Source organism: Prauserella rugosa, assembly GCF_000719975.1.
GTDB lineage: Bacteria > Actinomycetota > Actinomycetes > Mycobacteriales > Pseudonocardiaceae > Prauserella > Prauserella rugosa.
The window spans coordinates 57,672-115,033 of record NZ_JOIJ01000014.1 but is presented as its reverse complement, the minus strand read 5'-3'; the positions used below and the strand labels follow the sequence as shown (position 1 = coordinate 115,033).

General features: G+C 70.5%; 52 protein-coding genes (2 of these 52 cut by a window edge). 34 read left to right on the top strand and 18 right to left on the bottom strand.

The genetic code is table 11. The annotated features are described in order from the left end of the window. From tesB to IF64_RS0118825, 3 genes are all read left to right on the top strand, one after another. A protein-coding gene (gene tesB / locus IF64_RS0118835) for an acyl-CoA thioesterase II (RefSeq protein ID WP_030533466.1) crosses the window boundary here: on the top strand, positions 1-141 show its end. It extends 759 nt beyond the left edge of the window; only the last 141 of its 900 coding nucleotides appear in the window; its start codon lies beyond the left edge, outside the window; the stop codon is at positions 139-141. A gap of 306 nt (positions 142-447) precedes the next feature. After that, complete coding sequence (locus IF64_RS0118830) at positions 448-1,308, top strand: helix-turn-helix domain-containing protein (RefSeq protein WP_030533465.1); 861 nt, start codon at positions 448-450, stop codon at positions 1,306-1,308. A gap of 210 nt (positions 1,309-1,518) precedes the next feature. After that, a complete protein-coding gene (locus tag IF64_RS0118825; RefSeq protein WP_048807072.1) occupies positions 1,519-1,764 on the top strand; it encodes a DUF397 domain-containing protein in 246 nt (81 codons plus the stop codon). 104 nt (positions 1,765-1,868) lie between these two features. Here the strand turns inward: IF64_RS0118825 and IF64_RS0118820 are convergent, their stop codons facing one another. After that, entirely contained in the window at positions 1,869-3,491 is a 1,623-nt protein-coding gene (locus IF64_RS0118820) for a succinic semialdehyde dehydrogenase (RefSeq protein ID WP_030533463.1), read from the bottom strand. 117 nt (positions 3,492-3,608) lie between these two features. Further along, positions 3,609-4,214, bottom strand: a complete 606-nt coding sequence (locus tag IF64_RS0118815; RefSeq protein ID WP_030533462.1) for a TetR/AcrR family transcriptional regulator — start codon at positions 4,212-4,214, stop codon at positions 3,609-3,611. Positions 4,215-4,323: 109 nt separating this feature from the next. On the opposite strand from IF64_RS0118815, the gene IF64_RS0118810 reads away from it, so the two are divergent. From IF64_RS0118810 to IF64_RS0118780, 7 genes are all read left to right on the top strand, one after another. After that, positions 4,324-5,475, top strand: a complete 1,152-nt coding sequence (locus IF64_RS0118810) for an acyl-CoA dehydrogenase family protein (protein ID WP_030533461.1) — start codon at positions 4,324-4,326, stop codon at positions 5,473-5,475. A gap of 26 nt (positions 5,476-5,501) precedes the next feature. Beyond that, positions 5,502-6,644 (top strand): CaiB/BaiF CoA transferase family protein, encoded by a 1,143-nt coding sequence (locus IF64_RS0118805; protein WP_030533460.1) that lies wholly within the window; start codon positions 5,502-5,504, stop codon positions 6,642-6,644. A gap of 361 nt (positions 6,645-7,005) precedes the next feature. Beyond that, positions 7,006-7,173 (top strand): hypothetical protein, encoded by a 168-nt coding sequence (locus IF64_RS27540; protein ID WP_048807073.1) that lies wholly within the window; start codon positions 7,006-7,008, stop codon positions 7,171-7,173. Between the two features lie 338 nt (positions 7,174-7,511). Next, positions 7,512-7,997: a hypothetical protein gene (locus IF64_RS0118795; RefSeq protein WP_030533459.1), complete on the top strand. Its 486-nt coding sequence runs from the start codon at positions 7,512-7,514 to the stop codon at positions 7,995-7,997. A 178-nt stretch (positions 7,998-8,175) separates the two neighbouring features. Further along, positions 8,176-9,087, top strand: a complete 912-nt coding sequence (locus tag IF64_RS0118790; protein ID WP_030533458.1) for a lytic transglycosylase domain-containing protein — start codon at positions 8,176-8,178, stop codon at positions 9,085-9,087. Between the two features lie 53 nt (positions 9,088-9,140). Then, entirely contained in the window at positions 9,141-9,644 is a 504-nt protein-coding gene (locus tag IF64_RS0118785; RefSeq protein ID WP_030533457.1) for a hypothetical protein, read from the top strand. A gap of 4 nt (positions 9,645-9,648) precedes the next feature. Next, on the top strand, positions 9,649-10,020 hold the full coding sequence (locus IF64_RS0118780; RefSeq protein WP_030533456.1) for a DUF3817 domain-containing protein: 372 nt from the start codon (positions 9,649-9,651) through the stop codon (positions 10,018-10,020). Here the strand turns inward: IF64_RS0118780 and IF64_RS0118775 are convergent. From IF64_RS0118775 to IF64_RS0118765, 3 genes are read right to left on the bottom strand one after another with little or no spacing between them, the layout of a single operon-like run. After that, positions 9,998-10,855, bottom strand: coding sequence for a spermidine synthase (locus IF64_RS0118775; protein WP_051757985.1), 858 nt, complete (start codon positions 10,853-10,855; stop codon positions 9,998-10,000). The genes IF64_RS0118780 and IF64_RS0118775 overlap by 23 nt on opposite strands. Before the next feature lie 48 nt (positions 10,856-10,903). Next, entirely contained in the window at positions 10,904-11,302 is a 399-nt protein-coding gene (gene speD / locus IF64_RS0118770) for an adenosylmethionine decarboxylase (RefSeq protein WP_030533454.1), read from the bottom strand. Next, the gene (locus IF64_RS0118765; RefSeq protein ID WP_051757984.1) at positions 11,292-12,491 is read right to left on the bottom strand and encodes a type III PLP-dependent enzyme; all 1,200 of its coding nucleotides are present in this window, start codon (positions 12,489-12,491) and stop codon (positions 11,292-11,294) included. The genes speD and IF64_RS0118765 overlap by 11 nt, the downstream gene beginning before the upstream one ends. Positions 12,492-13,887: 1,396 nt before the next feature. Between IF64_RS0118765 and IF64_RS0118755 the strand changes: the two genes are divergently transcribed. From IF64_RS0118755 to IF64_RS0118730, 6 genes are all read left to right on the top strand, one after another. After that, on the top strand, positions 13,888-17,943 hold the full coding sequence (locus IF64_RS0118755) for a nitrate- and nitrite sensing domain-containing protein (protein WP_030533452.1): 4,056 nt from the start codon (positions 13,888-13,890) through the stop codon (positions 17,941-17,943). Continuing rightward, entirely contained in the window at positions 17,940-18,392 is a 453-nt protein-coding gene (locus tag IF64_RS0118750) for a roadblock/LC7 domain-containing protein (RefSeq protein WP_030533451.1), read from the top strand. The genes IF64_RS0118755 and IF64_RS0118750 overlap by 4 nt, the downstream gene beginning before the upstream one ends. A gap of 245 nt (positions 18,393-18,637) precedes the next feature. After that, positions 18,638-19,033, top strand: coding sequence for a DUF742 domain-containing protein (locus IF64_RS28245; RefSeq protein ID WP_030533450.1), 396 nt, complete (start codon positions 18,638-18,640; stop codon positions 19,031-19,033). Next, on the top strand, positions 19,014-19,637 hold the full coding sequence (locus tag IF64_RS0118740; RefSeq protein ID WP_030533449.1) for a GTP-binding protein: 624 nt from the start codon (positions 19,014-19,016) through the stop codon (positions 19,635-19,637). Before IF64_RS28245 ends, IF64_RS0118740 begins: the two co-directional genes overlap by 20 nt. Positions 19,638-19,764: 127 nt before the next feature. Beyond that, the gene (icmF, locus tag IF64_RS0118735; protein ID WP_030533448.1) at positions 19,765-23,001 is read left to right on the top strand and encodes a fused isobutyryl-CoA mutase/GTPase IcmF; all 3,237 of its coding nucleotides are present in this window, start codon (positions 19,765-19,767) and stop codon (positions 22,999-23,001) included. A 100-nt stretch (positions 23,002-23,101) separates the two neighbouring features. After that, positions 23,102-23,935 carry an LLM class F420-dependent oxidoreductase gene (locus tag IF64_RS0118730; RefSeq protein ID WP_030533447.1) on the top strand — a complete coding sequence of 278 codons (834 nt, stop codon included), beginning with the start codon at positions 23,102-23,104 and terminating at the stop codon, positions 23,933-23,935. 127 nt (positions 23,936-24,062) lie between these two features. On the opposite strand, the gene kstR is transcribed toward IF64_RS0118730, so the two are convergent. Beyond that, entirely contained in the window at positions 24,063-24,707 is a 645-nt protein-coding gene (kstR, locus tag IF64_RS0118725) for a cholesterol catabolism transcriptional regulator KstR (protein ID WP_030533446.1), read from the bottom strand. Positions 24,708-24,924: 217 nt separating this feature from the next. Between kstR and IF64_RS0118720 the strand changes: the two genes are divergently transcribed. Continuing rightward, on the top strand, positions 24,925-27,108 hold the full coding sequence (locus IF64_RS0118720; protein ID WP_030533445.1) for an acyl-CoA dehydrogenase family protein: 2,184 nt from the start codon (positions 24,925-24,927) through the stop codon (positions 27,106-27,108). A gap of 174 nt (positions 27,109-27,282) precedes the next feature. Here the strand turns inward: IF64_RS0118720 and IF64_RS0118715 are convergent, their stop codons facing one another. Further along, on the bottom strand, positions 27,283-28,485 hold the full coding sequence (locus IF64_RS0118715) for an alpha/beta hydrolase (protein ID WP_030533444.1): 1,203 nt from the start codon (positions 28,483-28,485) through the stop codon (positions 27,283-27,285). A 170-nt stretch (positions 28,486-28,655) separates the two neighbouring features. Here IF64_RS0118715 and IF64_RS0118710 point away from each other — a divergent pair, with 170 nt between their 5' ends. Genes IF64_RS0118710 through IF64_RS0118690 form a run of 5 tightly spaced genes read left to right on the top strand, consistent with a single transcriptional unit; the run spans position 28,656 to position 33,604 of the window. Next, complete coding sequence (locus tag IF64_RS0118710; RefSeq protein WP_030533443.1) at positions 28,656-29,858, top strand: acyl-CoA dehydrogenase family protein; 1,203 nt, start codon at positions 28,656-28,658, stop codon at positions 29,856-29,858. Further along, entirely contained in the window at positions 29,858-31,021 is a 1,164-nt protein-coding gene (locus tag IF64_RS0118705; protein ID WP_030533442.1) for an acyl-CoA dehydrogenase family protein, read from the top strand. The genes IF64_RS0118710 and IF64_RS0118705 overlap by 1 nt, the downstream gene beginning before the upstream one ends. Continuing rightward, the gene (locus IF64_RS0118700; RefSeq protein ID WP_084705956.1) at positions 31,018-32,049 is read left to right on the top strand and encodes a bifunctional MaoC family dehydratase N-terminal/OB-fold nucleic acid binding domain-containing protein; all 1,032 of its coding nucleotides are present in this window, start codon (positions 31,018-31,020) and stop codon (positions 32,047-32,049) included. Before IF64_RS0118705 ends, IF64_RS0118700 begins: the two co-directional genes overlap by 4 nt. Then, positions 32,046-32,435, top strand: coding sequence for a MaoC family dehydratase (locus IF64_RS0118695; protein WP_030533440.1), 390 nt, complete (start codon positions 32,046-32,048; stop codon positions 32,433-32,435). Before IF64_RS0118700 ends, IF64_RS0118695 begins: the two co-directional genes overlap by 4 nt. Further along, complete coding sequence (locus IF64_RS0118690) at positions 32,432-33,604, top strand: lipid-transfer protein (RefSeq protein WP_030533439.1); 1,173 nt, start codon at positions 32,432-32,434, stop codon at positions 33,602-33,604. The genes IF64_RS0118695 and IF64_RS0118690 overlap by 4 nt, the downstream gene beginning before the upstream one ends. 39 nt (positions 33,605-33,643) lie before the next feature. On the opposite strand, the gene IF64_RS0118685 is transcribed toward IF64_RS0118690, so the two are convergent. Genes IF64_RS0118685 through IF64_RS0118670 form a run of 4 tightly spaced genes read right to left on the bottom strand, consistent with a single transcriptional unit; the run spans position 33,644 to position 37,160 of the window. Next, positions 33,644-34,504, bottom strand: coding sequence for a MaoC/PaaZ C-terminal domain-containing protein (locus IF64_RS0118685; protein WP_030533438.1), 861 nt, complete (start codon positions 34,502-34,504; stop codon positions 33,644-33,646). An 11-nt stretch (positions 34,505-34,515) separates the two neighbouring features. Beyond that, positions 34,516-35,640 (bottom strand): ferredoxin--NADP reductase, encoded by a 1,125-nt coding sequence (locus IF64_RS0118680; protein WP_036877140.1) that lies wholly within the window; start codon positions 35,638-35,640, stop codon positions 34,516-34,518. Next, positions 35,633-35,983 (bottom strand): hypothetical protein, encoded by a 351-nt coding sequence (locus tag IF64_RS0118675; RefSeq protein ID WP_425468425.1) that lies wholly within the window; start codon positions 35,981-35,983, stop codon positions 35,633-35,635. The genes IF64_RS0118680 and IF64_RS0118675 overlap by 8 nt, the downstream gene beginning before the upstream one ends. A gap of 1 nt (position 35,984) precedes the next feature. Then, on the bottom strand, positions 35,985-37,160 hold the full coding sequence (locus IF64_RS0118670; protein ID WP_030533435.1) for a 3-ketosteroid-9-alpha-monooxygenase, oxygenase component: 1,176 nt from the start codon (positions 37,158-37,160) through the stop codon (positions 35,985-35,987). Positions 37,161-37,514: 354 nt separating this feature from the next. Between IF64_RS0118670 and hsaA the strand changes: the two genes are divergently transcribed. The 5 genes from hsaA (at position 37,515) to IF64_RS0118645 (ending at position 41,882) form a co-directional block, all read left to right on the top strand. Beyond that, positions 37,515-38,708: a 3-hydroxy-9,10-secoandrosta-1,3,5(10)-triene-9,17-dione monooxygenase oxygenase subunit gene (hsaA, locus tag IF64_RS0118665; protein ID WP_030533434.1), complete on the top strand. Its 1,194-nt coding sequence runs from the start codon at positions 37,515-37,517 to the stop codon at positions 38,706-38,708. A gap of 9 nt (positions 38,709-38,717) precedes the next feature. Next, positions 38,718-39,563: a 4,5:9,10-diseco-3-hydroxy-5,9,17-trioxoandrosta-1(10),2-diene-4-oate hydrolase gene (gene hsaD / locus IF64_RS0118660; RefSeq protein WP_030533433.1), complete on the top strand. Its 846-nt coding sequence runs from the start codon at positions 38,718-38,720 to the stop codon at positions 39,561-39,563. Then, on the top strand, positions 39,563-40,462 hold the full coding sequence (gene hsaC, locus IF64_RS0118655; RefSeq protein WP_030533432.1) for an iron-dependent extradiol dioxygenase HsaC: 900 nt from the start codon (positions 39,563-39,565) through the stop codon (positions 40,460-40,462). Before hsaD ends, hsaC begins: the two co-directional genes overlap by 1 nt. Further along, positions 40,459-41,010, top strand: coding sequence for a 3-hydroxy-9,10-secoandrosta-1,3,5(10)-triene-9,17-dione monooxygenase reductase subunit (gene hsaB, locus IF64_RS0118650; protein WP_030533431.1), 552 nt, complete (start codon positions 40,459-40,461; stop codon positions 41,008-41,010). Before hsaC ends, hsaB begins: the two co-directional genes overlap by 4 nt. Before the next feature lie 131 nt (positions 41,011-41,141). Next, on the top strand, positions 41,142-41,882 hold the full coding sequence (locus tag IF64_RS0118645; protein WP_030533430.1) for an SDR family oxidoreductase: 741 nt from the start codon (positions 41,142-41,144) through the stop codon (positions 41,880-41,882). An 18-nt stretch (positions 41,883-41,900) separates the two neighbouring features. Here the strand turns inward: IF64_RS0118645 and IF64_RS0118640 are convergent, their stop codons facing one another. Beyond that, a complete protein-coding gene (locus IF64_RS0118640) occupies positions 41,901-43,061 on the bottom strand; it encodes a steroid 3-ketoacyl-CoA thiolase (protein WP_030533429.1) in 1,161 nt (386 codons plus the stop codon). Positions 43,062-43,309: 248 nt separating this feature from the next. On the opposite strand from IF64_RS0118640, the gene IF64_RS0118635 reads away from it, so the two are divergent. Further along, positions 43,310-44,536, top strand: coding sequence for a cytochrome P450 (locus tag IF64_RS0118635; RefSeq protein ID WP_030533428.1), 1,227 nt, complete (start codon positions 43,310-43,312; stop codon positions 44,534-44,536). Between the two features lie 237 nt (positions 44,537-44,773). Here the strand turns inward: IF64_RS0118635 and IF64_RS0118630 are convergent, their stop codons facing one another. Genes IF64_RS0118630 through IF64_RS0118620 form a run of 3 tightly spaced genes read right to left on the bottom strand, consistent with a single transcriptional unit; the run spans position 44,774 to position 48,004 of the window. Further along, positions 44,774-45,934 (bottom strand): thiolase domain-containing protein, encoded by a 1,161-nt coding sequence (locus IF64_RS0118630; protein ID WP_030533427.1) that lies wholly within the window; start codon positions 45,932-45,934, stop codon positions 44,774-44,776. Between the two features lie 4 nt (positions 45,935-45,938). Then, positions 45,939-46,991 carry a thiolase domain-containing protein gene (locus IF64_RS0118625; RefSeq protein ID WP_030533426.1) on the bottom strand — a complete coding sequence of 351 codons (1,053 nt, stop codon included), beginning with the start codon at positions 46,989-46,991 and terminating at the stop codon, positions 45,939-45,941. An 11-nt stretch (positions 46,992-47,002) separates the two neighbouring features. Then, positions 47,003-48,004 carry a Zn-ribbon domain-containing OB-fold protein gene (locus IF64_RS0118620; protein WP_036877136.1) on the bottom strand — a complete coding sequence of 334 codons (1,002 nt, stop codon included), beginning with the start codon at positions 48,002-48,004 and terminating at the stop codon, positions 47,003-47,005. Positions 48,005-48,104: 100 nt separating this feature from the next. Between IF64_RS0118620 and IF64_RS0118615 the strand changes: the two genes are divergently transcribed. Both IF64_RS0118615 and IF64_RS27230 read left to right on the top strand, forming a co-directional pair. Next, positions 48,105-49,697 (top strand): acyl-CoA synthetase, encoded by a 1,593-nt coding sequence (locus IF64_RS0118615; protein ID WP_051757978.1) that lies wholly within the window; start codon positions 48,105-48,107, stop codon positions 49,695-49,697. 9 nt (positions 49,698-49,706) lie between these two features. Further along, positions 49,707-49,862 (top strand): hypothetical protein, encoded by a 156-nt coding sequence (locus IF64_RS27230; protein ID WP_157575526.1) that lies wholly within the window; start codon positions 49,707-49,709, stop codon positions 49,860-49,862. Positions 49,863-49,987: 125 nt separating this feature from the next. On the opposite strand, the gene IF64_RS0118605 is transcribed toward IF64_RS27230, so the two are convergent. Further along, positions 49,988-50,776, bottom strand: a complete 789-nt coding sequence (locus IF64_RS0118605) for a crotonase/enoyl-CoA hydratase family protein (RefSeq protein WP_030533423.1) — start codon at positions 50,774-50,776, stop codon at positions 49,988-49,990. Positions 50,777-50,870: 94 nt separating this feature from the next. Here IF64_RS0118605 and IF64_RS0118600 point away from each other — a divergent pair, with 94 nt between their 5' ends. Both IF64_RS0118600 and IF64_RS0118595 read left to right on the top strand, forming a co-directional pair. Beyond that, positions 50,871-52,487, top strand: coding sequence for an acyl-CoA synthetase (locus IF64_RS0118600; RefSeq protein ID WP_030533422.1), 1,617 nt, complete (start codon positions 50,871-50,873; stop codon positions 52,485-52,487). Between the two features lie 46 nt (positions 52,488-52,533). Further along, a complete protein-coding gene (locus IF64_RS0118595) occupies positions 52,534-53,643 on the top strand; it encodes an NAD(P)H-dependent flavin oxidoreductase (RefSeq protein ID WP_030533421.1) in 1,110 nt (369 codons plus the stop codon). On the opposite strand, the gene IF64_RS0118590 is transcribed toward IF64_RS0118595, so the two are convergent. After that, a complete protein-coding gene (locus tag IF64_RS0118590) occupies positions 53,630-54,856 on the bottom strand; it encodes an APC family permease (protein ID WP_030533420.1) in 1,227 nt (408 codons plus the stop codon). The genes IF64_RS0118595 and IF64_RS0118590 overlap by 14 nt on opposite strands. 41 nt (positions 54,857-54,897) lie before the next feature. Here IF64_RS0118590 and IF64_RS0118585 point away from each other — a divergent pair, with 41 nt between their 5' ends. Both IF64_RS0118585 and IF64_RS0118580 read left to right on the top strand, forming a co-directional pair. Continuing rightward, the gene (locus IF64_RS0118585; protein WP_030533419.1) at positions 54,898-55,356 is read left to right on the top strand and encodes a hypothetical protein; all 459 of its coding nucleotides are present in this window, start codon (positions 54,898-54,900) and stop codon (positions 55,354-55,356) included. Between the two features lie 20 nt (positions 55,357-55,376). Beyond that, positions 55,377-55,814: an SRPBCC family protein gene (locus IF64_RS0118580; RefSeq protein WP_030533418.1), complete on the top strand. Its 438-nt coding sequence runs from the start codon at positions 55,377-55,379 to the stop codon at positions 55,812-55,814. A gap of 91 nt (positions 55,815-55,905) precedes the next feature. Here IF64_RS0118580 and IF64_RS0118575 read toward each other — a convergent pair whose 3' ends face one another. Next, positions 55,906-57,362, bottom strand: the 3' portion of a protein-coding gene (locus IF64_RS0118575; RefSeq protein ID WP_030533417.1) for a fumarate hydratase. The gene runs 223 nt beyond the window's last position; only the last 1,457 of its 1,680 coding nucleotides appear in the window; its start codon lies beyond the right edge, outside the window; the stop codon is at positions 55,906-55,908.

The window sequence follows — 57,362 nt, the reverse complement described above, 5'->3', positions numbered from 1 at the left end:
CGGGCCGACAACTGGTTCCTCTACGACAGCACCTCGCCCACCGCCTCCGGTGCGCGCGGCCTGGCGACGGGTCAGTTCTTCGCCCACGACGGCTCGCACATCGCGACGGTGGTGCAGGAGGGGCTCGTCCGGGTGCTCTGACGTCGGCCGGGTGCTCTCACGTCGTCGGCGGGCTCTCACGTCGTCGGCGGGCGCTGACCCTGTCATGCGCCGGGCCGGCTCCATGCCCCGGCCGCGCGGAGCCCCGGAACCTCGGGTGCGGTCCGGACCACGTCGCTTCCGGATGCGCATGTGTGCGTGTTTTCCGAGCCTTCACAGCGATTCGTGAGAAGTGCAATTTGCACTTTCTGCGAAAGGTGGCGGGAACCGCGGCGAGGTGTTTCACCGCCAGTTCTTTTCGGCGCCCTCGGTGGTTAGATGGGGCGCGCGACGAGGTGGAGGTGAGCGATGACGCGTGGGCACGGCCCGACTGTCCGCCGCCGTAGGCTGGCGGGGGAACTGCGCAGGCTGCGCGAGGCGGCGGACCTGACGATCGACGACGTGGCGGAGCGGCTGGAGTGTTCGGCGTCGAAGGTCAGCAGAGTCGAGACGGGCAACGTGGGGGTCACGCCGAGAGACGCCCGGGACATGCTCGAGCTGTACGGAGTGGCGGGCGAGGAGCTCGAAGCGCTCGTCCAGCTGGCGAGAGAGGCCCGTAAACGCGGCTGGTGGCACGCCTACAACGAGGTGTTCACCGGCACGTTCGTCGGGCTGGAGGCCGACGCCAGCTCGCTGCGCGCCTATCAGGCACTGCTGGTGCCCGGCCTGCTGCAGACCCGCAGATACGCCCACGCGGTGATCAGGGCGATGCGGCCCGACGCGACCGAGAACGAGATCGAGCGCAGGGTGGCCGCCCGCATGGAACGGCAGGCCCTGCTGCGCGACAGCCAGCCACCCGAGTACTGGGCGGTGATCGACGAGGCCGTGCTGCACCGCTCCGTCGGCGGTCCCGAGGTGATGGCCGAACAGCTGTGGCGGATGGTCGACATCGCCACGCTGCCGCACGCCACGATCCAGGTGGTGCCGTTCACCGGAGGCGCGCACCCGGGAATGGAGGGCCCGTTTCTCATTCTCGGTTTTCCGGAGCAGGCCGATCAGGACGTCGTTTACGTTGACAGCACGAATGGCGGGCTGTATCTCGAGGACTCTGCGGAGGTTCACCGCTACGCGCTGATGTTCGATCATTTGCGTGCCGCCGCGGCGAAGCCGGATGATTCGCTCGATCTGATCGAGGCCGCCGCCCGGAGGTTCGAGAAGCACGACGTCTGAGGGCCCGGGCCGGCGAGCCTCGGGGATCGACGCCGGCCTGTGCCGGTGGCGTCGGCCGGGTCGACTCCCGAGCGGCGGCCCTGCTCGGCGACCGGCAGGACCGGCCCGCGCACCGCACATCGAATACCGACCGCACGAGCTCTGCACACGAGCCCTGAAGAGCACGAGCACCGAAAGCACGAGCACCGACATCGTCGACAAGGAGAGCAGATGGCCAGCGCCCCGTTAACCCGTTCGTCGTCCCTCGGCTCCGCATCCGTGGAGCCCGGCGCGCTCGCGTGGCGGAAGAGCACCTACAGCGGTGGCGGCAACGACTGTGTCGAGGTCGCCTTCGTACCCGGGGGAGCGGCGGTCCGCGACTCGAAGAACCCGTCCGGCGGCATGCTCCGGCTGTCGGCGTCCGAGTGGGACGCGCTGCTCACGGCCGTTCGGCGCGGCACGCTCGACCTTCCCTGATCCCGGACCGCGCCGGCGGACCCTTTGGCCGGTAAGGGACGGGCAGGGGCCGGTGCGTGGCGCCGTGGGCGCGGCGTACGAACGCGGCCTGTTGCGTGGACGGGTCAGCGGCGGGGGAGGCGCTTCAGCGCGGCGATCCCCGACGTCATGACGCGCGTCCACACCCGTGCGGGCACGGCGCGCGGCGGACGCAGTCGCAGACCCCGCTGCACCGCCACGGCTTGGGCCTCGGTGTACTTCAGCAGGCCCTCGGCACTGTTGCGCCTGCCCACGCCGGAGTCCTTCATGCCACCCATCGGCAACCCCACGGTGCCGAACGTGGCGGCGTAGCCCTCGTTGACGTTGACCGTGCCCGCCTTGATCCGTGCGGCCACCTCCGCGCCCCGGCGGGGATCCCGGGTCCACACGCTGGCGTTGAGCCCGAAGTCGGTGTCGTTGGCGCGCGCGACCGCCTCGTCCACGTCGGAGTAGGGATAGACCGACACCACGGGGCCGAAGGTCTCCTCGCGGAACAGCGTGGCCTTCTCGGTGACGCCGGTGAGCACGGTCGGCTCGTAGAAGTACGGCCCCAGGTCCGGCCGGGGCCGTCCGCCCGTGACCACCGTCGCCCCCGCGGCGCGCGCGTCGTCCACATGGGACGAGACCGTCCTGAGCTGGTCCTCCGAGGTGAGCGATCCCATGCCGGCGCGGAAGTCGAGCGCCCCGCCCAGGGTGAGTGCCTCGGTCCGCTCGGCCAGGGCTCGCACGAACTCGTCGTGGATGCTCTCGTGCACGTAGATCCGTTCCACGGACACGCACAGTTGGCCCGCCGAGGAGAAGCACGCCGCCACGGCACCCGCCGCGGCCTTGCGCACGTCGGCGTCGGGCAGGACCACCATCGGGTTCTTGCCACCGAGTTCCAGCGAGTAACTGGTCAGCCGCTCGGCGATCTGACCGGCCAGCCGCTTGCCGGTCGGGGTCGAACCGGTGAAGCACACGTAGTCGGACTCCTCGACGAGCGTGTCGCCGATGACCGACCCGCGGCCCAGCACGATCTGCCAGGCGTCGGCGGGCAGACCCGCCTGCTCGGCCAGTTCGTGCAGCCACAGCGCCGACAGGGCCGTCTGGTTGTCGGGCTTCTGCACGACCGTGTTGCCCGCGGCCAGTGCGGGCAACACGTCCATCGCCGTCAGCGCGAGCGGGTAGTTCCACGGGGAGATCACGCCCACGACGCCCTTGGGGTGGCGCAGTTCTTTCGCCGTGGTCAACAGCGGCAGCACGCCCGCGGCCCGCTTCGGGGCGAGGATCCGCGCACTGTGCTTGCCGTAGTAGCCCGCGACGAGTGCCGTGGCGCTGACCTCGTCGAAGGCGTCCAGCCGAGCCTTGCCCGCCTCCACCTGGACCAGGTCGAGAGCTTCGGCCTGGTGCTGGAGCACGAGGTCGGCGATCCGCGCCAGGACCCGCTGGCGTTCGCGGACCGGCCGTGCGGCCCACCGTGTCTGCACCTCGCGGGCCCGGCCGAACACGTCGCGGACCTCGGCGGCGCCTGCCTGGGGCAGCGTCGCGACGGGCAGGCCCGTGTAGGGCGCGGGCATCTGCACCGGTGCTCCGTCGAGACCGGTGGCCACCCGGGCGACAAGTTGGGCGGCCCTGCTCGTCATCGGTGCACCGGGCACCCCGCCGATGGGATCGGCCGGTCCGCCGATCTGGCCGGACTGGCGCGGGGTGCTCGGCACGGTGCTGGTCACGGGATCCTCCGAAGGGCGAAAACTGTTACTCGCGAGTAATACATTACCGGCGGACGCAACCCCCGCGTCGCAGCCGCGGGCGACGGCGTGGCGGCGAACGGGATTGTGAGCGGCCCGTCACGTGCCGAAATGCACCGTCGCGATGCGTTTCCACTCCTCGAGCAGCTGCGCCCGTCGTCGCGGATCACCACCGAGTTCGGCGTCCAGGGCGAGTCCGCGCGTGAGGTTCACCGTCAGCCAGAACAGCGACTGCGCCTTCTCGTCCGGAAGGTCGCCGGACAGCGTCGTGAGCAGTTCCAGCGTGGAACGGCCCAGGGCGCGATCGACCGGGCGCATCGCCGTGCGCAGTTCGGGATCGGTACGCGCGGCGACCCACAGTTCCATCGCCGCCGTGGCGAGCGTGCCGGAATAGGAGTTCCACAGCAGGTCGATCGCGGTGGCGATGCGCTCGGGGCCGTCGGGGAGTGCACCGGCGTCGGGCGCGCTCTGCTGCTGGATACGGGTCGTCAGGTGTTCGACCGCGGTGGCCATCAGCTCGGACTTCGACGTGAAGTGGTGCTGGAAGGCGCCCTTGGACACCCCTGCCTTGGCACAGATCTCCTGCATCGACGTGCGCCCGTAGCCGAGTTCGACGAGGCAGTCGATGGTGGCGTCCAGCAGTGCGGCGCGCGTCTGGGCGCGCCGCTCGGCCTGAGTGCGGTGGCTGCGTGGCGTTGTCGTCACGGCGACCCCTTTACCGGCTCGGGCGGCGGTTGTAGATTCCGGTCGGAACTTACATTCCGGTCGGAATGTTTTCCACCCCAGACGTGCCAGGTGATCAAGGAGGCCCGCCGTGCCGCTGCAACTGCCCAGGAGCTCGTGGCTGACCGAGGAACTCGACGACTTCCGCGAGCTCGCGCGGTCGTTCTGCCAGAAGGAGCTCACTCCGCACCAGGACCGCTTCATCGAGAACAAGCAGATCGACCGCGAGGTGTGGACGAAGGCCGGTGAGGTGGGCCTGCTGTGCCTGTCCATCCCCGAGGAGTACGGCGGAGGCGGCGGCACCTTCGCCCACGAGACCGTGCTCTACGAGGAGCAGGCACGCAGCGGCGACAGCGCGTGGGGCGTGTCGGTGCACAACGGCATCGTCGCCCACTACGTCCTGGCCTACGCCGGCGAGGAGAAGAAGAAGGAGTGGCTGCCCAAGCTGGCCAGCGGCGAGTGGATCGGCGCCATCTGCATGACCGAACCCGGCACCGGATCGGACCTGCAGGGCATCAAGACGCGGGCCGTGCGCGACGGCGACGAGTACGTCATCAGCGGCTCCAAGACGTTCATCACCAACGGGGCGATGGCCGACTTCGTCGTCGTGGCCTGCAAGACCGATCCGGAGGCCGGCGCCAAGGGCATGTCGCTGATCGGTGTGCCCACCTCGGCGGCGGGCTTCCGCAGGGGCCGCACGCTCGACAAGATCGGCATGAAGGGCCAGGACACGGCCGAGCTGTTCTTCGACGACGTGCGCGTGCCCGCGGCCAACCTCCTCGGCGACCAGGAGGGGCTCGGCTTCATCCAGCTCATGCAGCAGCTGCCGCAGGAGCGCCTGCTGATCGCCATCACGTCGGTCGCCGGCATGGAGGCCGCCGTCGAGCAGACCATCGCCTACACCCACGAACGGGAGGCGTTCGGCCGCCCGCTGTCGAAGTTCCAGAACACGAAGTTCACCCTCGCCGAGGCCGCCACCGAGGTCGCCGTGTCGCGCGCGTTCCTCGACCAGTGCATCGAGCGCCACCTGAGGGGCGAACTCGACGTGCAGGGTGCCGCGATGGCGAAGCTGTGGACCACCGAGCGCGCCAACCGCGTGATCGACGACTGCGTGCAGCTGTTCGGCGGCTACGGCTACATGACCGAGTACCCCGTCGCCAGGGCCTGGGCCGACATGCGTATCTCGCGGATCTTCGGCGGCACCAGCGAGATCATGAAGGACATCATCTCGAGGACGCTGTGACGTCCGGCGACGAAAAGGGGACAACCATGAACGCCGGACCGCTCGCCGGGCTTCGGGTGATCGAACTGGCCGGCCTGGCACCCGCGCCGTTCGCCTGCACCGTGCTGGCCGACCTCGGTGCGGACGTCGTCCGGGTCGACAGGGCCGTTCCGGGGGCCGACGTGCTCGGCATCCCGAACGACCCGCTCACCCGCAGCAGGCGGACGATCGGCGTCGACACGAAGACCCCGGAGGGGGTCGAGGTCGTGCTGGCGCTCGCCGAGCAGGCCGACGTGTTGATCGAGGGCTTCCGGCCCGGCGTCGCCGAGCGGATGGGGCTCGGTCCCGAGCAGGTGCGCGCCCGCAATCCGCGGCTGGTGTACGGACGGATCACCGGCTGGGGACAGGACGGCCCGCTCGCACCGACCGCGGGACACGACATCAACTACATCGGCCTGTCGGGGGCGTTGGCCACGGTCGGCAGACCGGGTGAGCGGCCGGTGCCTCCGGTCAACTATCTCGGCGACTTCGGCGGCGGTGGTCTGTACCTCGCCATGGGCGTGCTCGCGGCGCTGTACGAACGGATGTCGTCGGGACAGGGCCAGGTGGTCGACGCGTCGATGGTCGAGGGGTCGGCGCTGCTGACCACCCAGCTGTACGGCATGCGGGCGGCCGGCGTCTGGGGCGGCGCGCGGGGCGAGAACCTGCTCGACGGAGGCGCTCCGTTCTACGACACCTATGCGTGCGCCGACGGCAGGTACGTCGCGGTCGGGGCGATCGAGATGCGGTTCTGGACGGCTCTGGTCGAGGTGCTCGAACTCGACGCCGAGACGCTGCCCGTGCATCTGGACCAGTCGCAGTGGCCGAAGCTGCGCGCGATCCTCGCCGAGGCGATCGGCCGCTACTCGCGGGACGAACTGGTCGCCAAGGCCGAGGGGACCGACGCGTGCCTGACGCCGGTGCTGTCGCCCGACGAGGCGGCGGAGCACCCGCACAACGTGGCCAGGGGCAGCTTCACCGACGTCGGTGGGGTGGTGCAGCCCGCTCCCGGGCCGAAGTTCGACCGCACACCCCCGCCGGAGCCGGAGGCCCCGCACGAGAAGGGCGCGGACACCGACGACGTGCTCAGGGAGTTCGGATACTCCGCCGACGCGGTGGAGGCGCTGCGGTCGTCCGGCGCGATCGCGTAGGACCGGGCCCGGGGTGGGCGAGCCGGAGTGATCTGGCGCGGGTGATCGAGGCGGGGCCGAGCGGCTGGCCGCGTCCGAGCCCTCCGGTCATGACCGGGCGGCGTGTCGGTCCGCCGGACGGCCGCCCGGTCCGCCTACGCTGGCACGGCTGGACGACGGGGTCCGGCCACGTTCAGTGACAGGCCTACGCCATTCGTGGGGGAAGACCGCGGTCCGCCCCCGGGGTGGTGTGGATGCTGTTGAATGGGCCGCGACGCGTCCCGTTCACGGGTGTTCATCGGGCTGTCACGACGCACCGGCCGCTCGGCGGGTCGGTGCCGAACGCGGGCGAGACGGCCGACGAAAAGAATTGGGTGAAGCCATGTCACCGGGACTCAAGAAAATCCTCATCTTCGGTGTCGTCGCTCTCGTCCTCTTCCTGTTGATCAGCAGGCCGACCGAGTCGGCCGACGCCGTGCAAACGGCTCTGAGCTGGCTCGGAGACGGTGCCGAGGCCCTCGTGACGTTCGTACAGAGCTTGTTTTCCTGACGGTTACGCCGTCGTGTCCACGATGTAGAACAGCCGCTTTCCCCGAGGTCGGAAACGCGACTTCGGGGAAACGTCGTGTCCGCACAATGCGGTGATCACTGAGCGTGTATTCGGACGCTTTCAACCCCATTGACTGGACCATCCGGGTGGATTCCCGGGGCTAAAGCGCAGGTCAACGGATCCGTCGCCGAGAGGGTCTGGCGCGGAGCCGAGGTGCTCTCCTACGGTGCTCACATTGCGTGATCGAGCCGATGCGACGGTGGTTCGCCGGCCGGTTCGAACAGCGCTCGACAGTCTTTCCGCAAGCGACTCCCAGTGCGTTGCAGAAGGAGGCAGGGATGCAGGATCCCGGCGTTGACGCGGTCATCCAGCAGTGGACCTCGGAACGTGAGCAGAGTGCCGAGGAGATCGAGGCGCGGCAGATCGCCTCCTCCTGGCTCGCCGAGGCACCACAGGCGGCCCCGGGAATCCCCGGGCAGCGCGGAGCCACCGGGCCGGGCGCCTGGGCCGCGCTCGACACCGCCGACACGACCTACCTGGACGCCATGCGTCAGCGGCTGCCGGACGCCCCCGACGAGCTGCTCGTCGCCGCCGCAGGCTGGTGGCAGATGATCGGCGACGTGCGGGAGGCCGAGGCCTGGTGGGACGCCGGGATCAGCCCGCTCGACCAGCGCGCCCTCGACTACCGTGCGGCCGGCCTCACGCCCGGTGATCTGGCCAAGTGGCTGGGTCCGTTGACCGTGCTGGAGCACCTCCGACGCGGCTCGGCGCCCGCGTGGTGCGTGGCGCGACTCGCGCGCCAGCGCCGCGACGCCGCGAGCTGAACCATCAGGAGCGGAACCGTCACGAGCTGAGGCCCCGTGCGCGGGTCGCCAGCCCGGCACCGGTTCTCCTGCGCCCACCGCTTCTCGGCGCGCCGAGAACGACCGCCGCGGCCCATAACGTTACGGTGCCTCCGGTCGTTGTTCTCATGGGCGAGTTCGGTACACGGAGGGGCAAGCGGTGCGCACAGGGGAGCCCGAAGGCGATGGTCCGCACCGCGGTGGTGCCGCGACGGCAGCTCGGGCAGGTCTGTCGGCGGTTCGTGGTCTCGGGCCCGCGGCCGTGCGGCTGGCGGTCGTCGTCCTGGTCGTGGCCGTGGGCGCAGGGGGCGTGTGGCTCGTGGCGAGGGCCGCGACGCCGGAGGCGAGTCCCACCACGACCGACGTGCCCGCGATGGACGTCCGGCCCGCGAGCGTGACCCCCGGGTCGGCGGCTCCGGCGAAGGAGGCCGCCGCGCCCGACGAAGGGGCGAGCACCGGGGGAGGGGCACAGCAACCGCCGTCCGAGGACGGTCAACCGGACTCACTCGACGCGTGGGCCGAGCGCACCGCCGCGGCGACGTCGGTTCCCGCCCGTGCGCTGCGCGCCTACGGCCATGCGGAACTGGCCATGCGGGAACACTCACCCGGCTGCCGGGTGTCGTGGGCGACCCTGGCCGGCATCGGCCGCGTCGAATCCGACCACGGCCGCTACGGCGGGGCGATGCTCGGTGAGGACGGCAGGCCCTCGATCCCGATCATCGGCGTCCCCCTCAACGGCGCACCGGGCGTGCGCACCATCACCGACACCGACGGCGGCCGCCTCGACGGCGATCCGCACCACGACCGTGCCGTCGGCCCGATGCAGTTCATTCCCAGCACGTGGATGCGCTATGCCAGCGACGGCAACGGCGACGGCAACGCCGACCCCCAGCAGATCGACGACGCGGCCCTCACCGCCGCCCGCTACCTGTGCGCGGGTGGGCGGGACATGTCGAGTGCCGAGGGCTGGTGGGCCGGGATCATGTCGTACAACAACTCGGTCGAGTACGGCCAGAAGGTCTTCGGACTCGCCGACACCTACGCGGCGCAGGCGGCCGGTACGCAGGGCTGAACTCGGCGGGCTGTGACCGTGCCCACCTCGTCACGCCTGCTAGCGTCGGAAGGGTGAACTCCCGTTCCGTCACCGTGCGCGCCGTCGGCATCGGAGTGCTGTGCGTCGCCGCGTTGGCCGTGTGCCTCGGCCTCGCGTGGTGGCAGTGGGACCGGTTCTCGTCCGCGGGCGGCACCTATCAGAACCTCGGGTACGTCCTGCAGTGGCCGTTGTTCGGGTTGTTCCCCGCATTCATGGTGTGGCGCTGGCGGGTGCTGAGCCGCCGTCGTTCGGCCGACTCCCCGAGCCCGTCCGACCTCGCGGAGTCGTCGGTCGCCGCGCCACCGTCGGAGTCCGCCGCGCAGCCGACCGAGACCGGTTCGGAGGCGACCCGCAGTGAGCCCGCGCCGACCCGCCGCGCGGCCCGGCCGTTCGGTCCCAACCGCGCCGCACGCGGGACCTCGGGCGGAGGTGGCGTGGGCAGCGGCAACACCGACGGCAACACCGAGGACCCCGAGTTGGCCGACTACAACCGTTATCTGGCCGAACTGAACGCACGTGATCAAGAGGTGAAGTGACGACATGGTGACGACCGACCGCGACGCCGAAGGCGGGGCCGCCACGACCACGGCCGGACGGGTTCCCGAAGCGCTGAGGGGACCGCTGACCCGGTTCCGCGTCGCCGCCTTCGTGACCGGCATCGGCCTGCTGGGCCTCGTCGTCGTGATGATCATCCGCTACGGCTTCGACAACGCGGGCCCCTCGGCCGTGTACTCGCCGATCCACGGCGTGATCTACATGGCCTACCTGGTGCTGGCGGTGGACCTTGCGCTCAAGGCCCGCTGGTCGGTCAAGGGCACGATCGGCGTGCTGCTGGCCGGGTGTGTGCCCTTCCTGTCCTTCTGGGTCGAGCGCAAGGTCCACCAGCGCGTCACTGCGGGGAAGAAGCTCTGACCGCGGCGCGCACCGCGTGCGGCGGCACGGTGCAGCCGCGCAGTGCGTCCGCGTCGATCGAGTCCGGCAGGTAACCCCGCCCGGACTCGATCGACGCGCGCAGCCGGTCGGTCATCGTGCCCACCGGATCGTCGATCCGGTCGCTGCGGCCGGACAGGAACGCCCACTCGTGCTCGTCCGAGCCGTAGTACACGGCCGTGCCGAACAGCTCGGTGAACCGCCGCCACGCGGTGATCAGGGTCTGGTTGCGCCACATGGTGGGGCAGCCGCCCTGGCAGGTCACGACCCCGCCGGGGGTCAGCACCTCCGCGCACCGGCTCAGGAAGTCGGCCTCGTACAGCCGGTTGTGCTGGGCCTCGGGATCCGTGCTCTCGTCGGGCAGGTCGATGAGCACGACGTCGTAACGCAGTCCGCGTTCCTGCGCCTCGGCGAGAAAGTCCCATCCGTCCCGGTAATGCAGGCGGATCGGGCCCTCGTGCGCCTCGGCGGCGGCCAGGTCGTCGGGGGTGTAGCCGTAGGGCAGGTGCTGGGCGCACAGGCGCACCGTCTCGGCGTCGATGTCGACGTGGTCGACGCGGGAGGCCCCGTGTGCCACGGCCATCGCACTGGCCACGCCCTCGCTCGAACCGATGATCAACACCGTGTTCACCTCGTCGGCCAACAGGAGCGGCGGCACGGTCAGTGCCTCGTGGTAGACGAGCTGGGTGGTCTCGGTGCTCTGGCGTTCGTCGTCGCAGAAGAGCGTGGTGCCGTGGGCGGTACGGCCGATGAGGACGTGCTGGAACTCGGTCCTCGTGTCGACCACCACGTCGTCGACGCGCCACACGCGGCTCATGCCCTCGGACAGCGGTTCGTTGACGGTGCGGGTCTCTGCGGCCACTTCTCACTTCCCTGTCGTCGCGGTCTGCGGTGCGGGGTGGCCCCGCCGGACGGTGGACATGGCGGGAGGGGCGCTGCCCAGCGCCGCGCCGAGCAGCTGGACGGCCCTCGTCGGATCGGCCTGGTCGCCGCACGTGAACACGTCGACGAACGCCGCGCCGATCTCCGGGTAGGTATGGACGGACGCATGCGACTCGGCGAGCATCGCCAGCACGGTGACGCCCTGGGGCTCGAACCGGTGGGCGATGACGTCGCAGACGGTCGCGCCCGCTTCGGTGAGCGTGCTCGCCAACGTGGTGCGCAGAAAGACGTCGTCGTCGAGCAGACGCGGCTCGACACCGTCGAGTTCGGCGAGCACGTGCGTGCCCGAGAACACACCGACCTCGCGGCAGTCAGTCGGCACTGGTCGGCCTCCCTTCGTGGATGCAGTGGGTACGGAGTGGCGGAATGCCGTTGAACGCCACCGACGAATAGCTCGCGGTGTAGGCGCCGGCGGCAAGGATGTCGATCCGGTCCCCGGCACGCAAGGATTCCGGCAACCGGTACGGAGTGCGCTGGTACAGCACGTCATCGCCGTCACAGGTGGGCCCGGCGATGATCACCGGACCGCTCGCCCCGTCGTGGTCGCCGACGGGCTCGAGCGCGTAGGCGATGGCCTCGTCCTCGGTCTCGGCCAACCCGTTGTAGCGCCCGACGTCGAGGTAAACCCAGCGGTGTTCGTCGGCCGGGTCCTTGCGCGTCACGAGCACGACCTCGGTGCGGATCACGCCTGCCTCGGCGACGATCGCGCGCCCGGGTTCGAGGACCAGCTCCGGGGCCCGGTCGGGGAAGTGCCGCGCGAGGGCCTCGCCGATCGCACTGGCGTAGGCGGTCGGTTCCGGGGCGGTGTCCCGGTAGGAGGCGCCGATCCCCCCGCCCACGTTGAGCCTGCGCAGGTGCAGGCCGTGGGCTGCGGTCCCGGCGAACACCGAGGCCGCGGCCTCCACGGCCACGTCCCACGCGGCGGTGTCGAGCTGCTGCGAGCCGACGTGGAAGCTGACGCCGACCGGGTCGAGACCGAGTTCCGCGGCGCGCAGGAGCAGCGCGGTCGCCCGGTCCGGGACACAGCCGAACTTGCGGCCGAACGGGGTCACCGAATCAGGCGGCTCGACCAGGACCCGCGCCGACACCTGCGCCCCCGGCGCGTGGGCCGCGATGTTGTCCAGGTCGCCGTCCGCCTCGCAGGTGTATTCACGCACTCCCGCAGCGTGGGCGCGCGCGATGTCGGCGGGCTTCTTGATCGTGTTGCCGTAGGACAGCCGTCCGCCGTCGGCGCCGGCCTCGAGGCAGAGGTCGATCTCGGCGGGACTGGCGACGTCGAACCACGCGTCTTCGCGTGCGAGTGCGCGCAGTACGGCGGGTTCCGGATTGGCCTTCACGGCGTACTGCACGCGCGTGTCGGGAAAGGCCGCGGCCAGCGCACGGTATCGGTCGACGACCGTGTCGACGTCCACCACGAGGCACGGCGTGGGTGGGTCGTGCTCGTCGAGGAACCGACGGGCCGCAGGCGCGGGAGTGGCCGCGCGACCTGCCGTCGGTGCGGTGTCGGAGATGCTCACGGGCGTGAGGGTCTCAACCGGCCCATGGCTGCTCCGAGTGCGGTCCCGCCCGGTGTGACATGCAACTTGAGACACTCCTTCGGGTGATGTGAAGCCCTGAACTACTGCTCTGAGTGGAATTGCTGTGCCATTCCAGAAATAGTGGTTCTGCGGACTCCGCGGTTTCGTCGCGGATCTCACGGGAGATCCCTCTTGCGGATCCGGGTGTTCGCCGGAAGCGGAAGTCGGAAACGTCATTGTTCGACAATCTGGCGCTGCGGTGGGTTCGTATCCGTCCCGGCCGTGCCCGGGTGATCTTTCGTGGTCACTGACCGAGATCGAGTAACCGGTTCCACTAAGCGGAGGCCACCAGAACGAGTGATGCCCGCAGTGGTTGACCCCTCGTTGGTTGCGGACGGTAGCGACTCGGGCGTCGCGTGGCCCGCGGTGTCCGCGTGGGTGTCGAGCCGGTGAGCGGCTGGTTCTTCGCGCGATGAACCGGGGTTTCCTGGCCGGTGTGCGTGCGATCCGCGCCACCGGGTCGGGGGAGCGGGCGACGGAGGTCGCGGATCGGTAACGCTACTAGATCGTGGACTCTTTGACTTCGCACCGTAGTGGTCCGGTGTAGTCGATGCCGCTGTACGGGTGAATCCCTACAACGACTTGGGCTATGTGGGTGAGGCTTGACCGGGGAAACGATATGAATTCGGTGACCGGAAAACGATCGTGAACGGCCCAGCCGGCGGATCGAAGTGCCGCCGAGTCGGGTGAATCCTCATTTGTGCTGGTCATCCACTCGATATCGAGATCATTTGGCGACAACCCGTTTGGCTGTACGATTTCTGGCGCCCCGGCAAGCGATTCGAAAGCCACGCACGGGATCTGCTCGTTCAAGGTGCAGATCGCAGGTGGCGGATCGCGGCCGCTGCCAGGTACGGGCCACCGTGCCGGGACGGCGTCCTGGGGGAGGGCGCGCAGGCCGGGGCGGACGTGAACGACGGCGACCGCTGGCGTCTCCGGCGCACGAGGCTGCGCCGGAGAGGACAGTACCGCCACACAAACAGGGCCCACGCAGACAGGACCCACACAGACAGGGCCCACGCGAACAGGGCCGAGCGACACAGCGACCGACAGCGAACAGCGACCAGCCAGACCGACACCCGACCGACAGCGAAGACACGGCGCAGGGACCAGCACAACGGATCCGGCAGCCGTGGACAGGGAAGGATCGACCCGGCATGCATCTGCGGTGCACGATGCGCGGACGGCCTCCGCTTCGCTGCGTCGTGTCGGCGTGCCCGGCCGCGCCGGAGCGGTCGACTGTGCCGTCCCCGCAGGTGGGCCCCGCCGTCGTACCCGTGAGCGAGCCTGAGAGGGAGTCACGTACGTGACCGTTGCAGGAGAAGGCCGAGTGCCTGTGGGGCAACTCCTCGGTGAGGACGCCCCGAAGCCGTCCCCGTGGAAGGCTCTGGCGCGCTGGCGGGATTGGAAGCTGCCCGCCAAGCTCGGAGCCGTCACGCTGATTCCCATCGTGATCGCGCTGGTGCTGGGCGGCCTGACGCTCGGCACACAGCTCGACCGCGCCGACCGATACGACCAGGTGGCCGAGCTGGCGCAGCTGAACGCGGCCTCCAGAACCCTCCTGGACGCCCTCCAACGGGAGCGCACCGAGACGGCCGCGGCGCTGACCACCGGCGCCGGGACCGACACGGCCCGGCTCGACCAGGTGCGCGCCGACGTCGACGAGGCCGTCGGGCCGGTGCGTTCGGCGCTGAACACCACCTCGGCCGACCTCGACGCACTCGCCGAACCGCGCGAGCAGCTCAACGAGCAGCTCGACCGGCTCTCCTCACTGCGCGAGCGGGTCCGCACCGGGCAGCTGGGTGCGATCCAGGCGACCTCGTCCTACTCGGTCATCACCTCGTCGCTGCTCACCGTGGACGTCGCCGCGGTGTCCGGCATGGGCGACGACGCGATCGGCGGTACGCCCACCGCCCTGCACGACGTGATGGTGGCCAGCGAGGAAGTCTCGATCCAACAGGCGCTCGTGACCTACGGCATCGACCGCGGGGGACTCGCGCCCAGCGAGTTCGACCAGCTGCGCACCTCGTCCGTGCGGCTCGAGGACCGGCTCGCCGAGTTCTCCAGCGCAGCCACGGTCACCCAACGCGCCGCGTTCAACGAGACCGTCCGCGGCGACGCGTTCGACACCCGCGAGTCGATCATGCGCGGGCTGCTGGCCGGACAGGACGCCAACGCCGCGTTCGGGGACGTCTCCGCGCAGGAGTGGCAGCAGGCCTCGAACGAGGTCTTCGGCGCCATGGGCGAGTACGGCGGCCAGCTCGGCGGTGAGGTGACGGCCACCGCGGACGAACGGGCCAGCGGTGCCCACGCCGGTGTGGTGTGGCTGGCGGTGCTGTTCGTGCTGGCGCTCGCGCTCGCCGCGGTGGTGGTGTTCGTGATCACCCGGCACCTGCTGCGCTCGCTCAACGTGCTGCGCACCTCCGCGCTGGACGTCGCCGACCGGGCGCTTCCCGAGGCGGTGCAGTCCATCCAGGACGGTCAGGAACACAACCCCGTCGTCCGCCCGGTTCCGGTGTCGACCGACGACGAGATCGGACAGGTGGCGCGCGCCTTCGACGCCGTCCACAGCCAGGCCCTGCGCCTCGCCGTGGAGCAGGCCGGCATGCGCGCCGGCTACGCGGGCGTGTTCGTCAACCTCTCGCGCCGGAGCCAGAGCCTGGTACAGCGCCAGCTGCAGCTCATCGAGCGGCTCGAGCGCGACGAGGAGGACGCCGACCAGCTGGCCACGCTGTTCCAGCTCGACCACCTCGCCACCCGCATGCGCCGCAACAACGAGAACCTCATGGTGCTCTCCGGCGACGAACCGGGACGGCGGTCGGGCCGTCCGGTCAGCGTCACCGACGTGCTGCGCGCCGCGGTGTCGGAGATCGAGCAGTACCAGCGCGTGGCGGTCAACGCCCCGCCGCAGGCCCGGATCGTCGGGTACGCGGCGGGCGACCTGGTCCGCCTCGTCGCCGAGCTGCTCGACAACGCGACCGCGTTCTCGGCACCCGAGACGCGCGTGACCGTGTCGAGCACCCTCGACGACGGCGTGCTCCAGGTGGAGATCGTCGACCGCGGCATCGGCATGAACGAGGCCGAACTCGAGGAGGCCAACGGCCGACTCACCGACGCGGGCCCGGTCGACATCGCCACCTCGCGGCGGATGGGCCTGTTCGTCGTCGGCCGGCTGGCCGGCAGGCACGGCTTCGAGGTGCAGCTGCGCGGCGGTAAGGACGTCACCGGCGTGACCGCCGTCGTCCGCGTGCCCAAGGACGTCGTCATCGTCGACCACAGCGCACCCACCGAGCTGGTGCCCGCACAGGCCCCGTCGCCGGCATCCGGATCCGCCGGCGGGCCCACCGGGTCCACCCCGGTCGGAACCACGCGCAGCGGTCTTCCGCAGCGCGGTTCCCACCACGGCGCGTCCGTCCCGACCGCCTTCGCCCCGTTGACGCAGGGCGGGGACGCGCCGTCGGAGAACGAGGTGTCCGGCACAGCGCTGTTCAGCCCGATCACCGACGACCGCTCCGCGGGAACCGACGGGAGCGGCTCCGACGGTTCCTCCCGCAACGGCACGGGGCAGAACGGCACGGGGCAGAACGGCACCGGGCAGATCGGCACGGGTCGCAACGGCACTCGGCCGGGCGCCCCCACCACCGGCTCCGCGGAGGGGAACGGCACGACAGCGTCCTCGCCGTCCTCGCCGTCCTCGTCGAACTCGTCGGGAACGTCCAGCGCGGTCCCGGGCGGCGGCCCTTCGATCCCGCAGCAGGGCGGACCCGCCGACGAAGGCACGGACGAGGGCGCTGACGGCGCCGCCGGTGGGACGACCTCCGGACTGCCCCGTCGCAGGCCCGGTGCCAGCAGGAAACCGCGTCCCGGCACCTCGGCACCGGCTGCCGAGGGCGCCGACGGCACGGGCGCCTCGAATGCGGCGGCCGGTGACACGCCAGGCGACACGCAGCCCGAGACCGGCGAGGACCTGAGCGGGACCGCGCTGTTCGCACCGAAGAACACCGAGGTCACCGACTGGTGGAACGCCAAGACGGCAGGCACGGCGAACTCCTCGACCGAGGACGCGGGCGGCGCGGCGACGGCCGGGTCCTCCGGTCCGGCGTCGAGCGCCTCCGCGGCCTCGCCGGCCACGTCCGGGCAGCGCAAGAAGGACGGCTCGGAGACGACGCCGATCTTCAACGACACCCTGTCGGCGTGGTTCCGCAGCGAGAGTGACCCGGCGTCCGACCCCGGCTGGGGTGCGGCCGACCCGGGCAGGAAGAACGCCGAGGAGGCCGCCAAGGCCGAGCCGGAGGACTACACGTCCGCGGGTCTGCCGCGCAGGCAGCGGGGCCAGAAGCTCATGCCGGGAAGCGCCACCGACGCCGGACGGGCCGGCGGGACCGCGGTGAACGGCGTGAACGGCGTTGCGCACCCGCAGCCCGCTCCGCCGCGACGGGACGCCTCGGACGTCCGCAGCAGGCTCAGCAGCTTCCAGCAGGGCGTGAGCCGTGGCAGGCGGCGCAAGCCGGAACCGGACACGGCCCCGGACGCCGGCGGTGAGGCCGGATCGACCGGCGCCGTCAACGGCCACGCGTCCGCAGCACCGGCCACATCCGGGACCGCCCCGCAGGCGTCCGGCACGACGGAGACCGGCTCGACGGACAGTGGCACGGCGGACACTGGCACGGCGCACAGTGGCACGGCGGAGACCGGCTCGACCGTGTCGGCCCAGCAGGACACGCCGACCACGGCCGCGGGCCTGCCGCAGCGCCGCCGGAAGCCGAAGGCCGCGCAGCCCGAGGCCACCCAGCCCAAGTCCACCCAGCCCGAGGCCACCCGGTCGAAGGCCGCGCAGGCCGAGGAGTCGCAGGGCGGCACGTCGGCCGAGTCGGCCGGTGCGGTGTCGGCGAGCACGGAGACGGCCGAGTCCACGGCCACGGTCGACGACACCGCCACCACGACCACGGCGGACTCGACGACCACGGACTCGTCGGCGGTGGACTCGACGGCGGTGGACTCGACGAACGCGGACACCGCGGCCGATGCGGATACTGCGGCCGCCACGGGCAGTGACACCGTCGCAGGAAGTGACACCGCTGCAGGCAAGGACACCGCAGCGGACTGGACGTTCGCCGCCGACGAGCGGTGGCGCACGGTGCAGGCGGCGTCGGATGCGACGCCGTCCGGCTACACCCCGGCCGGGCTGCCACGCCGCCAGCGTGGCCAGCAGCTGATGCCGGGTAGTGCGACGTCGACGGGACCGGCCGGCAGCCGGCCGCGGCGCGAGCGTGACCCCGCCGACGTGCAGGGCAGGCTCAGCAGTTTCCAGCAGGGAATTCGCCGAGGTCGGCATCGGACCGCTCAGGCGAGCGACAGCAGTGAACAGAAAGTGGAGGGTGAATGACCGCGCCGGACCGGGCTCAGCCCCAACAGAACCAGTTCGGATGGCTGGTGAACGACTTCGCCGAGCGAGTGCCGGGCGTCGCGCACGCGGTCGTCGTGTCGGCGGACGGGCTGTTGCTCACCGCGTCGAACCGACTGCCGCTCGACCGCGCCGATCAGCTCGCCGCGGTCGCATCCGGCCTCATCAGCCTGACGCAGGGCGCCGCTCGATGCTTCGAGGCGGGCGCCGTGAACGAGACGGTCGTCGAGATGGAGCTCGGCATCATGGTGCTGATGTCCATCAGCGACGGTTCGTGCCTGGCCGTGCTGGCCGCGCCGAACTGCGACATCGGTCAGGTGGCGTACGAGATGACGCTCCTCGTCGACCGGGTCGGGCAGATCCTCACCCCTGAGCTGCGTGCGCAGCTGCAGGGTGCGGGTGGCCCGTTGGTCGGCGGATCGGTGGGATGACCCAGCCGATGAGCACCGAATCCGGATCCGGGAGCGAGGACCACGAGAGCGCGATCGCTGACGTGCTCAACGGCTTCGCGCTCACGTCCGGGTTGCGCCGTCGGAAACGAGGGGGACGCAGGGACGAACCCGGTGAGAAGGACGACAACCGGGGAGGACCGTCGTCAACCGAACCCGAGCCCGCCGATGTGGTGTGGCCGGGGCAGGACGACCACGACCGGTCAACGACCGGAGAGGAGCAGTTCGTGTCGGCCGAAGCTATCCCCGTCGAACCGGTGGCGGAGCCACCGATCCCGGCTGAGGAAACCGGTTTCGTCCGTCCTTACGCCATCACCGGCGGCCGGACGAAAGCCAACTATCCGCTGGAACTCGAAACGTTGATCTCCACCCGTGATGCAGCGGTGCTGCCGGTCCCCGACCAGGTCGAGCATCAGGTCATCATGGAAGAATGCCGTGCTCCACGTTCGGTGGCCGAGATCGCTGCGGTGCTCGGAGTGCCGCTCGGAGTGGCGCGAGTGCTGATCAGCGATGCGGCGGACACGGGCTTGGTGACCGTGCACAGGACCGCATCGGGCAGCGAGAACGCCGAAGCGCATTTTATGTTGATGGAAAGGGTGTTGAGTGGACTCCGTCGGCTTTAAGGCACCGCGCCAGGCCGCGCCGAAGACGATGACCTCGGCCAAGATCGTCGTGGCCGGCGGTTTCGGTGCGGGCAAGACCACGTTCGTCGGTTCGGTCTCCGAGATCGTGCCGTTGACGACCGAGGCGATGATGACGGACGCGAGCACCGGCATCGACGACCTCGCGGCCACGCCGAACAAGTCCACCACCACGGTGGCGATGGACTTCGGCCGTGTCTCCCTGGACGAGGACCTGATCCTGTACCTGTTCGGCACCCCCGGACAGGAGCGCTTCTGGTTCATGTGGGACGACCTGGTGCGCGGTGCGATCGGTGCGGTCGTGCTCGCGGACACCCGCAGGCTCGCGGACTCGTTCGCCCCGATCGACTTCTTCGAGGACCGCGGACTGCCGTACATCGTGGGGGTGAACACGTTCGACGGGGTGCTGCAGCACGACCTGAACGACGTGCGTGAGGCGCTGTCCATCGACGAGAGCATCCCGCTCGTGCGCTGCGACGCCAGGGAACGCGAGTCGACGAAGCAGACGCTGATCACCATGGTCGAGTACGCGATGCAGCAGTGGCTCGCGGTCCGGGGCATGAACGACCCGAGGCCGGTCGGCTGACGGCCTCCCGTGGCGGCCGGTAGCGCGCCGGCCGCGACCACGGGAGAGACGGTCGTCACGGGCGAACCCGGTCGTTGCCCGGCTCGGACGTCTTTGAATTAGTAGGAAGTCCAAGTATTTTGGAGGCATGACCACCGAGCTGCACCGGCCTGTGCACCCCGTCCGGTTCGTGACCGCCGCGAGCCTGTTCGACGGGCACGACGCCTCCATCAACATCATGCGGCGCATCCTGCAGTCGCAGGGCGCCGAAGTGATCCACCTCGGGCACAACCGCTCCGTCGACGAGGTCGTCACGGCCGCGATCGCCGAGGATGCCCAGGGTGTGGCGATCAGCGCGTACCAGGGCGGGCACGTCGAGTACTTCACGTATCTCGTGGAGCTGCTCGCCGAGCGGGGCGCGGGCCACGTGAAGGTGTTCGGTGGCGGTGGCGGCGTCATCGTCCAGGACGAGATCGACCTGCTGCACTCGCGTGGCGTGGCGCGCATCTTCTCCCCGGAGGACGGGCTCGAGCTCGGTCTGCCCGGGATGATCAACCACATGATCCGCGAGTGCGACGTCGACCTCGCCGAGAACGACGCCGGCGCGTTCGACGATCTCCTCGCCGGGGACGTGCGAACGCTGTCGCGGACGATCACGCGGCTGCAGCAGAACGTGCTGCCCGCGGAGTGGCACACCGGTATCGCGCAGGCCGCCGAGGCCAGGAGCGTGCCGGTGCTCGGCATCACCGGCACGGGCGGTTCGGGCAAGTCGTCGCTGACCGACGAACTGGTGCGGCGGTTCCGCAGCGACCAGGAGGACAAGCTGCGGATCGCCGTCCTCGCCGTCGACCCCACCCGCCGCCGCGGTGGCGGTGCGCTGCTCGGCGACCGCATCCGGATGAACTGCCTCGACGGCGACCGGGTGTTCTTCCGGTCGCTGGCCACCCGCACGACCAGCGGCGAGATCCCGGAAGGGCTCGACGAGGCGGTGCTGGCCTGCAAGGCGGCGGGATTCGATCTCGTCGTCGTCGAGACGCCCGGCATCGGCCAGGGCGACGCAGGCATCGTCGACCACGTCGACCACTCGCTGTACGTCATGACGCCCGAGTTCGGTGCGGCCTCGCAGCTGGAGAAGATCGACATGCTCGACTTCGCCGACGTGGTGGCCATCAACAAGTTCGAGCGGCGCGGCGCCGAGGACGCCCGCAGGGACGTGGCCCGTCAGCTCGTCCGCAACCGCGAGGCGTTCGGCGCCGACCCCGAGGACATGCCGGTGTACGGCACGAGCGCCGCCACGTTCAACGACGACGGGGTGACGGCTCTGTACCAGCACCTGCGGGACATGCTCGCCGGCAGTGGATTGTCGGTGTCGGCGGGGGTGCTGCCCGCGGTCGAGGGCAAGGTGTCGACCCGCATCGCCACGATCATCCCGCAGAACCGCACCCGGTACCTGGCCGACATCGCCGACACGGTCCGCGCCTACCACGCCGAGACCGAGCGGCAGGCCGACGCCGTGCGCAGGCGCGAACACCTCATTATCGCCCGCGACGAGCTCGCCGCGTCCGGCAACGATGCCGCTGCGCTCGACGAGCTCGTGGCCGGTGCGGAGTCCGATGTGGATGCCGAGACGGCCGCGCTGCTCGAGCGGTGGGAGGAGCTCGCGGAGGCCTACCGGGGTGAGGAACTGGCGTTCACGGTGCGGGACAAGGAGATCCGCACCGCGCTGTGGCGCGACACGCTGTCCGGGAGCCGCATTCCGCGGGTGGCGCTGCCACGGTACAAGGACAAGGGCGAGCTCGTGTCGTTCCTGCGGCGGGAGAACCTGCCCGGCTACTTCCCGTACACCGCCGGGGTGTTCCCGTTCAAACGCGACGGTGAGGACCCGGCGCGGATGTTCGCGGGCGAGGGCGACGCGTTCCGCACCAACCGGCGGTTCAAGTACCTCTCGTCCGATTCGCAGGCCAAGCGCCTGTCGACGGCGTTCGACTCGGTCACGCTGTACGGCTTCGACCCGGACACGCGGCCGGACATCTACGGCAAGGTCGGCACCTCCGGCGTCTCGATCGCGACGTTGGACGACATGAAGGCGCTCTACGACGGGTTCGACCTCACCGCGCCCACGACGTCGGTGTCGATGACGATCAACGGCCCCGCGCCGACGATCCTCGCGTTCTTCCTCAACACCGCGATCGACCAGCGCATGGACGCCTTCCGGGACGAACACGGCCGCGAGCCGAGCGCCGACGAGGCCGCCGAGATCCGCGAGTGGACGCTGCGGCAGGTGCGCGGCACGGTGCAGGCCGACATCCTCAAGGAGGACCAGGGGCAGAACACCTGCATCTTCTCCACCGAGTTCAGTCTCCGGATGATGTCGGACATCCAGGAGTGGTTCATCGACCACGGGGTGCGGAACTTCTACTCGGTGTCGATCTCCGGGTACCACATCGCCGAGGCCGGGGCGAACCCGATCTCCCAGCTGGCGTTCACGCTGGCCAACGGGTTCACCTACGTCGAGTCCTATTTGGCCAGGGGAATGGACATCGACGAGTTCGCCCCGAACCTGTCGTTCTTCTTCTCCAACGGGATGGACGCCGAGTACTCGGTTCTGGGCAGGGTGGCGCGGCGGATCTGGGCCGTGGCCATGCGGGAGCGGTACGGCGCGGGGGAGCGGTCCCAGAAGCTGAAGTACCACGTGCAGACCTCCGGACGGTCGCTGCACGCGCAGGAGATGAGCTTCAACGACATCCGCACGACGCTGCAGGCGCTCTGCGCGCTCTACGACAACGCGAACTCGTTGCACACCAACGCCTACGACGAGGCGATCACCACTCCGAGCGAGAGCTCGGTGCGCCGCGCCATGGCCATCCAGATGATCATCAACAAGGAGTGGGGCCTGTCGAAGAACGAGAACCCGCTGCAGGGCTCGTTCATCATCGACGAACTGACCGACCTCGTGGAGGAGGCGGTGCTGACCGAGTTCGAACGCATCTCCGAGCGTGGGGGCGTGCTCGGGGCGATGGAGACCGGCTACCAGCGCGGCCGGATCCAGGACGAGTCGATCACCTACGAACGCCTCAAGCACAACGGGGAGCTGCCGATCGTCGGGGTGAACACGTTCCGCAATCCCAGCGGCGAGGCCGAGCAGGCCGAGGTGGAACTCGCGAGGGCGACCGAGGAGGAGAAGCGTTCGCAGTTGCGCAGGCTCGAGGACTTCCAGAGCAGGCATCACGCGGAGGCGCAGGTGGCGCTGAAGCGGCTGCGGGAGGCGGCCACGCGCGGGGAGAACGTGTTCGCCGTGCTGATGGACGCCGCGCGGGTCTGCTCGCTCGGGCAGATCACCGACGCGTTCTTCGAGGTCGGCGGACAGTACCGGCGCAACGTGTGACGTCGGGGCCGCTTCGTGGCCAACGCCTGGCACGGTGAGGCATCACTCCCGGCGGTGACGGCCGGGAATGCACGGCGGGTCTCGTCGGTTGGGGGTGGACATGAAGTTTGGTGTCTCGACGTTCGTGACCGACGAGGGAATCCTGCCCGGCCGGCTGGGTGCTGCGCTCGAGGAACGCGGCCTGGACTCGCTGTTCCTGGCGGAGCATTCGCACATTCCGGCCAGCCGGGAGTCGCCGTTTCCCGAGGGCGGTGACCTGCCCCGCAAGTACTACCGCACGCTCGACCCGTTCGTGGCGCTGACGGCGGCGGCCGCGGCGACGCGGACACTCACCGTCGGCACCGGGGTGGCGCTGCTGCCCCAGCGTGACACGATCCACACCGCCAACGAGGCCGCGAGCCTCGATCTGGTGTCGGGTGGACGGTTCGTGCTCGGCGTGGGTGTGGGCTGGAACCGGGAGGAGATGCGCAATCACGGCACCGACCCGGCCACCCGCGGCGCGTTGATGAACGAGCAGTTGCAGGCGATCAGGGCACTGTGGACCGAGGAGCAGGCGGAGTTCCACGGCACGCACGTGGACTTCGATCCGGTGTACGCCTGGCCGAAGCCGGTCAGCTCGCCGCATCCCCCGATCTACGTCGGCGGCGAGAGTGCGGCGGCGCTGCGCAGGACGGTCGCCTACGGCGACGGTTGGCTGCCGCGCCCGCACACCCGGCCGGAGGCGATCCGGGAGGCTCAGGAGTGGTTCGCCGACCAGGGGCGTCCCGACGTGCCGATGGCGATCTTCGGCGCGCCCGCCGACGAGAAGACCATCGAAGGCTGGGCCGAGGTCGGGGTCGACCACGTGACGTTCATGCTCGAGACGGCCCCGGAGGCGGACACGTTGCGCGAGCTGGACGAGCTGGCCGCCTTCGCCCAGCGCTACAACTCCTGACCCGTGCCCGCACCCGACCCGGGTGCGGCCCACGGAGAAGCGGCAACGGAGAAACGGGAACGGCCACGGCCTGTGCTCCCCATCGGAGCGCAGGCCGTGGCCGTCCGCGTGTCGGGGGCGTGGCTGCTCAGTCCAGGAGCAGGTGGACCGACAGTTCGAGTCGTTTGGCGACGTCGGCGGCCGAGGCGCGACGCGTGACCCAGGCGACCAGGTTGGCCATCCAGACGTCGGCGATGACGTGGAAGACGGCGCGGTCGTGGTCGGTGGGTTCGTCGATGCCCATGGCCTTGGCGAACATGTTCTCCATCATGGCGCCGACCTGCTCGACCTCCGCGGCGGCGGTCGTGTCGGCGAACATGAACGCGCGCACCATCGCCTCGGTCAGGTGCGGGTCGCGCTGCATCATGCGGGTGTTGCGCCCGAGGACCACGAGGAGTCGTTCGGTGGCGGTGTCACCGGGGATGCTGCTGCGTTCGAGCTTCTCCTGCGCGCGTTCGAATTCACGCGCCAGGCCGGAGACGAGCAGGTGGATCTTGGAGGGGAAGTAGCGGTAGAGGGTGCCGAGTGCGACGTCGGCGCGTTCGGCCACGGCCCGCATCTGCACCGCGTCGTAGCCGCCCTTCGCGGCGAGCGCGAGGGTCGCGTCGAGGATGCGCTTGCGCCGGTCGCGCTGCGCGGCCGTTCCCGGTTCGTCGCCGCCCATCGGCCCGAGTGCGGTCGAACTCCGCGAGGTGCCCTTCGTGGGGGCCGGTGTCTTGGGCTTGCTGGCCATCGACGACTCCTGCTCGGCGTTTCGTGGTTGTCGACTGGTGGTTGTCGAATCGTGTGGTCGAATCGTTGTTGTCGCATGCTGTCCGGTGGGGTGGTCGACGGATCGGCGCGCTCGTGCAGAACCTGTTCCACTCCCGCGTCGTACTCTACCCAACGGCGACCGAATTCGATGCTCGGGTTACACCCAGTTAAGTGAAACATGTTCTACAATTCGCGTCGTGAGTATCGCGATGACGGATGAGCAGCGTGCCCTGGCCGACGCCGTCGCCGCCGCGGCGGGAGCGGCCGATCCGAGCTCGGCGATCGCCGGGATCGGCCTGCCCGGGGTCGCCGTACCCGAGGAGCTCGGCGGCGCGGGGTCGGGGGTCGCCGACCTCGCGGCCGGACTGGAAGCGGCGGCCGAACGGCTCGCTGCGCCCTCGGCGTTCGGCAGCGCACTGGCGGCCCTCGCGCTGGCGCGCACGCCCGAGGCGCCCGTGGCGAAGGAGTTCGCTCCCGCCCTGGTCGACGGCGGCGCGCGTGCTGCGGTCGCCGTGTCGGCGGGAACGGTCGTCGCGCACGACGGGCACGGGGACACGGCATTCGTGGCCTCGGGAACGACACCCGTGCTGATGGGCGATCGGGACGCCGACGTGCTCGTGCTCGCCGCGGAACAGCGCGAGACGCCGGTGTGGTTCGCGGTGCCGGCGGCGCGGGTGCGGCTGACGGTGGCGGACGGGTTCGATCTCGGCCGGCCGGCGCTCACGGCCGAGCTGGATGCGGTACCCGTGGCGCCCGAGGCCGTGCTCGGCAGCGACGAGGTCCCCGAGCTGGCCGCCACCCTCGTCGCCGCGGAAGCCTCGGGAGTGGCCGCCTGGTGCGTGCGCACGGCGTGTGACCACGCCCGCGTGCGCGAACAGTTCGGCCGTCCGGTCGGCGCCTTTCAGGCGGTGCAGCACCTGTGTGCCGAGATGCTGTGCCAGGCCGAGTCGGCGGCGGCGCTGGCGTGGGATGCGGCGCGGGCGGCCGATGCCGGGGATCGCGAGCAACTGACCGTGGCGGCCACGGTGGCGGCAGCGGGCGCTCCCGATGCGGCGGTGGCCGCCGCCAAGGACTGTATCCAAGTGCTCGGCGGGATCGGCTTCACCTGGGAGCACGACGCGCATCGCTACCTGCGGCGGGCCGTGGCACTGCGGCAGTGGCTCGGTGGTGCACGGCGCTGGCGCAGGCGGGCCGGCGAGCTGACCCTCGAGGGGGCGCGGCGCCGGGTGGGCGTCGACGTCGAAGCCTGTGCCGTGGACCCCGCCGAGGACGCCGAGCCCGCCGCCGCGCACTCCGGTTCCACTGTGGACGTCATCGATACGGCCAGCCTGGCGCGAACCCGGGCCGGTGCGGCCGCACTCGCGGCCGAACTGGCGGACGCGACTCCCGAGTACGTGCGGCGGCGGTTGGCCGACACGGGCGCGCTCGTCCCGCACTGGCCGCGGCCGTACGGATTGGACGCCACGCCCGCGCAACAGCTGGTGATCGACACCGAGCTCGAGCGTGCCGGGGTGCCGCGGCCCGACCTCGTCGTGGGCGCGTGGGCGTTGCCGACGATCCTTCAGCACGGCGACGAGCACCAGCGGGAACGGTTCGTGCTGCCGACGTTGCGCGGGGAGCTGACGTGGTGTCAGCTGTTCAGCGAACCCGGGGCGGGCTCCGACCTGGCGTCGCTGCGCACGTCGGCCGAACGGGTCGACGGGGGCTGGCGGCTGACCGGGCAGAAGGTGTGGACCTCTCTTGCGCACGAGGCCGACTGGGCGATCTGCCTGGCGCGCACCGATCCCGACGCCCCGAAGCACCGCGGCATCACGTACTTCCTCGTCGACATGCGGGCCGAGGGGATCGAGGTGCGGCCGCTGCGGGAGATCACCGGGGAGGCGCGGTTCAACGAGGTGTTCCTCGACGGCGTCCTCGTGCTCGACCGCGACGTCGTCGGCCCCGTGCACGGCGGTTGGCCGCTCGCGCGCACGACCCTCGCCAACGAACGCGTGGCCCTCGGTGGTGGCTCGGCGGTGGGCGAGGCCGTGGAGGAACTGGTGGCCGCGCACCCGGGCATCGATCCGGAACGACTCGGTGGGTTGGTCGTCGACGGATGTGCCGTGTCGATGCTCGGGGTCCGCGACGCGGTGCGCAGGATCGCCGGTGGTCAGCCCGGTGCCGAGTCGAGCGTGCAGAAGTTGCTCGGTGTGCGTCACCGGCAGCAGGTGGCCGAGGCCGCCCTCGACGAGTGGGGTGAGGACGGGGTGCTCACCTCGGGGCCGCCCGGAGCGGCGCAGCACGAGTTCCTGCTGACCCGGTGCCTGAGCATCGCGGGCGGCACGACACAGGTGCTGTCGAACGTGGTGGCCCAGCGGATTCTGGGACTGCCACGGCACTAGGTCGCGTCTGACAATCCCGTCGCCTGCTGCGCGGGGCCAGCGCGGCCCCTCGCTGCGTTGTCGGAAAGCCCGAGCGCGACCCGGTACGAGGGCTTCCCTCCGCCTTGCGAGGGGGCCACGCTGATCCCCGCTCGCGACGGCGGAGGATCATCAGACACGACCCAGCGGCTCGCGTCACTCGCGGTGGGTGTGGGCCCAGTCGAGGAACCGTTCGACGCCGTGCAGCACGTGGGCGCTGCGGATCGACGGGAAGATGTCGAACGCGTGCTGGGCCCCGGGGATCTCGGCGTAGGCCACGGTCCGGTGGCTGGTCGCGCGCAACGCCTCGACGAATCGGCGTGCTTCGCGGACGGGCACGAGGCTGTCCTGGTCGCCGTGGATGACGAAGAACGGCGGGGCGGCGTCGGTGATCCGGTCCAGCGGCGAGGCCGCGACGTAGTCGTCGTGGGTGGGATCGGGGCCCATGACGTGCCGGGCGAGGATGCCGCGCATGCGTGCCGCGCTCGCGCGGGACCCGCTGGTGGCCGCGAAGTCGTAGACGCCGTAGTGCGGTACGCACGCCTGCACGCTCGTGTCCGCGCCGGTGAATCCTGGCTGCAGAGCCGGATCGTTGGGCGTCAGCGCCAGTAGTGAGGCGAGGTGTCCGCCCGCGGAGCCGCCCGTGGTGACCACGTAGGACGGGTCACCTCCGTAGGCGGCGATGTTCTCGCGGATCCACGCGAGCGCGCGTTTGGCCGCCACGATGTGCGCGGGCCAGCGCGCGGCGGGAGCCAGCGGATAGTTGATGGCCACGCACACCCAGCCGCGCCGGGCCATGTGCAGCATCAACGGCCTGCCCTGTTCGTTCTTGCTCCCGGTCATCCAGGCCCCGCCGTGGATCTGCAGCAGGACCGGCGCGTTCTCGGTGCCCTCCTCGGGCCGGTACACGTCGAGCAGGAAGCGGCGGCCACCCTGCGCGTAGGCGATGTCCTGGTCGCGCCGGACTCCGTCGGTGTCGAGCTTGAACGGGTTCACGATCCGTCCCCACGGCGTGGCGAGCCCGGCGGCGTCCGGCTCCCGTTCGTCGGGGCCCAGGGCCGCGGTGAGCGCGTCGTCGACGACGCCGCGTGCCCGCTGCGCGGACGCGATCAGCGCCGCCGAGCCTGCCGCCGACGCCGCGGCCATGGCCAGTCCCGGCAGGTCGCTCGAGCGCCGATGGCGGGCGACGTGGGCCGCGGTGTCGGCGGCGGTGAGCGCCAGCAGGTGCGGGGCGAGCTCGGAGGTCAGCCAACCCGCGACGAACCCGGGGACCGAGACGCGGTGTCCGGTCCACGGGCGGCGGGCGTGCGTGGTCAAGGCCAACTGCAGAGCCCGGCGGGCGCGGAAGAACGCGTGCATGACCGCAGCGTAATCCCGGCCGTGTCCGGGTTGTCCGGTGCCGGTTCGGATCGGTCGATGGGTAACGCGTTCTCGGAAGCCGATCGCGCACGAACTCTTGCCAGGGCGCCGATCCCTGGAACAAACTAGAACATGTTGCAGAGAGTCGGTCGTCGGACGTGAGGAGTCGCGTGGATTTCACCCCGGACGAGACCCAGCGCACGGCGGCACAGCTGGCCGAGGACGTCCTGTCCCGCACCGCGGGCGATCCCGCCCGGGCGTGGCGGGCGTTGTCCGACACGGGACTGCTGTCGCTCGGCGTGCCGGAACCCGCCGGTGGGCACGGTCTGGGGCTGTGCGAGGTGGCCGCGGTGCTGCGGGAGGTGGGCCGCGCGGGGATGAGCCTGCCCGCGTGGGCGACGCTGGGCATGGGACTTCCGACGTTGGCCGCCTGTCCGGACGGCGGGTCCGACAGCCGGTCCGACCGCGACGGGAACGGCCGCGAAGATGACGGCCGCGAAGATGACGGTCTCACCGCACTGCTGCGGGCCGTCGGGGCGGGCGAGGCGCTGCTGACGGCGGCCCTGCACGAACCGTCGTCCCCGATGACCGAGCGGCCGGCCACGACGGCCGCACCGGTGCCTTCGGGATGGCGGCTCGACGGGGTCAAGACCGCCGTCCCGTTCGCCACCGACGCCGAGCGCATCCTCGTGCCCGCCACGTTGCCCGGCGGCGAGACCGGCGTGTTCCTCGTCGATCCCACTCGGCCGGGCGTGCGCATGACACCGGTGCACACCGCCGCGGGCGGGCCCGAGGCCGTCGTGCGACTCGAGGGCGCCGAGACCCCGCTCCGTCTCGGTGGTGTCTCGGGGGAGCGGGCCGGTGCGATGCTGAACATGCTCCACCGGTACGCGCTCGCCGGCGCCGCGGCGTTCGGTGACGGCCTGCTCGCGGGCGCGCTCGCGCTCACGACGCGGCACCTGGCGACGCGGGAACAGTTCGGCAGGCCCCTGGCGACGTTCCAAGCCGTGGCCCAGCAGATCGCCGACGTCTACATCGCGTCCCGGACGGTGCGGCTGGCCGCGGACGCGGCCGTGTGGCGGCTGGCCACGGCGCCGTCGTCCCCTCCCGGCGCGGACAGAGCGCCCGGCACCGCCGAGCCTGCCGGTCCGGCCGGTCCCGCCGTGGACGACGACCTGGCGGTCGCGGCCTACTGGCTGGCCGAGGAGGCGCCCGCGGCACTGGCCACGTGCCATCACCTGCACGGCGGGATCGGCCTCGACGAGACGTATCCGCTGCACCGCTACTCATCGCTGGTGAAAGACCTCGTGCGGGGCATCGGTGGTGCTGCGCTGTGTCTCGACCGCGTCGGCACGCCCGTGGGAGGTGTCTGATGGACATCGCGCTCACCGCCGGCCAACGTCGGTTGCGGGCCGAACTCCGCGAGTACTTCGCCGCGCTGATCACGCCGGACGAACGGAAACTCCTGCTCAGCGAGCGACACGGGCCGACCTATCGGGAGATCGTGCGGCGCATGGGCCGCGACGGCTGGCTCGGTGTCGGCTGGCCGGAGGAGTACGGCGGCCGCGGGTTCGGCCCGGTCGAGCAGCACATCTTCGTCGACGAGGCGGCGCGGGCCGACGTGCAACTGCCGTCGGTGACGCTGCAGACCGTCGGGCCGACCCTGCAGCGATACGGCACCGAGGAACAGAAGCGCCGGTTCCTGCCGGCGATCCTCGCCGGCGAGGTGCATTTCGCGATCGGCTACAGCGAACCGGACGCGGGCACCGACCTGGCGGCGCTGCGGACCACGGCCATTCGCGACGGCGAGTCCTATGTGGTCAACGGCCAGAAGATCTTCACCACGGGCGGGCACGACGCCGACTACATCTGGTTGGCCGTCCGTACCGACCCCGACGCCCCGCGGCACCGGGGGATCTCCATCCTCATCGTCGACACCACCGATCCGGGTTTCTCCTGGACGCCGATCATCACCTGCGACGGTGCGCACCACGTCAACGCCACCTACTACAGCGACGTCCGGGTGCCGGCATCGATGCTGGTGGGCGAGGAGAACGCCGGGTGGCGGCTCATCACCACGCAGCTCAACCACGAACGCGTGATGCTGGGCCCGGCAGGCCGGATCGGCGGTCTGTACGACCGCGTGCGGGCGTGGGCCGCGGAGCGCACCACGCCCGACGGGACGGCCCTGGTCGACCTGCCGGACGTGCGCCGCGCCCTGGCCGAGGTGTACGCGCTCGTGCGCGTGAACGAACTGCTCAACTGGCAGGTCGCCGTGGCCGAGGCTGGCTCGGTCGCCGATGCGTCCGCGACCAAGGTCCTCACCTCCGATCGGCACCAACGGGTCGGCCGCCTGCTCGAGGAGCTCGTCGGCAGACACGGCGATCCGTCCGATCCGGACACCGCCGATCTGGTCGCGTGGCTCGACACGCTGACGAAACGCAACATCGTGCTGACGTTCGGCGGAGGGGTGAACGAGATCCAACGGGAACTGATCTCCCAGTTCGGGCTGGGACTGCCGAGGGTGCCGCGATGACCACGGGCGACACGGCCGACCGGAGCACCGCCGCGGGTCCGCCGAGCGGTGCGCCGTCCCGGCACGCGATCGAGGAGGCCGCCGCGGCCATCGCGGCGGCAGGGCCGTCGGCGCCGCAGCCGGCTCGCGATCCGGTCAACCAGGCCATGGTGAACAACTGGGTCGAGGCGATCGGGGACGCCAACCCCGTGTACACCGACCCGCGGGCTGCGGAGGCCTCCGTCCACGGCGGACTCGTCGCTCCGCCCGCGATGGCGCAGGTGTGGACCATGCGCGGCCTGCACGGAAGCCGCGGCGCCGACGACCCGCTGGCCCGCATGATGGAGGTGCTCGACGCGGCCGGATACACGTCGGTGGTGGCCACCAACTCGGCGCAGACCTACCACCGGTATCTGCGCCCCGGCGAACACGTCGCCGCCTCCACCCGCCTCGAGGACGTGGTGGGGCCCAAACGGACGGCGCTGGGCGAAGGGTGGTTCGTGACCACCCGGACCACGTGGTCGGTCGGTTCCGAGCCGGTGGCCGAGATGACCTTCCGCGTGCTGAAGTTCCGGCCCGCGGGTGCCGGGACAACCGAGGACGGCGCCGGCGCCGGGACGGACGGGGGCGGCCCGGCGGCCACGGCCGGCGACCGGAGCGCGGTCCTGCGTCCGGTGGTCACCAGGGACAACGCGTTCTTCTGGGAGGGCCTGCGCGCCGGTGAGCTGCGGATCCAACGGTGGGGCGAGGTGCTGCGGCACCCGCCGGGACCGATGTCGCCGGACGGCGATCTCGACGCCGAACCCGACTACGTCGTCGCGGCGGGGACGGGCACGGTGTACAGCTACCTCGTCCACCACCACCCGCCGGTACCGGGCCAGGACCTGCCGTTCGTCGTCGCGCTGGTGGAGCTGGACGAGGGCGTGCGGGTCCTGGGCCGGCTGTACGGCGCGTGCCCGCCGGACGTCCATATCGGACTGGAGGTCGAGGTGTACTTCGACCGGCTCGACAAGGACCTGACCCTGCCTGCGTGGAGGCCGCGACCATGACCATCGCCGTGGGCACCCGGCTACCCTCCCTGACCGTCGAGGCGACACCCACCTTCGTGGTGTCCTCGGCACTGGCCACCCGCGACTTCCAGGACGTGCACCACGACCGCGACGCGGCGGTGGCCCGTGGATCGCGGGACATCTTCGTGAACATCCTCACCGACACGGGCCTGGTCCAGCGGTTCGTCACCGACTGGGCGGGCCCCGACACCCTGGTGCGCTCGATCGACATCCGGCTCGGTGTGCCGTGCTACGCCGGCGACACGCTCACCTTCACCGGCCGGGTCGAGGCGGTCGACGGGCGCGAGGTCACGGTCGCGGTGTCGGCCGTGGACGGTCTGGGCGAGCACGTGTCGGGCACGGTACGGATCGAGGTGGGCCGATGAGCGCGCTCGCGGGTGCGGCGGCGATCGCGGGGATCGGTGCCACCGAGTTCTCGAAGGACTCCGGCCGCAGCGAACTGCGGCTGGCCGTCGAATGTGTACGCGGGGCCCTCGACGATGCCGGCCTGAGCGCGTCCGACGTGGACGGACTGGTCACCTTCACCATGGACGGCAACGCCGAGATCGCCGTGGCGAGGGAACTGGGCATTCCCGAGCTGACGTTCTTCGGCCGCGTCCACTACGGCGGAGGTGCGGCCGCGGCCACGGTGCAGCAGGCGGCGATGGCCGTGGCCACCGGTGCAGCCGACGTCGTCGTGGCCTACCGGGCGTTCAACGAACGGTCGGGGCATCGGTTCGGCCAGGTCTCGTCGGCCGCCGCGCAGCAGGTCAACACGTCCGGGGTCGACAACGGCTACCACTATCCGGCAGGCCTGGCGACCCCGGCGGCGACCGTGGCCATGGTGGCGCAGCGGTACCTGCACGAGTACGGGGCCACGAGCGAGGACTTCGGCCGGATCGCCGTCGCCGCACGGGCGCACGCGGCGACGAACCCGCACGCGTGGTTTCACGGCAAGCCCATCACGCTCGCCGACCATCAGGCCTCCCGGTGGGTCGCCGAACCGCTGCATCTGCTCGACTGCTGCCAGGAGAGCGACGGCGGCGTGGCACTCGTGATCACGAGCGCCGAGCGGGCGCGGGACCTGCCGGGGACGCCGGTCGTGGTCGCGGCGGCCGCGCAGGGCAGCGGGCCGGACCAGTACATCATGACCAGCTACTACCGCGCGGACCTCGCGGCACTGCCGGAGATGGGAGTGGTGGGCAGGCAGCTGTGGCGGGACGCCGGCCGCACTCCGTCCGATGTGGACGTCGCCGTGCTGTACGACCACTTCACCCCGTACGTGTTGATGCAGCTCGAGGAACTCGGCTTCTGCGCGCGCGGCGAGGCGAAGGACTTCGTCGCCGACGGCCGGATCGGCCTCGACGGTGACCTGCCCCTGAACCCGCACGGCGGACAACTGGGGGAGGCCTACATCCACGGCATGAACGGTATCGCCGAGGCCGTGCGCCAGATCCGCGGCACGGCGGCCAATCAGGTCGCCGATGCCCGTACCGTGCTCGTCACCGCGGGCACGGGGGTGCCCACGAGCGGGCTGATCCTCACGGCCCCGTGACCCGCCCGGGCGGGTGGGCCGAGATCGCCGGCGCGATCGTCAGCGGGGCACCAGCACGGCGTCGGACAACACGGGGGCTTCGCCGCGATCGAGCGCGGTCGCGGTGACGACGAGCCCGTCGGCCTCGTGCCAGATCCGGACGCGCAGCGTCTCGCCGGGGAACACGACGCCGGCGAACGTCGCCGACCACGTGCCGACGCGGTCGACGTCGCCCTCCAGCGCGGTGTCCGTGACGGCCTTGGCGACGAGGCCGTAGGTGCACAGGCCGTGCAGGATGGGTGCGTCGAACCCGGCCGCACGCGCGAACTCGGGGTCGGCGTGGAGCGGGTTGCGATCCCCGCACAGGCGGTACAGCAGTGCCTGCTGCGGCAGCGTGGCCACGTCGGTGACGTCGTCGGGCTCGCGCTCGGGAGGCGGTACGCGGCGGGACTCACCGCGATGGCCGCCGAAACCGCCCTCGCCGCGCGCGAAGATGCTGGAGGTGGCGGTCCAGAGTGGATCGCCCGCCGCGTCGACGACGTCGGTCTCCTGGACGATCACGGCCGCCTTGCCCTTGTCCAGCACGTCGGCGATACGTGTCCGCGCGGTCGCCGTGCCCGACGTGGGCAGTGGCCGGTGCGCCACGATTCGCTGGGTGCCGTGCACGACCTTGGCCAGGTCGATGTCGACTCCGGGAAACCGCACCGTGGGCGGCTCGCTCGCGCGCATCGTCGCCGCGACGGTGGCGAAGGTCGGCAGGACGTGCAGGTCGTCCTCGCACGCGTACCGCAGCTCCCGTGGATCGGTCGGCGCCGCACCCGCGCCGAGCGCCAGGTGGTAGAGAAGCACGTCGGAGGCCGACCACGCGAAGGCCGACTCACCGAGGTCGGCGCCGATCGCGACGTCGGGGTCGATGGGCATCGGAGGCTCCCTCACTCGTAGCTGATGGACACGTCGTCGGTGAGCGGCAGCGATTGGCAGGCCAGCACGATCCCCTCGGCGATGTCGTCGGAGTCGAGCACCTCGTTGTCGAGCATCTTCACCTCGCCGGCGGTCACCCGGCACGCGCACGCGCTGCACTGGCCCTCCCGGCAGGAGTACGGCGCGTCCAGGCCCGCGTCGAGCAGCACGTCGAGCAGCTTGGCTCCCCGCGCCCAGGCCAGCGTGGTCGTCGCGCCGTCGAGGTCGACGGTCACGGATGCGGGCGCTCCCGGGTCGGAGGTCGCCGCGGAGTCACCGGCGTGCCCGGAATCTGTCGGGCCCGTGGCCTCGGTCGCCTCCTCGGTGTCGCCGGGGTCCTCGGAGGCCGCACCGGGAGTCGCGGGGGCGGCGTGGTCGAACGGATTACCGCCCAGCGACACGAAGGTCTCCTTGCGGATGGCCGAACGTGGCATGCCGGCGGCCTTGAGCGCATCGGTCACGGCCCGCATGTACGGCGTGGGGCCGCACACGAAGGCGGCCCGGTCGGCGACGGGCTCGGCGAGCGGGACGAGCCGTTCGGCCGTGGGCAGGCCCTGGAGGCTCTCCAGCCAGTGCACCACCGTGAACCTGCCCGGGTGGGCCTGCTCGAGCTCGCGCAGGTGCGCGGCGAAGATCACGGAGGCCTCGTCCCGGTTGGCGTAGACGAGCGTCACGCTGCCGGTGCCGTGGTCGAGGACCGAGGTGGCGATCGACAGGATCGGGGTGATCCCGCTGCCACCCGCGAACAGGGCGAGGTCGGTGTCCAGATCCGCGGGGGTGAACACGCCGCTCGGGGCCAGCACGTCGAGTTCGTCGCCTGCCGTGACGTGATCGCACAACCAGTTGGAGGCGTATCCGTCGCGTTTGACCGTCACCTGTGGACGGTCGCCGCTCAGCGGCGAACTCGACAGCGAGTAGCACCGCGCCACGGCACCACCGTCGGCAGCGGGCACCCGTACCGTGAGGAACTGGCCCGGCCGGTAGTCCAGGTCGGCGTCGAACACGATCGACCGCGCCTCGGCCGTCTCCTCGACGACGTCGGCCACCCGCAGGCGCAGCACCGCCCCGGCGCCGGTGGCGAGCTCGGGCTCACTCATACCGGAACGCACCGTCCCGTTCCGCGGCGGTGATGCTCTCGCGCAGGTGCGGACACGTGCCGGCGCGCGCGGGCGGGACACCCGACGCGACCTGATCGGCCAGCACCGGGCAGCTCGTGGCCGCGTCGGTGATCCACTGGATGCTGGTGTGCTGCGGGCTGTTCTTCTTCACCAGCACCGTCGTCGCGCACGTGTGGCACCCGACGGGCAGCAGTCCACCGGTGAGGAACTCCTCGCGATCGGCGCGGGTCTGGGCGCGTACCTGCTCGACCGGTGCGGGCCCGATCGCGGTGGGACCAGCCGGCGGCGTGTGCGGTGCGGTGGGTGTCGTGTCGGCGGCCAATTCAGGAGACCCCGCTCACCGTGTCGGCCCCGGCGGATCGTTCGGCGGCCTCCCGTTGCTGACGGGCGACGTTCTCGGCGACCTCGCGTTCCCACACCTCGTTGGCCCGCGTGACGTCGACCTCGAACTCGAACCGCCGGGTCATGTCCTCCTCGATGTCGGCGACGTCGACGTAGAACTGCTCGTACCAGCGGCGGAGCTGGTACACGGGCCCGTCCTCCTCGCACAGCAGCGGGTTGTCGATGCGGGTCTTGTTCTTCCAGATCTCGACGTCCTGCAGGAAGCCGACCCCGACGCCCTCGGCGAACTTGCGGGCGATCCCGTCGGCCTGGTCGTCGCTGATGCCCGGAGGTTTGCGGACCGCCACGCCCCACTGCAGCACGAACGACGTGGGGCTCACGGGGTAGTGACAGTTGATCAGCACCGTGTCGATCTTGATGCCCTTGTAGTCGTTGTGCAGCGTGTTGATCATGTACGCCGGGCCGTAGTAGGAGGCCTCGGATTCGAGCAGGTTGTCCTCGCCGCCGTAGTTGGACGACATGCCCATGTCGGCGCGGCCCTTGCTGTTGAGGTACTGCGAGGCGATGTGCCCTTCGAACACGTTCTTGAAGTACGTCGGGATGCCGTAGTGGATGTAGAAGAAGTGGGCCATGTCCACGACGTTGTCGACGATCTCCCGGCAGTTGGCCCCCTCGATCGTGACCGAGTCCCACGTCCAGTTGCTCCACTCACCGGAGAAGATGCCCTCGATCCGGGGGATCGTGACCTCGTCGGGAGGTGGGTTGCCCTCCGGGTCGTGCCAGACGAACAGTTGTCCGTTCTCCTGGAGCGTGCGCCACGCGCGCGTGCGGGCGCGGAGGGGGACGCGCTTGGCGTAGGGGATCGACGTGCACTTGCCGGAGCCGTTCCACCGCCAGTCGTGGAACGGGCAGGCGATCTCGTCGCCCTTGACCTCGCCCTGGGTGAGGTCTCCTCCCATGTGGCGGCAGTAGCCGTCGAGCACGTTCAGCGCGCCGTCGGCGCTGCGGAACACCACGAGTTTGGTACCGAACGCGTGGACCGCGTGCGGCTTGCCGTCGGTGAAGTGCTCCACGAGGCCGAGGCAGTGCCACCCGCGGGCGAACCGTTCCGGGGGAGCGCCGACGTCGATCGTGCGGACCGAGCCTGCCTGCGTCATGACGAACCTCCAGTTCCCCGGGCGACTGTGCCCGTGAACCCATCCGTGCCCGGGAACCCGCGTCCTGTAACAGGTTCCATGTGTGTCGTGGTTGACAACGGTCGACTCCGCACACCATAGACGAGAACGTGTTCCAGTTCTACCGTCCGAGCCCTCGTGGGAACCCGCTGGCCGTGTTCCGGGCCTCCGCGTGCCGGTGAACTCTGTTCTCGTGGGTACCCGGTCGTCGTAGCTCCTCGACGTCCTGGTCGAGTGGCCTCGGCGTGACAAAAACAAGAACGTGTTCTAATCTCGGGCAGGTATAGGGAGCGACGGGTCCGGATCGCGGCCCGGCGGAGAAGGAACGGGGCAGGTATGAGCGAGCAGGGCACGCACGCGGTGATCGCCGGGATCGAGGAGTTGCTGCCCGTCCTCCGGGAGCGTGCGCAGGACGCCGAGGACGCGCGCAGGATCCCCGACGAGTCGATCAAGGCCCTGCAGGAGACGGGTTTCTTCAAACTGCTGCAACCGCGCCTCTTCGGCGGTTACGAGGCCGATCCGGTGACCTTCTACACCGCGGTGAGGCTCATCGCGAGCGCCTGCGGCTCCACCGGGTGGGTCGCCTCGATTCTCGGCGTGCACCCGTGGCACCTGGGGCTGTTCGAACGTCAGGCGCAGGAGGACGTGTGGGGAGGTGGTCCCGGCAGCGACGGGATCGACACGCTGGTGTCCTCGTCGTACGCGCCCATGGGCCGTGCGGACGTCGTCGACGGCGGATACCGGCTCAGCGGCCGATGGAGCTTCTCGTCCGGTTGCGGCCACGCGACCTGGGTCCTGCTCGGCGCACCCGCGTTCGACGCGCAGGGCAACCCGGTGGACTTCTGCACCTACCTGCTGCCCGCGGCCGACTACACCGTCGACGACGTGTGGGACACCGTGGGACTGCGGGGCACGGGCAGCAACGACATCGCGGTGGACGACGTGTTCGTGCCGAGACATCGCACGCTGAGCTTCATGCTGACGTCCAAACTCGACACTCCGGGCCAGCGGGTGAACACCGGGCCGCTCTACCGCCTGCCGTACGGATCCGTGCATCCGAGCACGATCACCGCTCCGATCATCGGTATGGCCCAGGGCGCCTACGACGCACACGTCGAACACCAGCGCCGGCGGGTGCGGGCCTCGTACGCGGGGGAGAAGTCGCACGAGGACCCGTTCGCCAAGGTGCGGATCGCCGAGGCCGCGAGCGAGATCGACGCCGCGTGGCTGCAGCTGACCCACAACATCGACGAGCTCTACCAGCTGGCGTGCCGCGGCGAGAAGCTGCCGTTCGAGCTCCGGCTGCGGGTGCGGCGCGACCAGGTTCGCGGCAGCGAACGGGCCATCGCGGCGATCGACCGGCTCTTCGAGAACTCGGGCGGACGGGCGTTGCAGGCGGGCACCCCGATCCAGCGGTTCTGGCGGGATGCGCACGCGGGCCGGGTGCACGCGGCGAACGATCCCGAACGGGCGTACACGATGTTCGGCACCGGGGCGTTCGGCCTGCCCGTCGAGAACGCGATGGTCTAGGAGGCCGGAATGAGCGAGGGTTCGTACGTCACGACCGCGGACGGTCTGCGGCTGCACTACCACGAGGCGGGCACGGAACACGCCGACACGGCGATCCTGCTGCACGGCGGTGGACCCGGGGCATCGGCGTGGAGCAACTTCTCCCGCAACATCCCGGAACTGGCGAAGACGTTCCGCACCATCGCCGTCGACCAGCCCGGCTTCGGGCGCTCGGACAAGCCGACCGAGCATCCGCAGTACTTCGTGCACAGCTCCGCGGCCGTCGTCGGCCTGATGGACGCACTCGGGATCGAGAAGGCGCACCTGATCGGCAACTCACTGGGCGGCGGAACGGCGGTGCGCCTGGCGCTGGACCATCCCGACCGCGCGGGCAGGCTCGTGCTCATGGGCCCCGGCGGGCTGAGCGTGAACCTGTTCGCGCCCGACCCGACCGAAGGCGTCAAGAACCTCGCCCGGTTCGCCGCGCCGCCGGGGCCGAGCAAGGAGAAGCTCGAGGAGTTCCTCCGCGTGATGGTGTACGACCAGTCGCTCGTCACCGACGCGTTGGTCGAGGAACGGTTCGCCGCCGCGAACACCCCGGAGTCGCTCGCGGCGATGGGCGCGATGGGTGCCTCGTTCGCGGGTGAGGACTACGAGAAGGGCATGTTGTGGCGCGAGGCCCACCGGCTGCGCCAGCGCGTGCTGCTCGTCTGGGGCAGGGAGGACCGGGTCAACCCGCTCGACGGCGCGCTGGTGGCTCTGAAGACGATCCCGCGCGCGCAGCTGCACGTGTTCGGCCGCTGCGGGCACTGGGCCCAGCTGGAGTGTTTCGACGAGTTCAACCGGATCACCACCGACTTCCTCAAGGACACGTGATGGGCATCCGTTCACTGGCATATCTGCGGATCGAGGCCACGGACATGGCCGCCTGGCGCGAGTACGGACTCAAGGTGCTCGGCATGGTCGAGGGCCAGGGGTCCGATCCGGACGCGTTGTACCTGCGGATGGACGACTTCCCGGCACGACTGGTGATCGTGCCGGGGGAGTCCGACCGGCTCGCGACCGTCGGCTGGGAGACCGCCAACGCCGCCGAACTCGACGAGGTCCGCGCCGCTCTGTCCGCGCACGGGGTGCCGTTCAAGGAGGGCACCGCGGAGCAGAAGGCCGACCGTGGGGTCGACGAGCTCATCGAGTTCACCGATCCCTCGGGCAACACCCTGGAGGCCTTCCACGGCATCGCGTTGCAGCATCGCCGGGTGGTGAGCCCGTACGGGCACCGGTTCGTCACCGGTGAACAGGGGCTGGGACACGTGGTGCTGTCCACTCACGACGACGCGGCCGCGCTCGCGTTCTACCGCGACGTGCTGGGGTTCCGACTGCGGGATTCGATGCGCATGCCCCCGGAGGTGGTGGGCAGGCCCGCCGACGGCGAACCCGCCTGGCTGCGGTTCTTCGGGTGCAATCCGCGGCACCACAGCCTGGCGTTCCTGCCGATGCCGACACCGAGCGGCATCGTGCACCTGATGGTGGAGGTGGGCAGCACCGACGACGTCGGCCTGTGCCTCGACCGCGCGCTGCGCAGGAAGGTGCCGATGTCGGCGACACTCGGCCGGCACGTCAACGACCTGATGCTGTCGTTCTACATGAAGACGCCGGGCGGGTTCGACGTGGAGTTCGGCTGTGAGGGCCGCCAGGTCGACGACGAGACGTGGATCGCCAGGGAGAGCACCGCCGTGAGTCTGTGGGGACACGACTTCTCGGTCGGGATGTCATGAGCCCGGGCAGCGGTACCGCGACCGAGGAGGACGTGGCCGGCCGGTTCCGATCGGTCCTGGGGCACTTCTGCACCGGTGTCGCGGTGGTCACCGCGTGCGAGGACGGCGAACCGGTCGGCTTCGCGTGCCAGTCGTTCGCCGCCCTGTCCCTGGATCCGCCGTTGGTGCTGTTCTGCCCGGCGATGTCCTCCCGGACGTGGCCCGTGATCGAGCGGGTGGGCCGGTTCGCCGTGAACGTGCTCGCCGGCGACCAACGGGACGTGAGCGTGGCGTTCGGCTCGCGCGGAGGGGACAAGTTCGGCGCGGTGTCCTGGCACGCCGGCCCCGGAGGATCGCCGTTGCTCGACGGCGCGCTGACCTGGGTGGACTGCTCCGTCGAGACGGTGCACGAGGCGGGGGACCACTACGTGGTGATCGGCCGGGTCGGCGCGCTCGGCGGTGCCTCCGGTGACCGTCCGCTGCTGTTCTACCGCGGCCGGTACGCCGTCACCGAACCGGAACCGGCCGACGGGCTGCTCAGCTGGCCGCGGCCGGACGACTGGTTCTGACCGGCCCGCCGAGGAGGCTCTGCGGTGTTCCGCGGTGCCGTGCCGGCGTTGCCTGCTCTGCCGTGCCGTGACGCCCTGCCGTGGCGCCCTGCCGAGCCCTGGCGCCGCGGGTGGCCGGATAGTCTGCACCCATGACGAAGGTTGCCGTGGTGACGGGTGCAGGAACGGGAATCGGCAGGCAGGTCGCGCGCGCTCTGCTCGGGGCCGGCCACCGCGTGGCGCTGGCGGGTCGACGGGAGGAGCGGTTGCGGGAGGCGGCCGACGGCCACGCGGAGGCGCTCATCGTGCCGACCGACGTGACCTCGCCCGACTCCGTGCAGGCGTTGTTCACCACCGTGCGCGAGACGTGGGGCCGCGTGGACGTGCTGTTCAACAACGCGGGCGCGACCGGCACCAGGGGCTCGGTCGACACGCTCTCGGTGGAGGACTGGCAGGCCGTCGTCGACGTGAACCTGACCGGCATGTTCCTGTGCGCCCAGCAGGCCGTGCGCCTGATGAAGGAACAGGATCCGCGCGGTGGGCGCATCATCAACAACGGCTCGGTCTCGGCGCAGACGCCGCGGCCGGAGACCGTCGCCTACGCCGCCACGAAACACGCGCTGACGGGGCTGACCAAGTCGATCGCACTCGACGGGCGGGCCCACGACATCGCGTGCGGCCAGATTGACATCGGCAACGCCGCCACCGAGCTGACCAGCGGGTTCTCCGACGTCGGAATGCCACAGGCCGACGGCAGTCTCAAGCCGGAGCCGACGTTCGACGCGGCGCACGTGGCCGACGCCGTGATGACGATGGTCGACCTGCCGCTCTCGGCCAACATCCCGTTCGTGACGATCATGGCCAACGGCATGCCGTTCATCGGCCGCGGCTGACGCTCGGCCGCGGACGGCTCACAGCCGTTCGAGGATCGTGGCCGTCGACAACGCGCCGCCCGCGCACATGCTCACCAGTGCGGTCTCCCCGTCCCGGCGTTCGAGCTCGTGCAGCGCCGTGGTGAGCAGCCGGGTGCCGGTGTTGCCGACCGGGTGACCGAGCGCGATGGCACCGCCGTTGACGTTGACGCGGTCGGGATCCGGCCGGTGGACCTGTTGCCACGACAGGACCACCGAGGCGAACGCCTCGTTGATCTCGAACAGGTCCGGGTCGCCGATGGTCATGCCCGCACGCTCGAGCACCCGCTCGGTGGCGTGGATCGGCCCGTCGAGGTGGTAGTACGGCTCGGCGCCCACGAGGGCCTGTGCCCGGATGCGCGCGCGGGGACGCAGACCCAGTGCGCGGGCGCGGGCGGCGTCCATGAGCAGCAGTGCGGACGAGCCATCGGAGATCTGGGACGACGTGCCCGCGGTGTGGAGTCCGCCGGGCATCACCGGGGTGAGGCGTGCCAGGGCCTCGAGGCTCGTCTCGCGGAGCCCCTGATCGCGTTCGACGAGATGGTGCTGTCCGGTCGGGACGCCGTCGTCGCCGAGGACCGGCGCCTTCACCGGTGTCGTCTCCCGGTCGAAACGACCTGCTGCCCACGCTGCCGCGGCCTTCTGCTGGGAGGCGAGGCCGAAGGCGTCGACCTCCTCGCGGGTCAGACCACGCCTGCGGGCGATACGTTCGGCGGCGCCGTACTGGTCCGGCATGTCGATCGCCCAGGAGGCGGGCCGGCGGTTTCCAGCGTCGCCGACGTTGGCGCCGAGGGCCACGCGGCTCATCGCCTCGACGCCGCAGGCGATGCCGACGTCGATCGCCCCCGTCGCGATGAGGCCCGCGACCAGATGCGCCGCCTGCTGGGCCGAGCCGCACTGCGCGTCGATCGTCGTCGCGCCGCACTGCTCGGGCAGGCCGGCGTGCAGCCACGCCGTACGGGTGAGGTTGCCCGCCTGCTCGCCGAACTGGGTCACGGTGCCGCCGACGGCCTGCTCGACCAGTTCCGGGTCGATGCCGGCGCGTGCGATCACCGCCGTCTGCGCCGCACCGAGCAGTTCGGCGGCGTGCACACCGGCCAGCATGCCGCCGCGTTTGCCGATCGGGGTTCGGACGGCTTCCACGATGACCGGATCGCCCACGTCGCGCTCCTTCGGGTCGGCACCTGGTGGACAGGCGGAGTAGCTCCAAAAGTAGAACATGTTCTCTTATGTATCAAGGTGGGCCGCGCGGGTGGCATTCGAAGATGGACTGCTCGCCCCTCGTGGTAGACAAGATCCCAATCGATTCAGTTAACGGGTTTCACTTGAGACCTTCTCCCGGTTAACACCGTATGCTTCACTCGGCGAGTAGAACGAGTTCCATGACGCTCCTCGCGGAGGTTTGGCGCATGACGACATCGCTGTTACCCGAAGGCTTCGATTTCACCGACCCGGATCTGCTGGCGCGGCGGCTGCCGCTCGACGAGCTGGCGATGTTGCGGCGCACCGCTCCGGTCTGGTGGAACGACCAGCCGCACAACATCGCCGGCTTCGGCGACGACGGCTTCTGGGTGGTGACCCGCCTCGAGGACGTGAAGACCGTGTCGAAGGACAGTGAGCTCTTCTCCTCGTGGGAGAAGACCGCGATCGTGCGGTTCGACGAGAACATGGGCGAGGACGGGCTGAACGCCAACCGCCTGGTGCTGCTGAACATGGACGCCCCGCAGCACACCAAGTTGCGGCGCATCGTGTCGAAGGGGTTCACGCCGCGGGCGATCGCGCGGCTCGAGGACGGGTTGCGTGAGCGTGCCAGGGCCATCGTCGCCGAGGCGAAGAAGAAGGGATCCGGCGATTTCGTCGAGGACGTCGCCTGCGAACTCCCGCTGCAGGCGATCGCCGACCTCATCGGCATCCCCCAGGAGGATCGGCTCAAGATCTTCGACTGGTCCAATCAGATGATCGGCTACGACGACCCCGAGTACGAAGTGGACCCGATGGCGGCGTCGGCCGAACTCATCAGCTACGCGTTCACGATGGCCGAACAACGCAGGCAGGATCCGTCCGACGACATCGTCACGAAACTCGTTCAGGCCGATGTGGACGGTGAGTCGCTGGCTTCGGACGAGTTCGGGTTCTTCGTGATCCTGCTGGCCGTGGCGGGCAACGAGACGACGCGCAACGCGATCACGCACGGGATGAAGGCGTTTCTCGATCACCCGGACCAGTGGGAGCTGTACAAGCGGACGCGGCCGACGACGACCGCCGACGAGATCGTGCGGTGGGCGACGCCGGTGGTGGCGTTCCAGCGCACGGCCACGGCCGACACCGAACTCGGCGGGCAGCACATCCGCAAGGGCGACCGGGTGGCGATGTTCTACAGTTCGGCGAACTTCGATCCGGACGTCTTCGACGAGCCCGAGCGGTTCGACATCACGCGCGATCCGAATCCGCACGTCGGATTCGGCGGCACGGGCGCGCACTACTGCATCGGTGCGAACCTGGCGCGGCTGGAGATCGACCTGATCTTCAACGCGATCGCCGACGCCATGCCGAACATCCGCGAGGTCTCGGAGCCCGACCGGCTGCGCTCGGGGTGGCTCAACGGCATCAAGCACTACCAGGTCGCCTACGAGTAGACACCGGAAACCGCGTCCCGGATCCACGGTGGATCCGGGACGCCCCGTGTTGCGGTCTCCGGGGCGCGTGTTGCGTTTCCACGGCCCCGTGTTGCGGTCTCCGGGGCGCGTGTTGCGCTTTCGGGAACGCGTGTTGCGGTTCCGGGAACGCGTGTTGCGGTTTCCGGGGGTGGGTCAGAACGCCACGGAGCGCGGCTCCCGGCCAGGTGCCATGGCCGGGAGCTGCACTCCGTGGCGTTACGCGGGCCTGTCGGCCCCGACGACCCACATGGAGAAATACTGCGACCCGCCGCCGTAGGCGTGCCCGAGCGCGGTGCGGGCGCCGTCGACCTGGTAGTCGCCGGCCCGGCCCATGACCTGCTTGGCGGCCTCGGAGAAGCGGAGCATCCCCGAGGCGCCGATGGGATTCGACGAGAGGACTCCGCCCGAGGGGTTCACGGGAAGTCGTCCGTCGAGCGCGGTCTCGCCGGCCTCGGTGAGCTTCCATCCCTCGCCCTCGGCGGCGAATCCGAGGTTCTCCAACCACATCGGCTCGAACCAGGAGAACGGGACGTAGATCTCGGCGGCGTCCACATCGGACAGTGGATCGGTGATGCCGGCCTGCTTCCACAGGTCGGCGGCGGCGTCGCGGCCGGCGCGGGGATTGACCTGGTCACGTCCGGCGAAGGTGGTCGGCTCGGTGCGCATGCTGGTCGCGTGGATCCACGCGGGCGACGGGCAGGCCTCGGCGGAGCGTTCGTCGCCGATGACCATGGCGCACGCGCCGTCGGAGGAGGGACACGTCTCGTCGTAGCGGATGGGGTCCCACAGCATCTGCGAGGCGCGGACCGAGTCGACGGTGATGTCGGCCTGGCGCAGATGGGCGTGGGGGTTGAGGGCGCCGTTGCGACGGTCCTTGGCCGCGACCATCGCGCCGACGTGTTCCGGGGCTCCGGAACGGCGCAGGTACGAGCGCACGTGCGGGGCGAAGTACCCGCCCGCACCGGCACCCACCGGCATGGTGAACGGAACCCGGATCGACAGGGCCCACATCGCGTTCGACTCGGACTGCTTCTCGAACGCCACGGTCAGGACCCGCCGGTGAACCCCGGACTGCACGAGGCCGGCGGCCACGAGTGCGGTCGAACCGCCGACCGAACCCGCCGTGTGGACGCGAAGCAGCGGTTTGCCGTTGGCGCCCAGCGCGTCGGCGAGGAACAGTTCGGGCATCATGACGCCCTCGAACAGGTCGGGCGCCTTGCCGACCACGACGGCGTCGATGTCGGACCAGCCCACCTGCGCGTCGGCCATGGCGCGGTCGACCGCCTCACGCAGCAGGCCCGGCATGGACACGTCGGTGCGTTTGCTGCGGTGGTGGGTCTGTCCGGTGCCCAGTACCGCGGCGCGTTGCTTGGCCATGCCCTCAGCCCCTCTCCAGGACGGCGACCAGGTTCTGTTGCAGTGCGGGCCCGCTCGTGGCGTGACCGAGGGTGCGGCGGGCGTCGCCGTCGAGGATGCGCTGGGCGGCCTCGCCGATGCGGGCCAGTCCGGCCGCGAACATCGGGTTGCCCGTCAACGCACCTCCCGACGGGGTGATCCGCACGTCGTCGCCGAGTCCGAGTTCGCCGCGCACGATCAGTTCCTGGTGGGTGAACGGGGTGTGCAGCTCGGCGACCTCGACGCCGGCGGTGCCCACGGCCTCACCCGCGAGACGCGTGGACGGGGACCGGGTCAGGTCGCGCGCACCGAGTGCCGGGGTGTCGATGCGGTGGTCGATGCCGGTGATCACGGCCGGCCGGTCGGCGAGGTCGCGCGCTCGGTCGGCCGAGGCCAGCACGACGACGGCGGCGCCGTCGGTCACGGGCGCGATGTCGTGGGCCCGCAGCGGGTCGGCGATCGGCTCGTCGGCGAGCAGGGTCGCGACGTCGGCCTCACCGCTGATCTGTGCCCGTGGCGACGTGGCCGCGTCGCGCCTGCTGCGGACCGCGATCTCGGCGAGGTCCTTCTCGCTCCACAGTCCGGCGTCGAGCCCGGCCCGTGCCTGCAACGCCGCGATGCTCACCGCGTCGGGCCACAGTGGGGCCACGGTGTAGGGATCCAGCTGCAGGGACAGCACGCGCCGCAGCTCGCCCGCCGACGACTTGCCGAAGCCGTACACGAGCGCCGTGTCGACCTCGCCCATCCGGATCTTCAGCCACGCCTCGTACAGGGCCCATGCCGCGTCCATCTCGACGTGTGACTCGTGGATGGGCGGGAACGCACCGATCGCGTCGATCGCGGAGATGAACGAGAACGCCCTGCCCGCGAGGTAGTCCGACGAGCCGGAGCACCAGAAGCCGATGTCCTTTTTCGTCAGTCCGGTGCGGGTGTAGACCTCGTCGAAGATCGGCACGAGCATCTCGACGCCGTTGGTGGTGCCGTGGGTTCGCCGGACGTTCGGCGCCTGGGCGAACGCGACCACCGCGACTTCCGTCATCACTGGCCTTCCTACAGGTGGTGGGCGTACGACGCGTACGGCGCGTCGGGCTGCCCTGTGGGTTCGAAGTGCGCGATGTTCTCGAGCGTGGTCGACCACTCCTCGCGGGGCTTCCAGGCCGCGCGGACCCGCATGCCCATGCGCACCTCGGAGGCCTCGCACCCGAGCACGAGGTGCAGGAACGCGATGTCGGCGCCGTCGAGCAGGATGTAGGCGGCGACGTACGGGGGAGTGATGCGCTGGCCGAGGAACGGCACGTTGACGATGCAGAACGTCGTGACGATGCCGGTGTCCGGCAGCTCCACCTCGCCGGTGGTCGGCACGCCGCACGTCGGGCACGATCCGCGTGGCGGGATGTAGACCTTGTCGCAGCCGGGGCAGCGTTGCCCGAGCAACCTGCCGTCGGCGAGTGCGCGCAGGTAGCGGGTCTCCTCGATGGACGCCGAGTGCTCGTAGTTCAGGTGCACCGGCGTGATCACGGTCTCGACGGTGTCGCCGGATCGCTCGGCCGCCGGTGGTGCCTCGGGCGTGGGGGCGTCGTCGGGCGGTGCGTCGGCCGTGGAGGCCGGGACGAAGTACGCGATGTCGCGGATGTGTCCGACCGGTTGCTCGGCCCAGCGGACCCGCACGCGCAGTCCGGTGTGGACGAGGGCGGGGTCGCCGCCGGTGTCGACGGCGTGCACCAGAGCCGTGTCGGCGCCGTCGAGGCGCACCAGCGCCCATGCGAACGGCCGTTGCACGGGCTGGCCCGGCAACGGTTCGGACACCCACGCCCACGACACGACGGTGCCCTCGTCGGCGACGTCGACGAACTCGGTCAGCGGCTCGGCGCTGGTCGGGTCGTACTCGACGGGCGGGACGTGCACACGCCCGTCGGTGCCGCGCACCCCCACGATCCGGCGGCGGGTCAGTTCGGTCATGAACCGGCCCAGGACCGGCCCGACCGATCGGGTGTAGTCGAAGCCCACGTCGAGGGGCGCGGACAGCGGTGTCTCGGATTCGACAGCAGTCACAAGCAGAAGTGAAACACGTTCTCTATTTGTCCGGCAAGTGCTCACGCATATGGTGTGTGACGGGTTGCCTCTATGTGGAACGAGTTCTAGATTTGCCGTCATGACGTCGACGAGTGCCGCCCGATCCGGGACCGACCGCGCAGCCGAGACGATCGGACTGTGGAACATCGCCGCCGAACATCCCGAGCTGGTCGCGGCCATCGATCCCGACGGCACCGAGATCACCTACGGCCGGTTGGCGGCCAAGGCCAACACCTACGCCAGGGGACTGCAGTCGCTCGGGCTGGAGACCGGTGACGCGATCGTCGTGCTGCAACCCAACGGGGTCGAGCTGGTGGCCGCCTACTTCGCGGCGATCCAGTCAGGCCTCTACGTGGTCATGGCGAACTGGCACCTGACCGGCCCCGAGGTGGCGTACCTGCTCACCGACTCCGAGGCGAAGGCCTTCCTCGCGCACGAACGATTCGCCGACACGGCCGTCGCGGCCGCTGACGAGGCGGGTGTCGATCCCCACGGCAGGTTCGCCGTCGGCGCGGTGGACGGATTCCGCCGCATCGAGGAGCTCGGTGCGGGCGAGGGCGACGGCAGACCCGCCCGGCGTACGGCCGGCTCGCCGATGCTGTACACGTCGGGCACGACCGGTAAGCCGAAAGGGGTGCGCCGGCCGCTGACCGGTGCGGACCCCGACGGCGTCCCCGTGGCGTCGACGGGATTCTTCGCCATCTTCGGTATCGAACCGTTCGACGGGCACGTCCACCTGTGCGGATCGCCGCTGTATCACACGGCGGTGCTGAACTTCGTCGCGATCTCGATCCAATTGGGACACCCCGCGGTGCTCATGGACCGCTGGGACCCAGAGGAGATGCTGCGGCTGATCGAACGTCACCGCGTGACCCACAGCCACATGGTGCCCACCCAATTCCACCGGCTGCTCGCCCTGCCCGAGCAGACGCGGCTGCGTTACGACGTCTCGTCCCTGCGGGTCATGATCCACGGCGCGGCCCCGTGTCCCGACGAGATCAAGCGGCGGATGCTCGAGTGGTGGGGACCGGTCGTGACGGAGTACTACGCCGCGACCGAGGGCGGCGGCACCGTGATCAGCGGCGAGGAGTGGTTGCGCAAACCGGGATCGGTGGGCAGGCCGTGGCCGAACTCGACCGTGCGGATCCTCGACGACGACGGTCGCGAGCTGCCGCTGGGCGAGGTCGGGTCGGTGTACATGCAGATGGCGGGCTCGCGGTTCGAGTACCACAAGGACAGGGAGAAGACCGAGCGTTCGCGGGTCGGGGAGTTGTTCACCCTGGGTGACGTCGGCCATCTCGACGAGGACGGGTACCTGTTCCTGCGCGACCGCAAGAGCGACATGATCATCTCCGGCGGGGTGAACATCTATCCGGCCGAGATCGAGAACGAACTCGCCGTGCACCCGAAGGTGGCCGATGTCGCGGTGTTCGGCGTGCCCCACGAGGACTGGGGCGAGCAGATCAAGGCGGTCGTGCAGCCGGCCGAGGGGGTCGAGGGCACGGCCGAGCTGACCGAGGAACTCCTCGAGTACGCCCGCGGGCGACTGGCGAAGTTCAAGCTGCCGAAGAGCATCGACTACCGCGACGACCTTCCGCGCGACCCCAACGGGAAACTGTACAAGCGCCGCCTGCGCGACCCGTACTGGCAGGGTCGCGACCGCGCCATTTGAGCGGAATGCGTGACCTCGAGTCCTGTCGAGGTTCTATCGTCGGCTTCCTCGCCGGAGACCACGTGGGAGCGCACGCACGCCGTGCTGCGGCAGCAGCCGGGATTCCTCGACCGCGACGCGGGCATCGACGCCGACGTGGCCAACTACGTCGACCTGTCCGGCTGAGCATCGGCAGCGCGCCGCTGCGTCCGGAGGAACACCGGCTTGTCGAAGACGGTGTGGTCGATGACCCCGTCGGCGATCGGCACCGGACCGACCCATGCTGACACGCCCCCGGGGGCATGGCGGGGTCAGCGGGCGCGGAAGTTCGGGGTGCGTTTCTCGGCGAAGGCGCGCGGGCCCTCCTTGGCGTCCTCGCTGGCGAACACGCCGACGCCGTACCGCGACTCCAGCGTGAACGCCTCCTCCTCGTGCATTCCCTCGGTGTCGCGCATCGTGCGGAGGATGGCCTGCACGGCGAGGGGGCCGTTCGCGGCGATCACCTCGGCGATCTCCAGGGCCGTGTCCAGGGCGCTGCCGTCGGGGACGACACGGCCCACGAGTCCGATGTCACGCGCCTCGGTCGCGGTGATGTGCCTGCCGGTCAGCAGGATCTCCGCAGCGACCGTGTAGGGGATCTGGCGCGGCAGGCGCACCGCTGAACCGCCCAGGGGGAACAGGCCCCACCGCGCCTCCGACACACCGAACGTCGCGCTCTCGCCCGCGACGCGGATGTCGGTGGCCTGGAGGATCTCGGTGCCGCCCGCGATCGCGGGGCCTTCGACGGCGGCGACGAGTGGTTTGGTCAGCCGGCGGCCCTTGAGCAGACCGTCCATGCGGCTCGGGTCGAACGTGCCCTTGTCGAAGGCGTCCGAGGGGCGGTTGCTGTTCATCGCCTTCAGGTCCGCGCCCGCGCAGAACGCCCCGCCGGCACCGGTCAGCACGCAGCTGCGGATCTCGTCGTCCTTGTCGACCCGGTCCCACGCCTCGGTCATGATCGCGAGCATCTCGGCGGTGAGGGCGTTCCGTGCCTCGGGTCGGTTGAGCGTCACCACGAGCGTGTGCCCGCGTTGTTCCACCAGAGCGTGCGCCTCGGTCATATCGCTGCTCGCCTCGCCTTCCGTTCGTGTCGTGGGACGGGGACCGGTCACTCCGACCATTGCCCGGAACGATAACATGTTCTAGTTTGGTTGCGTGGCCTTCAACATCGCAGACCTGCTGGAGCACGCCGTCGACGTCGCGGGCGAACGCACCGCGGTCATCTGTGGCGATCGAAGCCTGACCTACGCCGAGCTGGACGAGCGGGCGAACCGGCTCGCGCACCATCTGGCGTCGCGTGGTGTCGGCGCGGGCGATCACATCGGCGTGTACTCGCGAAACTCACTGGAAATGATCGAGACGATGTTCGCGGCGTACAAGCTGCGGGCGATCGCGATCAACGTCAATTACCGCTACGTCGAAGCCGAGCTGCAGCACCTGCTCGACAACGGCGACGTCGTCGCGCTGATGCACGAGCGGCAGTATTCGCCGCGGGTGTCGGCGGTGCGGGGCGACCTGCCCAAACTGAAACACGTTTTCGTCATCGAGGACGGGTCGGACGTCGAGGCCCCTTCCGGTGCGGCGGCCTACGAGGACGCCGTGGCGTCCGGCCGCGCGGACCGGGACTTCCCCGCCCGCAGCGGCGACGATCTCTACATCCTCTACACCGGCGGCACCACGGGATATCCGAAAGGCGTCATGTGGCGTCACGAGGACGTCTTCCGCGCGCTCGGCGGGGGCATCGACTTCGTCACCGGCGAGTACGTCGCCGACGAGTGGACGCTCGCCGAGCAGGGCAGAGACGGTGCCATGGTGCGCCTGCCCGCCGCGCCGCTGATCCACGGTGCCGCGCAGTGGGCCGCGTTCGGCGCGCTGTTCGCCTGCGGCACCGTGGTGTTCGTCCCGCAGTTCGACGCCGACGACATCTGGCGGGCGATCGAACGCCATCGCGTCAACGTCGTCACGATCGTCGGCGACGCGATGGCGCGGCCGTTGCTCGACGCCTACCGGTCCGGGTCGTACGACGCGTCCTCGATCGTCGCGGTGTCGAGTCACGCCGCGCTGTTCTCGCAGTCGGTCAAACAGGAGTATCTGGCCGAGTTCCCGAACCTGGTGCTGACGGACGCGATCGGCTCGTCGGAGAGCGGATTCACCGGCATCGGCATGATGGCCCGCGACGCCGATCACTCCGCGGGTCCCCGTGTGAACGTCGGCAAGGACGCGGTGCTGCTCGACGATTCGGATGCCGTGGTCCCCGCCGAACCGGGCGCGGTCGGGCGCATCGGACGGCGCGGGCACGTCCCGCTCGGCTACTACAAGGACCCCGACAAGAGCGAGACCATCTTCGTGGAGGCCGGGGGCGTGCGTTACGTCGTGCCGGGCGACTACGCCCGCTACGAGGCCGACGGGACGGTCACGTTGCTGGGCCGTGGGTCGCAGTGCGTGAACACCGGTGGAGAGAAGGTCTTCCCCGAAGAGGTCGAGGGTGCGTTGAAGTCGCATCCGGACGTGTTCGACGCGCTCGTCATCGGCGTGCCCGACGACCGCATGGGACAGCGGGTGGGCGCGCTCGTCGAACCGCGGGCAGGGGCGAGTCTCGACCTGGCCGCGCTGGAGGCCCACGTGCGGGGTGAGATCGCCGGGTACAAGGTGCCGCGCAGCGTGTGGGTCGTCGACCACGTCGAACGGCTCCCCAGCGGCAAACCCGACTACCCGTGGGCGCAGCGCCACGCCGCCGGCCGTGCGCCCGACACGGAGAAGTTGACGGCCTAGTCACGGCCGCGTCCGGGCCCCGACGACCCCTCACGAGGAGGATGCGATGCGCACGACCCTGTGCGACACCCTCGGCATCGACCTGCCGATCATCGGCTTCACGCCGTCCGAGCACGTCGCGGCCGCGATCAGCCGTGCCGGTGGACTCGGCGTGCTGGGCTGCGTCCGGTTCAACGACGCCGACGAGCTCGACAAGGTGCTCGGCTGGATGGACGCCAACACCGGCGGCAGGCCCTACGGCGTCGACGTCGTCATGCCCGCGAAGGTGCCGGACGAGGTGAAGGGCGTCGACCCGGCCACGTTGATTCCGGCTGAGCATCGGGAATTCGTCGACCGCACCCTCGCGCAGCTGGGCGTGCCGGAACTGCCCGAGGGGCAAGGGCGGGACGGGGTGCTGGGCTGGCTGCACTCGGTGGCGCGTTCGCACGTCGAGGTGGCGCTGGAGCATCCGATCGCGCTGATCGCCAACGCGCTCGGCTCGCCGCCCGCCGACGTCATCGCCCAGGCTCACGACGCCGGCGTTCCGGTCGCCGCGCTCGCCGGGAAGGCCGAGCACGCCGCGCGGCACGTCGAGCGCGGTGTGGACTTCGTCGTCGCACAGGGCCACGAGGCCGGTGGGCACACGGGCGAGATCGCGTCCATGGTGCTCCTGCCCGAGATCGTGGACGCTGTCGGCGACCGCGCTCCCGTACTGGCCGCAGGTGGTATCGGCTCGGGCAGGCAGGCGGCTGCGGCACTCGCGCTGGGTGCCCAGGGGGTGTGGACCGGCTCGATCTGGTTGGCGACGCGCGAATACCTCGAGACGATGCCGGAGTCGGAGCCGATGCAGCAGGCGCTCGTGGCCGCAACGTCGGCCGACACGGTGCGCACCCGGATCTACACGGGCAAACCGGCGCGGCTGCTGAAGACGCGGTGGACCGAGGCGTGGTCGCAACCGGACGCCCCGGAACCGTTGCCGATGCCACTGCAGAACCTGCTCGTGGCTCCGGCGCACAACCGCATCCACGCCTCGTCCGACCCGTCGGTGGTGTCGATGCCCGTGGGCCAGATCGTGGGGCGGATGAACGAGGTCCGCCCGGTCGCCGACGTGGTGGCCGACCTCGCCTCGGGTTTCACCGACGCCGTCACCCGCCTCACCGAGATCAGCGACGCCTGAGTGCGTAGGCGAGTGTGCCTGCCGCGAGGACGGCGAGTCCACTGAGGACGGACACGGTCGGCAGGGTGGCCGCCAGCAGGACACATCCGGTGAGCCCCACCACGGGGACGATCCGGCGGCCGAGCGTGAACGCACTGGCGTTGGCGACCGCGTAGTACACCAGGACCGCGAACGACGAGAACCCGATCGCGCCGCGCAGATCGACCGTCGCCGCCACCAGCGCCACCACGATGCCGACCACGACCTCGGCCCGATGCGGCACGCCGTGACGCGGGTGCACCGCCGCCAGGCCGTGGGGGAGATGCCGGTCCCGCGACATCGCCAGCACCGTCCGGGACACACCCAGCACCAGAGCCAGCAGCGCGCCCAGCGCCGCGAGCACCGCGCCGATCCGCACGACCGGGACCAGGGCGGTCAGCCCCGTGGAGGCGACCGCCTCGGCCACCGGGTCCTGTGCGTCGGCGATGCCGTCCGGGCCCAGCTGCACCAGCAGGGCGAGCGCGACCGCGGCGTACACGGCGAGCACGAGGCCGAGTGCCCACGTCACGGCACGGGGGATGGTGCGCTCCGGATCGCGGACCTCCTCGGCCAGGGTCGCGATGCGCGCGTACCCGGCGAAGGCGAAGAACAACAGGCCGGCCGCCTGCAGCACGCCCAGCGGGCCGGTGCCCACCGTGACGTCCAGGCCGCCCGCGTCCGGCTCGCCCGCGGCGAACACGGCGACCACGGCGGCCGCGAGCACCAGCAGACTGATCGTCACCAGTACCGCGGCGGCCCGCGCCGACCGCTGCACCCCGTGATAGTTCAGCAGCGTCAACGCCGCCACGACGGCCGCCGCCAGCAGACCCGGCCACGGGCCCTCCAGGTTCGGCGCCGCATACGCCACGACGGTCAGCGCCATCGCCGCGCAGCTCGCCGTCTTGCCGACCACGAACCCCCAGCCGGCCAGGTACCCCCAGAACGGGCCGAGACGTTCCCTGCCGTAGACGTACGTCCCGCCCGAGTCCGGATACCGCACCGCGAGGCGGGCCGACGACGTCGCGTTGCAGTACGCCACCACGCCGGCCACGAGCAGCGCGATCGGCAACGCCGCGCCCGCCGCCGCGGCAGCCGGGGCGAACGCCGTGAACACCCCGGCGCCGATCATCGCGCTGAGCCCCACGACCACGGCCTGGCGAGTGCCGAGTCGGCGGGCGAGTCGATCCGCAGTCATCCCGTGCAACCTATCCCGTGGGCTGTTACGTCCAGACGAACATGAGATGGAAAGAGACGATCGCGGGCGCCGCGCTGGGCATCGGTGTGCTGGCCGCATGCGGGCAGGCCCCCGGCGACGCCCCGGCCGGCGGAGGGCACGAGCCGTCCGAATCGGCGTCGGAGGCGCTCAAGAAACAGCCGGCCGACCACGAGGCCCAGGACGGCCCCGTGCCGGCCGACCAGCTCAACGGCCGCGGCCTGCCCGAGGGGTTTCCGCGCGAGGCCACGGCGAAGGGGCGCACCCTGACCATCACCGCGCAGGAAGGCGGATGCGGCAAGGCCAGCGCCGAGGTGACCGAACAGGACGCCGACACCGTCTCCGTCCTGCTGGTCGAGACCGAGACCGCGGGCAAGATGATGTGCACGATGGACATCCGCTACCCGCCGGTCGATGTGCGCCTGGACGCGCCGCTGGGGGAGCGGACCCTTGTGCTGGAGCACACGACCCGCAAGGAGTGATCAGCGCCTAGCGTGAGCGCATGACACGACAGGTCAGCGTCAGCCGCACCGTCCCGGCCCCTGCGTCGGAGATCTTCGCGCTGCTCACCGATCCGGCCCAGCATCCGATCCTCGACGGCTCGGGCACCGTGCGTGCCGCACGCGAGGGCAACCCCGCCACGCTCGAGCTGGGGTCGCGGTTCGCGATGGACATGAAACTCGGAGCCCGCTACCGCATCACCAACACCGTCGTCGAGTACGAACAGGACCGGCTCATCGCGTGGCGGCACTTCTACGGCCACCGCTGGCGCTGGGAACTGAGCCCCCACGAGGACGGCACCACGGAGGTGACCGAGACGTTCGACTGGGCACCCTCGCTCGTCCCGTTCCTCATGGACCGCACACCGATCCCGCGTCGGAACAAGGCGGCGATCGCCAAGACGCTCGAACGTCTCGTCGGGCACTTCGCCGCGCAGTGACGTCCGGGTGTCCATCCGCTCCCGTCGGGGGGCGAGCGGATGGACACCCGGAGCCAGCCGCCGAAGGCCGGCGGACGTCCGGAACCTGCCGCTAGCGGAACGAGATCTGCAGTACCGGCTCGGAGGTCTCGGCGAAGAAGTCGTTGCCCTTGTCGTCGATGACGATGAACGCGGGGAAGTCCTCGACCTGGATCTTCCACACCGCTTCCATGCCGAGCTCGGGGTACTCCAGCACCTCGACGCTCGTGATGCAGTCCTTCGCGAGCCGGGCCGCGGGACCACCGATCGAGCCGAGGTAGAAGCCGCCGTTCTGCTTGCACGACTCGGTAACCTGCTTGGAGCGGTTGCCCTTCGCGAGCATCACCATCGACCCGCCCGCGGCCTGGAACTGCGCCACGTACGAGTCCATCCGGCCCGCGGTCGTCGGGCCGAACGAACCGGACGCGTAGCCGTCGGGGGTCTTGGCCGGGCCCGCGTAGTACACCGGGTGGTCGCGCAGGTACTGCGGCATCTCCTCGCCCGCGTCGAGCCGTTCGGCGATCTTGGCGTGGGCGATGTCGCGCGCCACCACCAGCGGGCCGGTCAGGCTCAACCGGGTCTTGACGGGCAACTGCGAGAGCTGCTGGCGGATCTCGTCCATCGGCCGGTTCAGATCCACCGGCACGACCTCGTCCGACAGGTCCTCGTCGGTGACCTCGGGCAGGAAGCGGGCCGGGTCACGCTCGAGCTGCTCGATGAACACGCCCTCGGAGGTGATCTTGGCCTTGGCCTGGCGGTCGGCCGAGCACGAGACGGCCACGCCGACCGGGCAGGAGGCGCCGTGGCGGGGCAGGCGGATCACCCGCACGTCGTGGCAGAAGTACTTGCCGCCGAACTGGGCCCCGATGCCGAACTGGCGGGTCATCTCCAGGACCTGCTGTTCCAGGTCCGTGTCGCGGAACCCGTGCCCCAGCGGGGAACCCACGGTCGGCAGGTTGTCCAGGTAGCGCGCCGAGGCCAACTTGGCGACCTTGAGGTTGAACTCCGCCGACATGCCGCCGACGACGATCGCCAGGTGGTACGGCGGGCAGGCCGCGGTGCCGAGGCTGCGCAGCTTCTCGTCGAGGAACTTGGCCAGCCGCTTGGGGTTCAGGACGGCCTTGGTTTCCTGGTACAGGAACGTCTTGTTGGCGCTGCCGCCGCCCTTGGCCATGAACAGGAACTCGTACGACGGGTCGGTTCCCTCGGCCGGGTCGGTGCCGTTCTTGTGGTACAGCTCGATCTGCGCGGGCAGGTTCGTGCCGGTGTTGCGTTCCTCCCAGAAGTTCACCGGGGCCATCTGCGAGTAGCGCAGGTTCAGGTCGCGGTAGGCCTCGAAGATGCCGCGGGAGACCGCCTCCTCGTCGGAGCCACCGGTGAGCACGCCCTCGGTCCGCTTGCCGATGGCGATCGCCGTGCCGGTGTCCTGGCACATCGGCAACACGCCGCCTGCCGAGATCGCGGCGTTGCGCAGCAGGTCCATCGCCACGAACCGGTCGTTGCCGCTGGCCTCGGGGTCGTCGACGATCG

Bases quoted from the DNA above. Each gene is read 5' to 3' on its own strand.
- IF64_RS0118830 (WP_030533465.1), top strand. From the start codon at position 448: ATGACGCGTGGGCACGGCCCGACTGTCCGCCGCCGTAGGCTGGCGGGG.
- IF64_RS0118825 (WP_048807072.1), top strand. From the start codon at position 1,519: ATGGCCAGCGCCCCGTTAACCCGTTCGTCGTCCCTCGGCTCCGCATCC.
- IF64_RS0118805 (WP_030533460.1), top strand. From the start codon at position 5,502: ATGAACGCCGGACCGCTCGCCGGGCTTCGGGTGATCGAACTGGCCGGC.
- IF64_RS27540 (WP_048807073.1), top strand. From the start codon at position 7,006: ATGTCACCGGGACTCAAGAAAATCCTCATCTTCGGTGTCGTCGCTCTC.
- IF64_RS0118795 (WP_030533459.1), top strand. From the start codon at position 7,512: ATGCAGGATCCCGGCGTTGACGCGGTCATCCAGCAGTGGACCTCGGAA.
- IF64_RS0118780 (WP_030533456.1), top strand. From the start codon at position 9,649: ATGGTGACGACCGACCGCGACGCCGAAGGCGGGGCCGCCACGACCACG.
- IF64_RS0118775 (WP_051757985.1), bottom strand. From the start codon at position 10,855: ATGAGCCGCGTGTGGCGCGTCGACGACGTGGTGGTCGACACGAGGACC.
- IF64_RS0118750 (WP_030533451.1), top strand. From the start codon at position 17,940: ATGACCGCGCCGGACCGGGCTCAGCCCCAACAGAACCAGTTCGGATGG.
- icmF (WP_030533448.1), top strand. From the start codon at position 19,765: ATGACCACCGAGCTGCACCGGCCTGTGCACCCCGTCCGGTTCGTGACC.
- IF64_RS0118730 (WP_030533447.1), top strand. From the start codon at position 23,102: ATGAAGTTTGGTGTCTCGACGTTCGTGACCGACGAGGGAATCCTGCCC.
- kstR (WP_030533446.1), bottom strand. From the start codon at position 24,707: ATGGCCAGCAAGCCCAAGACACCGGCCCCCACGAAGGGCACCTCGCGG.
- IF64_RS0118715 (WP_030533444.1), bottom strand. From the start codon at position 28,485: ATGCACGCGTTCTTCCGCGCCCGCCGGGCTCTGCAGTTGGCCTTGACC.
- IF64_RS0118705 (WP_030533442.1), top strand. From the start codon at position 29,858: ATGGACATCGCGCTCACCGCCGGCCAACGTCGGTTGCGGGCCGAACTC.
- IF64_RS0118700 (WP_084705956.1), top strand. From the start codon at position 31,018: ATGACCACGGGCGACACGGCCGACCGGAGCACCGCCGCGGGTCCGCCG.
- IF64_RS0118695 (WP_030533440.1), top strand. From the start codon at position 32,046: ATGACCATCGCCGTGGGCACCCGGCTACCCTCCCTGACCGTCGAGGCG.
- IF64_RS0118690 (WP_030533439.1), top strand. From the start codon at position 32,432: ATGAGCGCGCTCGCGGGTGCGGCGGCGATCGCGGGGATCGGTGCCACC.
- IF64_RS0118685 (WP_030533438.1), bottom strand. From the start codon at position 34,504: ATGCCCATCGACCCCGACGTCGCGATCGGCGCCGACCTCGGTGAGTCG.
- IF64_RS0118680 (WP_036877140.1), bottom strand. From the start codon at position 35,640: ATGAGTGAGCCCGAGCTCGCCACCGGCGCCGGGGCGGTGCTGCGCCTG.
- IF64_RS0118670 (WP_030533435.1), bottom strand. From the start codon at position 37,160: ATGACGCAGGCAGGCTCGGTCCGCACGATCGACGTCGGCGCTCCCCCG.
- hsaA (WP_030533434.1), top strand. From the start codon at position 37,515: ATGAGCGAGCAGGGCACGCACGCGGTGATCGCCGGGATCGAGGAGTTG.
- hsaD (WP_030533433.1), top strand. From the start codon at position 38,718: ATGAGCGAGGGTTCGTACGTCACGACCGCGGACGGTCTGCGGCTGCAC.
- hsaC (WP_030533432.1), top strand. From the start codon at position 39,563: ATGGGCATCCGTTCACTGGCATATCTGCGGATCGAGGCCACGGACATG.
- hsaB (WP_030533431.1), top strand. From the start codon at position 40,459: ATGAGCCCGGGCAGCGGTACCGCGACCGAGGAGGACGTGGCCGGCCGG.
- IF64_RS0118645 (WP_030533430.1), top strand. From the start codon at position 41,142: ATGACGAAGGTTGCCGTGGTGACGGGTGCAGGAACGGGAATCGGCAGG.
- IF64_RS0118635 (WP_030533428.1), top strand. From the start codon at position 43,310: ATGACGACATCGCTGTTACCCGAAGGCTTCGATTTCACCGACCCGGAT.
- IF64_RS0118630 (WP_030533427.1), bottom strand. From the start codon at position 45,934: ATGGCCAAGCAACGCGCCGCGGTACTGGGCACCGGACAGACCCACCAC.
- IF64_RS0118625 (WP_030533426.1), bottom strand. From the start codon at position 46,991: ATGACGGAAGTCGCGGTGGTCGCGTTCGCCCAGGCGCCGAACGTCCGG.
- IF64_RS0118615 (WP_051757978.1), top strand. From the start codon at position 48,105: ATGACGTCGACGAGTGCCGCCCGATCCGGGACCGACCGCGCAGCCGAG.
- IF64_RS0118605 (WP_030533423.1), bottom strand. From the start codon at position 50,776: ATGACCGAGGCGCACGCTCTGGTGGAACAACGCGGGCACACGCTCGTG.
- IF64_RS0118595 (WP_030533421.1), top strand. From the start codon at position 52,534: ATGCGCACGACCCTGTGCGACACCCTCGGCATCGACCTGCCGATCATC.
- IF64_RS0118590 (WP_030533420.1), bottom strand. From the start codon at position 54,856: ATGACTGCGGATCGACTCGCCCGCCGACTCGGCACTCGCCAGGCCGTG.
- IF64_RS0118585 (WP_030533419.1), top strand. From the start codon at position 54,898: ATGAGATGGAAAGAGACGATCGCGGGCGCCGCGCTGGGCATCGGTGTG.
- IF64_RS0118580 (WP_030533418.1), top strand. From the start codon at position 55,377: ATGACACGACAGGTCAGCGTCAGCCGCACCGTCCCGGCCCCTGCGTCG.